At 45.9% G+C, this 57,671-nt stretch carries 31 protein-coding genes (2 of these 31 running past the window's edge); 10 read left to right on the top strand and 21 right to left on the bottom strand.

The window, feature by feature from the left end; all coding sequences use genetic code 11:
• The 9 genes from pdxA to KXQ82_RS04680 form a co-directional block, all read right to left on the bottom strand.
• Positions 1–238, bottom strand: partial view of a 4-hydroxythreonine-4-phosphate dehydrogenase PdxA gene (gene pdxA, locus KXQ82_RS04720; RefSeq protein ID WP_219487010.1) — the start only. The gene continues 815 nt to the left of window position 1, outside the view; the window shows 238 of its 1,053 coding nt (coding positions 1–238); it begins with the start codon at positions 236–238; the stop codon falls past the left edge of the window.
• Positions 229–1,161 (bottom strand): dihydrodipicolinate synthase family protein, encoded by a 933-nt coding sequence (locus KXQ82_RS04715; protein ID WP_219487009.1) that lies wholly within the window; start codon positions 1,159–1,161, stop codon positions 229–231. The genes pdxA and KXQ82_RS04715 overlap by 10 nt, the downstream gene beginning before the upstream one ends.
• A gap of 31 nt (positions 1,162–1,192) precedes the next feature.
• Complete coding sequence (locus tag KXQ82_RS04710) at positions 1,193–2,347, bottom strand: iron-containing alcohol dehydrogenase (protein ID WP_219487008.1); 1,155 nt, start codon at positions 2,345–2,347, stop codon at positions 1,193–1,195.
• A 16-nt stretch (positions 2,348–2,363) separates the two neighbouring features.
• Entirely contained in the window at positions 2,364–3,926 is a 1,563-nt protein-coding gene (locus tag KXQ82_RS04705) for an MGH1-like glycoside hydrolase domain-containing protein (RefSeq protein ID WP_219487007.1), read from the bottom strand.
• Between the two features lie 280 nt (positions 3,927–4,206).
• Positions 4,207–5,853, bottom strand: coding sequence for a thrombospondin type 3 repeat-containing protein (locus KXQ82_RS04700; RefSeq protein WP_219487006.1), 1,647 nt, complete (start codon positions 5,851–5,853; stop codon positions 4,207–4,209).
• Positions 5,854–5,980: 127 nt separating this feature from the next.
• Positions 5,981–7,267: a bile acid:sodium symporter family protein gene (locus tag KXQ82_RS04695; protein WP_219487005.1), complete on the bottom strand. Its 1,287-nt coding sequence runs from the start codon at positions 7,265–7,267 to the stop codon at positions 5,981–5,983.
• A gap of 1 nt (position 7,268) precedes the next feature.
• Positions 7,269–7,928 (bottom strand): aspartate/glutamate racemase family protein, encoded by a 660-nt coding sequence (locus KXQ82_RS04690; protein WP_219487004.1) that lies wholly within the window; start codon positions 7,926–7,928, stop codon positions 7,269–7,271.
• 12 nt (positions 7,929–7,940) lie between these two features.
• Positions 7,941–9,329, bottom strand: a complete 1,389-nt coding sequence (locus KXQ82_RS04685) for a four-carbon acid sugar kinase family protein (RefSeq protein ID WP_219487003.1) — start codon at positions 9,327–9,329, stop codon at positions 7,941–7,943.
• Complete coding sequence (locus tag KXQ82_RS04680; protein ID WP_219487002.1) at positions 9,326–10,573, bottom strand: ribulose-bisphosphate carboxylase large subunit family protein; 1,248 nt, start codon at positions 10,571–10,573, stop codon at positions 9,326–9,328. Before KXQ82_RS04680 ends, KXQ82_RS04685 begins: the two co-directional genes overlap by 4 nt.
• Before the next feature lie 308 nt (positions 10,574–10,881).
• Between KXQ82_RS04680 and KXQ82_RS04675 the strand changes: the two genes are divergently transcribed.
• The gene (locus tag KXQ82_RS04675) at positions 10,882–13,050 is read left to right on the top strand and encodes a polysaccharide lyase family protein (protein WP_219487001.1); all 2,169 of its coding nucleotides are present in this window, start codon (positions 10,882–10,884) and stop codon (positions 13,048–13,050) included.
• Between the two features lie 461 nt (positions 13,051–13,511).
• Here the strand turns inward: KXQ82_RS04675 and KXQ82_RS04670 are convergent, their stop codons facing one another.
• Positions 13,512–15,278, bottom strand: a complete 1,767-nt coding sequence (locus KXQ82_RS04670) for a hybrid sensor histidine kinase/response regulator (RefSeq protein ID WP_219487000.1) — start codon at positions 15,276–15,278, stop codon at positions 13,512–13,514.
• Positions 15,279–15,439: 161 nt separating this feature from the next.
• On the opposite strand from KXQ82_RS04670, the gene KXQ82_RS04665 reads away from it, so the two are divergent.
• Entirely contained in the window at positions 15,440–17,260 is a 1,821-nt protein-coding gene (locus tag KXQ82_RS04665) for a DNA topoisomerase 3 (protein WP_219486999.1), read from the top strand.
• Here KXQ82_RS04665 and KXQ82_RS04660 read toward each other — a convergent pair.
• The 8 genes from KXQ82_RS04660 to KXQ82_RS04625 form a co-directional block, all read right to left on the bottom strand.
• Positions 17,230–19,320, bottom strand: coding sequence for an HRDC domain-containing protein (locus KXQ82_RS04660; protein ID WP_219486998.1), 2,091 nt, complete (start codon positions 19,318–19,320; stop codon positions 17,230–17,232). The two genes, KXQ82_RS04665 and KXQ82_RS04660, sit on opposite strands and share 31 nt — an antisense overlap.
• An 80-nt stretch (positions 19,321–19,400) precedes the next feature.
• Entirely contained in the window at positions 19,401–19,646 is a 246-nt protein-coding gene (locus KXQ82_RS04655) for a hypothetical protein (RefSeq protein WP_219486997.1), read from the bottom strand.
• 328 nt (positions 19,647–19,974) lie between these two features.
• On the bottom strand, positions 19,975–21,636 hold the full coding sequence (locus KXQ82_RS04650; RefSeq protein ID WP_219486996.1) for an alpha-L-fucosidase: 1,662 nt from the start codon (positions 21,634–21,636) through the stop codon (positions 19,975–19,977).
• A gap of 660 nt (positions 21,637–22,296) precedes the next feature.
• Positions 22,297–23,046, bottom strand: a complete 750-nt coding sequence (locus KXQ82_RS04645; protein ID WP_219486995.1) for a polysaccharide deacetylase family protein — start codon at positions 23,044–23,046, stop codon at positions 22,297–22,299.
• Between the two features lie 13 nt (positions 23,047–23,059).
• Entirely contained in the window at positions 23,060–23,884 is an 825-nt protein-coding gene (locus KXQ82_RS04640) for a sialate O-acetylesterase (RefSeq protein WP_219486994.1), read from the bottom strand.
• Between the two features lie 70 nt (positions 23,885–23,954).
• The gene (locus KXQ82_RS04635; RefSeq protein ID WP_219486993.1) at positions 23,955–26,819 is read right to left on the bottom strand and encodes a glycoside hydrolase family 2 TIM barrel-domain containing protein; all 2,865 of its coding nucleotides are present in this window, start codon (positions 26,817–26,819) and stop codon (positions 23,955–23,957) included.
• A 93-nt stretch (positions 26,820–26,912) separates the two neighbouring features.
• A complete protein-coding gene (locus tag KXQ82_RS04630) occupies positions 26,913–28,415 on the bottom strand; it encodes a RagB/SusD family nutrient uptake outer membrane protein (RefSeq protein WP_255563435.1) in 1,503 nt (500 codons plus the stop codon).
• Positions 28,416–28,469: 54 nt separating this feature from the next.
• Positions 28,470–31,763, bottom strand: coding sequence for a SusC/RagA family TonB-linked outer membrane protein (locus tag KXQ82_RS04625; protein WP_255563434.1), 3,294 nt, complete (start codon positions 31,761–31,763; stop codon positions 28,470–28,472).
• 619 nt (positions 31,764–32,382) lie between these two features.
• Between KXQ82_RS04625 and KXQ82_RS04620 the strand changes: the two genes are divergently transcribed.
• Entirely contained in the window at positions 32,383–33,483 is a 1,101-nt protein-coding gene (locus KXQ82_RS04620; protein ID WP_219486992.1) for a hypothetical protein, read from the top strand.
• Positions 33,484–33,511: 28 nt separating this feature from the next.
• Here KXQ82_RS04620 and KXQ82_RS04615 read toward each other — a convergent pair whose 3' ends face one another.
• Both KXQ82_RS04615 and KXQ82_RS04610 read right to left on the bottom strand, forming a co-directional pair.
• Complete coding sequence (locus tag KXQ82_RS04615) at positions 33,512–35,215, bottom strand: glycoside hydrolase family protein (RefSeq protein WP_219486991.1); 1,704 nt, start codon at positions 35,213–35,215, stop codon at positions 33,512–33,514.
• Positions 35,216–35,466: 251 nt separating this feature from the next.
• The gene (locus KXQ82_RS04610; protein ID WP_219486990.1) at positions 35,467–38,400 is read right to left on the bottom strand and encodes a DUF4982 domain-containing protein; all 2,934 of its coding nucleotides are present in this window, start codon (positions 38,398–38,400) and stop codon (positions 35,467–35,469) included.
• A gap of 695 nt (positions 38,401–39,095) precedes the next feature.
• On the opposite strand from KXQ82_RS04610, the gene KXQ82_RS04605 reads away from it, so the two are divergent.
• Genes KXQ82_RS04605 through KXQ82_RS04575 form a run of 7 tightly spaced genes read left to right on the top strand, consistent with a single transcriptional unit; the run spans position 39,096 to position 54,535 of the window.
• Positions 39,096–41,375, top strand: a complete 2,280-nt coding sequence (locus tag KXQ82_RS04605) for a fasciclin domain-containing protein (protein WP_219486989.1) — start codon at positions 39,096–39,098, stop codon at positions 41,373–41,375.
• 19 nt (positions 41,376–41,394) lie between these two features.
• Complete coding sequence (locus KXQ82_RS04600; RefSeq protein ID WP_219486988.1) at positions 41,395–44,688, top strand: SusC/RagA family TonB-linked outer membrane protein; 3,294 nt, start codon at positions 41,395–41,397, stop codon at positions 44,686–44,688.
• A 2-nt stretch (positions 44,689–44,690) separates the two neighbouring features.
• Positions 44,691–46,211 (top strand): RagB/SusD family nutrient uptake outer membrane protein, encoded by a 1,521-nt coding sequence (locus KXQ82_RS04595; protein WP_255563433.1) that lies wholly within the window; start codon positions 44,691–44,693, stop codon positions 46,209–46,211.
• Positions 46,212–46,222: 11 nt separating this feature from the next.
• Entirely contained in the window at positions 46,223–47,950 is a 1,728-nt protein-coding gene (locus KXQ82_RS04590; RefSeq protein ID WP_219486987.1) for a fasciclin domain-containing protein, read from the top strand.
• Between the two features lie 55 nt (positions 47,951–48,005).
• Complete coding sequence (locus KXQ82_RS04585; RefSeq protein ID WP_219486986.1) at positions 48,006–49,505, top strand: fasciclin domain-containing protein; 1,500 nt, start codon at positions 48,006–48,008, stop codon at positions 49,503–49,505.
• A gap of 13 nt (positions 49,506–49,518) precedes the next feature.
• Entirely contained in the window at positions 49,519–52,716 is a 3,198-nt protein-coding gene (locus KXQ82_RS04580; protein ID WP_219486985.1) for a SusC/RagA family TonB-linked outer membrane protein, read from the top strand.
• A 22-nt stretch (positions 52,717–52,738) separates the two neighbouring features.
• Positions 52,739–54,535, top strand: coding sequence for a RagB/SusD family nutrient uptake outer membrane protein (locus KXQ82_RS04575; RefSeq protein ID WP_219486984.1), 1,797 nt, complete (start codon positions 52,739–52,741; stop codon positions 54,533–54,535).
• A gap of 87 nt (positions 54,536–54,622) precedes the next feature.
• On the opposite strand, the gene KXQ82_RS04570 is transcribed toward KXQ82_RS04575, so the two are convergent.
• Positions 54,623–57,671, bottom strand: partial view of a hybrid sensor histidine kinase/response regulator transcription factor gene (locus KXQ82_RS04570; protein WP_219486983.1) — the 3' portion only. The gene runs 668 nt beyond the window's last position; 3,049 of the gene's 3,717 nt are visible here — the last part of the coding sequence; its start codon lies beyond the right edge, outside the window — the gene reads right to left on this strand; it ends in the stop codon at positions 54,623–54,625.

Genomic DNA, 57,671 nt, shown 5'->3' with positions numbered 1-57,671 from the left:
GATCGAATACATCTATGGTTCCGTATTCAAATTTGGCCTGGCTTACCGCTGATATTTTGTTTATCGCGATATCGATGTTGAGTATATTCCTGATCTGTTCGAACACATCAAAATCGCCAACCAGTAAGGGCTGGCAGATATCATATAAAGTTTTATCTAATAACGATTTCAGCGCGATCTCGGGGCCAATACTTGCCGGGTCGCCCATGGTAATGGCAATAATAGGTTTTAATCGCATATATCAATTTTTACTTCGAGGCCTTCGCTCTTCATTAATTCGTATAAACCTTTTGCCAGGTTTGCTTCTTCTTCGGCAGATTGCGGGCGCAACGGCGGCATTACATGCGATTGGCAGATGCCCGAATTGAACATCAGCACTTTTAACGCCCATAACGATTCGCCCAATAAACGGCCCGATTGGTATAATTTACCTACCAGGTCTGATTTGCGCTGCAGTGCATTTACCGCTTCAACATTGTTGAGTTTGGCGGCCTGCGCCATATCATTATAGATACCCGGGAAAAGGTTACCCGAGCTTGGTATCAAACCATCGCTGCCGTTTAACAAGGCTAGGGCCGAGCGTGCCGCCCATCCTAAAAAGTAGCTAAAATCTTCGCGCTCTTTCCATAGTTCGATCGAGTCGCGCACACGGTCCTCATTTTGTTCGGAGTCTTTTACACCAACAATATTGGGGTGTTGGCTCAACTCATTAATCAAATTTAAGGGTAATGACATGTGCGTTGTTGCCGGGATATTGTAAACAATAAGCGGCCCGCCGCATTTATCGGCCAATTGCTCAAAGTAGGTTTTTATCTGCGATTCTGATAGTTTATAGTAGTACGGCAAATGCGCCGCTACGGCATCGGCACCGTTATCAAAAGCATACTTAGCCAATGCTACCGATTCTTCGAAACGGTTTGAGGCAATGCCTACGTATACCTGGTCGGTACCCTGCTTTAGTTCGCCCGCCAGTTTGATATAATCGCGTTTCAGGTCGTTAGGTAACGAAGCCGATTCGCCCGTAGTGCCCAATATGAATGGCTTTACCTCATTTGCCCTAAAGTTGGTAAACATGTTTTTTACCCCGGCCTTATCCAACTCAAACCTTTCGGTGAGTGGTGTTATGGTTGGGATAATTATACCACTATACTTCTTTTTCATCCAATATATTTCAATGTGTGTATTATTCAGTTTAATAGGCCGCGTTAAATATTTCAACCGCGTCGGCATACGTTACCTCGCGGGGGTTATTCTTTAACAGCCTGGTAATTTTCATCGCGTTTTCGGCCATTTCGGGTATTGCAGATGATGGTATCTGCACATCCCTTAGCCGCGCGGGTATGCCGCATTGTTCGATCAGTTGTTTTACTTTTTCGATACCGGCCTTCGCGGTAAGCAGGTCATCGGCCCGGCGATCGCAGCCTAAAGCAATGGCTACTTCAGCATACTTTTGTGGCGATGAAGTGTAATTATACTCCATCACGTAAGGCAATAATAACGCGTTTGACAAGCCATGCGCCAGGTTAAAACTGCTACCCAAAGGATAGGAAAGCGCGTGCACCGCGGCTGTATTTACCGGGCCAAGGCAAAAGCCGCCCAGTAAACTGCCCATGGCAACCTGTGTGCGGGCATGCTCATTATTACCATTTTTTACTACCTGTACAATGTTGGCGCCTATTAAGCGTACACCTTCAATGGCGTACATATCCATTAATGGGTGGGCAAATTTATTGGTGTAAGCCTCAATGCAATGGATCAAAGCATCTAAACCTGTAGCTGCAGTTATTGCCCCGGGGACGCTCATGGTTAATATCGGGTCAACGTAAACAATATCGGGTACTAAAAACGGACTGATGATCCCTTTTTTCTGATGGTCGGCATCATCAACCAAAATGGCATTTGGCGATACCTCGCTGCCTGTACCCGCTGTTGCAGGCGCGCAAATGAGTGTAGTGCTACGGCCCTTTAACATGCCGATGCCTACGATCTCGCTTAGCGCTTGTGTATTATTCAGTTGGGCAGCCACCAGTTTGGCTACGTCTAACACGCTGCCTCCCCCAATACCTATCACAGCATCGGGCTCGGCTTGCGTGGCAATGGCCATGAGTTGCTCAAAATCCTTAAATGTAGGTTCCTGCTCAACACTTGTATCAATATGTACTTTAATACCTTTGCTTTCGATATCACCAATTAACGATGTTAGCTGTAACAGCAATGGTTTTATGGTAACGATAAAAACGTTTTTGCTGCCTAAACGCAACAGGTCATCCGATAACGCTGCAATGCACCCGTTGCCAAATGTTAGTTTGCCGGGGAAGTGAATGGTTATATTTTGCAGGTTACTCATTTATTATTTTTCATTTTTATTTAACAGGCAGATTTGCTAAAACATGCTTCAGGGCTTCGCTTTGGGCTATTTTTTTACCATCAGCATAAATTAGCAGGCCTTTGCCTTTATTATATTTTTTACCGGTTTTATCCCATATCACGGTAAGATTGCGGCCGTGGTAGATCACGCTATCTAAACAAAACCAATCCCATTGCCCTTGCGGGATGAGGGGGTAAAGTTCGAGCACTTCATCGGCGCGGGGTTTTAAGCCTATCAGGTCGTTTATTACTAAATCTGCATAGCTTGAGTGGTTGTAGAATGTACTCCTTGGGTTATCGCCTTTAAGCCATGCGCCGTTCTTTTCATCCTGGTACTCGCCTATGTAGGGGTGCCCGTTCATTTGCTGCGACCATGCGTATTGTTTAAAATCGTCGAAGAACACCTTCGCGCTCATTTTGCCTTTGTTGGTATAGTTGGTTAGCAGATTAGCCAGGCCTTTCAGGTCCTGCGTGGTAGCGTAGGGCCATACGGCACCGTCCCACTCGCATTTACCAACGCCGTGTGTACGGAATTTTGGGTGGCGCCTTTCGGCTGTGGTTAGTCCCCATGGCGCTTTAAAGCCAGTGGTATCAATTAACTGATCCCATTGCGCGGCGTATTTGGCATTATCATCGGGCAGGTTAAAATACCAGGGGATAAAGCCTATGGCTTCGCGGGCATCCGAAAATTTGCCGGTTGTGAGTTTTACTTCGAAAAAGTTAGCATCGTTGTTCCACAGGTTTTGCTGAACCAGTTGTTTCAGGTCGGCAGCCTTTGCGGCGTAGCGTGTTTGCAGGGTATCGTTACCTGTAAGCTTTGCCATTGCGACAAGCGCTTTGGCGTTGCCATACATGTAGCTATTTATGGTGGGGCGAATATTTTTATCCTTACGGGAACCGCTGATGGATTCTTCCATAGCATCCCTTACATCAAATTGCCAGAACATGCGGTTGGGCAGTTGTTTTTCTGTTTCCCAGAGGCGGTAATCGGCATCTAAAGCTGGCAGTGCTTTTTGGATGAATGCCTTATCCTTATTAACCAAATAGTTGCTGTAAACGGCATCATCAACCCAACTGCTAAAGCCGTGAAAATGTGGCTTGGCCTGTTTGCCATCTTCAAACAACCAGAATGATACATAGTCCTGGATGTATTTTTGATCGTGCAGCCAGCGGCCCTCGTTAACCTGGTGGCCCAGGGCTGAGCTGATGGTATTGTATATACCCGCGAATTTTACCGGGGTAATAAACTCTGTAAATACAAAACCCGTTGGCGTTTGCACCAAGTGCTTGCGGAAACTCCACCAGCGGTAATAGTACATTTGCTCGATGGTTTTATCGGGACACTCGAACAAGGGGATGTTTTTTGAGAGCCAGGTATAAGCCTCGGCATTGGGTATATAATTTTTTACCGCTTCGGTATCTAAGGAGTTGAAATAGGTGACGTATTTCTTCAGCTTATCGAAACCTACAGGCTGCTTTTTCGATTGCGCGATGCACAGGTTGGCGGTGATCAGAAATAAGATCACGGCGATACACGCTTTACGTAAAAAATCAGTCATACAGGTTAACAGGCTATGGTTAGCTACATTTAAACAGAACTCAAAACTACTTTTATATAAGTGTCAATTATTGTGATATTTTCTCTTGATATAATACGATTTTATCATGGACTTAACCCCAAAAGTTATTCAGGAACTTATTAATGATGATATTACTAAAAATATCCTACAATGCAATTTACCAATTTTTAAATACCCGGGGGAAGTATATTTAACCAAAAACCCGGAATTATTTGTTCCGGGTTTTGTTTATGCTCAAAGTTGAGGCAAGGATTTTCCTTTACTTTTTTGCGACGGGTATAACCGTGTTTAATGGTACCAGGCTATTCAAATAAACTTCGATATTGGCATAACCGCTGCCATCTTTTGCCATTGCTGCCGAGTCTTTAGCATCCTTTGGATTAAGGCCATGTTTGATCTCGTATGCATCAGGGATACCATCGTTATCGCTGTCTTTGTATGGAGTGCCCTTGTACTCAGGGTAACCGCCAACCTGGCTTACATCGGTAATGATACCTTGTTTGTACGAATCATCCGGCAAACGATGTTTTAAAAACTGGGAACCAACGTGGTTATCTGTATTAGGTACGTATTCTATTTTTCCTGTTTTTACTTCGCGGATAATGCGGGCATCAACAGCATCGCGTTTTGGCAGGTTAGCGCCAACGTTTTCCAATACATAGTCATGCGCTTCCTGCGCGGTTAATAAGGCAATTTTTGGCATTGGGAACGGCTCGTTTGAACGGATGCTATCGGTAAGGCGGCCGGCATCAGGGCCTTCGCCTATCTGGATACCACCATCCCAGTTATTTTTTGTTACACGCTCATTGCCTTCAATAATGTTACCATTGGCGTATACACGGCCAAAGGCATCTTTAAAGCCTTTATCGCGGCCTGCCTCCGGTTTTAATATACGGTGACCGATAGGTTTATCTGTGGGCGTAATTGGCCCCGGTTTATAGTAGTTATTGATAAAGTTATAGAACGACCTGTTATCGCCACCATCGGCGCTGCGGTTCCACCAGTTAAATATAACGTTGTTGGCAAAATTGAAATCGCCATCCATACCTACCGAAGGATTACGGGCAATGTTATTGGCCCAAAGGTTACGTGCAAACATGCTGTTGTGGCCGCCAATGGTGCTGCCAAAAGCATGGTTGTAGGTATCCAGGGCCTCGGCGAACATACAGTTTTGCATGGTGATGTTTACCGTTGGTAGTTTTAATGATTTACCTGTACGATCGTACACGTGGCGGTACATCGACATTACTTCGTCCAGTCCCCAGCTACCTGATAAGTGATCAAGCATGATATTACCTACCGGGTTACCACCAAAGCCATCATCGCGGCGGGTAACATCCGTTGCGCCCCTGCGGAAACGCAGGAAACGGGCCACTACATCATGTGTATCGATCCAAACCGACTCGCCTGCGATGCAAATACCATCGCCGGGAGCGCTTTGGCCCTCGATGGTGATATAAGGTGCACGGATGCTGATGGGCAGTTTTAGTTTGATGATACCTGCAACGTTGAATACCACAATACGCGCACCGCCTTGCTCGCATGCATCGCGCAAGCTGCCGGGACCGCTATCGTTTAGGTTGGTTACCACGATAACACGGCCACCACGGCCGCCAAATGAATAAGCGCCACCACCCTCGGCACCCGGGAAAGCCGGAATTTTAGCCTGGGGCAGATCTGAAGGTTTTGCAGCCCATGGCACATAAGGTTTGCCCGCGGCTTCTTCTTTTTTTATGATCACCATCGCTTTTTCGAAGGCATTGTCCGAACGTTTTTTCTCAACGTCCATTATCGAATCAGTTTTAGCCTGCAGGGCGGGCGGTATCTTTGGGTATTGCGCCTGTGCTGTATGTAAACTACAAACAGCGCAAGAAAATACAATTGCGGCAATTAAATTTCTATTCATTTTTAAAGATTTTCAGGTATTATTGGTTAATACATTCAAATATGAGGGTAATTTCAAATCTTTTTATGTGAGATTTTCTCTATAAAATATACGATTTTAGCTTAAGGGCAAAAACTGTGTAACAATTTTATTGTGCTTGCTCATCTTTAACAGGATGCTTTCTCCAGTAATTAGCCAATATGGAGCCTGAGATATTCATCCAGGGGCTAAATACGGCAGCAGCCAAACCTACGGTTGATAATTTACCCATGGTACCTGCCAGCCCCGATGCCATACCCCCATTTTGTAAGCCCACCTCAAAAGCTATGGTTCGGGCAGAGTTTTTATCAAGCTTGAACAAGCGGCTCAGCCAATAACCAAAAAAGTACCCGGCTCCGTTGTGTATTACCGATGCTAAAAATAACAATACACCCACATGCATCAAATTATCACGACCGGCGGCGGTGGTTACCGTTGTAAAATAAACAATGCCGAACATGGATAAATATGGGATGTACTGGTCAATTTTGGTGTACCTGGTATATAATTGGTGATAAACTGCGCCGGTAATAAAAGCGCCCGTTAAAAAGTTAAATACCGTTAATGATTGTGCAGCTTCGGGCGACATTATCGCGCTCATCATATCCCACAAAAACAAATACTGGCATGCCAGCCAAATAACACAGGCCGCCGTGATCAGGTAAGCATTACGTTTCCCTTTCGGGGAGGCGTGTTTTAAATAATCGTGCAGAAAGGCCGCGCCGATAGGTACAATAACGATCTTGATGATCTCCATCATCATGGCAACAAACTTCACCTCAATAAGTGTACCCGCCAACAGGCGCATTAATAAAGGCGTCAGGAACGGTGCAACCAATGTTGCCATAGCCGTAACAGTTACTGATAAAACCAGGTTAGCCCGCGCTAAATACACCATAACGTTTGATGCCAGGCCGCTTGAACACGAGCCGATAAGAATAATGCCTGCAGCTATTTCGGGCTCAAAATGAAATATTTTGGTTAATAACAAACCCATCAGCGGCATTACCGAAAAGTGACAGGCCAAACCTATTAAAACACCTTTACCTGTGCTTGCCAGGCCCGAAAAATCGCGGATGCTCATTTGGATACCCATGCCAAACATTACCATCTGAACGATAATAAGTATGAGCCATTTATTACGCAGATCTACACTTCCCCATTTTAAAAAAGCGTGCGGGTATATCATGGCCGCTACCACGGCAACTATGATCCATGCGGTATACTGGTAATTTTTTAAAGCGGGTATAGCGCCAATACCTATAGCAAAAGAAACCGCAAGGCTAACCGCGGCGGGCTGCCATATATTAACAACGGCAGTCATTATCACACCTGCCAATAAACAAAGTAGCGAAATGGTGCTTATGCCGAGGCATATCTTTTGCAAGGCTTTCATATTATAAAATGGAGGCTAAATGTTTTATTGCCGTAGGCGGACTGGCCACTATCGGGACGATCTTATCAGCCTCACTTAAGGTATCAACAACACGTGCCATTGATGCCTGTGCCAGCAATATCACATCCACGCTCTTTGATAATTCGCGCAAAGCATTGGCAACCAAGGCATCGTGAGTAGCGGCATCGCCAGCCATGAGGGCTTCGAAAGCGCCGTCAACCACTCTTGATGTCAGTTCGATCTCCTTTCCCGCCAAGGCAGCACGGCGTTGCACCAGATCGCTGGTTGGGCCAAGCGTAGTTTGCAACGTGGCGATAACACCAATGCGTTTACCCGTTTGCACAGCAAGATCGGCCATGGGCTGATCAACACGCAGTACAGGCACGCCGGTATGTTCGGCAGCAGCCTCCACGGCGGCGCCGATGGATGAGCAGGTTACCATGATGTAATCTGCACCCGAATCTTCCGCGGAAGCGATGTAATCAGCTACGCGCTTGCTGATCTCGGGCGTTAAAGCACCACGCTCGCGAATGTTGCGGACAATGCTATCGTCAACGATATTAAAGGTAGTTACACCCGGCAAATAGTCTTTGCAAAGCTGTTGAAATACGGGTATCAAGGTGGCCGATGTGTGGATAAGGCCCAGTGTTTTTTGTTTCATTGCTTATGTGTTTTATCCGTTTAGAACCATTTCAAAATAGTTTTCGGCGCCTACCTGGCCGCCTTTAAAGTTGAGTTCGATGCCATCAGCGGCTGAGCCCGGCGCGTATGCTTTACAAAGTGGTGCACCGGGTGAAAGCGGGGCTATCATTTCGACAGCTTCGATGCCCAGGGCGCGTGCGGCGAAACCCGAGGTATCGCCGCCGGCGATGATGAGGCGTTGCAGGTTTGATTTGGCAGCGACGCCAAGGGCTATCATGCCCAAAGCGGTACCATATAGCTGCGCGGTTTTGGTACGGATATCGTTTTGAGATAAGCCCTGCTGACTAAAGATCTGGTAAGTATTTGCGAAACGCGGATCGGCAGTACCAAGGCTGGTATGCAGTATTACGGGGATGCCGCGCTGCATCAGTTCGCTGATGAGTTGAATGTAGGGGGCAACAGTGGTGTTTATATCCGCGGATACGGCAACTGCATGCGTATCCAATTTTATCTCGGCAAAATCGTGCTCGGCCGCGTAGGCTATTTGTTTTGCCGTTACCGGGGAGCAACTGCCGGATATAACTAACATGCTTTTTGCCTTGCCGGGATGAGGCCAGTTTGCTTTTGGTTGAGCGATACCCTGCTCCTGCCAAAGCGAACCCATGGCCATTTCGATGCCGGATGAACCGATGGAGAATAAGGGTTTATCGCTGTCAGCGTAAGTGTCAATCAGCTTAGCGGTGATTAGCAAATGCCCGTCGTTTAAGCCATCGAATAGTACAACAGAGTTGCCTTTGGCTATTTCGGACTGTAGTTTTGCTTGCGCGACATCAGCGCCTTTTTCAAGATCGGCAACATCTACCAGGCCGGTTGTTTTGGTGGTTTGTTTTGAGAGGTGTAGGCGCAGGTCGCTTTCATCAGCCGGCGTTACCGGGTGTTTGCTCATAGATGGGTGTCGATCGAGGCGAAAGATCTCACCTGTGCTGCCTATCCCCATACGGGCAAACAAGTTTCCGAAAGCACAATACCTGCCTAATGCGGGAGCGGCCACTAATAACGGTATGAATGGTGCGTTGAATACGCTCGCGCCAACATCCGCTGCTTTACCGATACTGCCAATAGTTGGCGATGAATCGAAAGTAGAGCATACTTTATAGTGCACATGTGGTGCCCCTAATTGCTTCACCGCTTCGAAAGCGGGAAGCAGCTCAGCTTCCATTTCGGCGGGCGGCATGGCACGTGTCATCCCGGCTACGCCGATGGCTTGCAGGCCCTGGTAACGGGATAGTTGCCCGGGCGTTGGCGCATCGATGAAGAGGACAGTTTTTATCCCGGCACGGCTCAAAAACTCCAGCGCGTCTGTCGACCCGGTGAAGTCATCGCCGTAGTAGGCCAGTAACAGGTTCTGCTTGTTCATCATGACTTGCCGCCAAATTTTTGTACAGAATGCGCGAACTCGGGGTATTGTTGGGCGGCTTGTTCTAATGTCAAACCATCAACAGCGCCTTGCCAGGCTTGTTGCAGGGCGGTTACTCCCCCACCCGGCCCGTCGGGATGTGCCATGATGCCGCCGCCTGCCATGTAGAGCAGGTCGGTAGTTTTGGTGCGGCGCCAGGTTTCGAAAGCCTGACCACCCCATTGGCCCGATGATACCACAGGTAGCGGAGTTTCGCCTTTAAAGAGCGGCTTTAAACAGGCTTCGATAGAGCGCACAACGGAATCATCGCTTTCCCAGAATTTGTTGGCTATGCCGTTAACATGCAATTGATCTACACCTGCCAATCGCCATAGCTTTTGATACGCCGGGAACTCTATTCCCAGTAACGGGTGGCGGTTCAGCATTCCCCAGCCATTGCGGTGACCGTGGATGACCAACTGGCCTTGGTCGCATATTTTTTTGGTGGCAGATAGGCCCACGCTGTTGATGCTGACCATGGCGCAGGTACCGCCTGCCTTAATGATATAGTCGTAACGGCTGAGCATGCTGTCTATCTCGTCGCTGATGTTGAAGGCGTACATTACCTTTTTGCCGGTTTTATCGGCATGCTCACTGATCACCTTCATTACAGCATCTACCCTATCCTCAAACTTTGAGTTGGCGGCTGATGATAATAATTCATCATCCTTAATGAAGTCGATGCCTGATGTTACCAGGGTTTTAACCAGATCGGCCGTTTGTTGCGGCGACATGCCGATACTAGGTTTAATGATGGTACCGATCATTGGGCGGCCCGAAACACCGGTGCTTTTCATGCTGCCTGAAATGCCGAAGCGCGGGCCTACAAAATGGTCTGCGTATGATGGCGGCAAATCCATGTCCATCAGTTTTAACCCTGTGAACTGGGTAATTTCATATAAATTACCTTGCAGGGTTGATACCAACACCGGCAGATTATATCCAAAATTTTCTACCGACCATGACACTTCCACATTGGCGCGATGGTATAAACCGCTTTTTGAGGTAGCACCTGGAATAACGGGTTCGGTAACAGATTCGAGTGGTGTAATGCTTTCTACACGGGCGGCAAAGCGTTGTTTCAGTTCTTCGGTTTCGCCGGGAACAGCAACAAAAGTGCCTGATGATTGCTCACCAGCCAAAACAGCAGCGGCCTTTTCGAGCGCGAAAGGGGTTTCTATGTAGTATTTTGCAGTAATTCTTTCCATTGATATTGGTTCGGATACATTGGTGAATATCCGAATTTGGCTGCACAACGAGCCAAACAAATGTATTTTAAGTGGAGGATAATTCCCTGTATCATTTTCACATGCTATTGTAGCATCTTATCATATTAGCTATTGGCTAAAATGGCGGTGCATTTTTTAAAAATATCCCATCAAGGTAAAAGATTAATTACACAATGCCGCTGCGCAATGTTTTTGTAACAATGTAGTAGCATACGCACACTACAGGATGCCGAATTAAACCAGCCTGTATACCTTTAGTATATTGAACACCAATTCATAAACTGAGTATGCAAAATATGTACAAATTAACGCTGGTGGCGGCTGTTGTGGCGCTGTCATCTTTCATCGCGATACAACCGAAAAACCAGGTAGCAGCGGCAGGTCCGGCGGTTACCGTTACCGACGACGGGCTCACCTACACTCTGAGCAACGGCTACATCACCGTAAAGGTGAACAAGCGCAGCGGCGACCTTACATCCGTAAAAACGCCCAATACTACTACCCCCAACATTGAGTTGATGGGCTATGTATCAGGTTCGCACGCGGGGTATTGGGAGCAGCGGCCCAGCAAAGCAGCAAGGCTGGAAGCGAAGATCACCATTGATCCCACCAAGGTAAACGGCGACCGCGCCGAAGTTTCGGTAAAAGGCTATTCGGATGGGAAATCGATATTGGGCGATGGCCCGCAGGCAGCCGGGCAAGGTGGCGGTTTAATTGCCGACCTTGAAATTCGTTATACCCTTGAGCGTGGCGCTCATGGACTTTATACTTATGCCATTTTCACCCACCAGGCAGCTTACCCGGCAGGTTCGGTAGGCGAATCGAGGTTTGGGTTCAAGTTGTCGGCACAGGTTTTCGATTGGATGTCGATAGATGACCAGCGCAACTTTATTATGCCTACCGGCAAGGATTGGGATGCAGGCGATGACCTGAACATGAAGGAATCGCGCAGGTTAACTACCGGCGTTTATAAGGGACGTGCCGAGCATAAATATGATTACTCGGCCGATCAGTTTAAGATACCTGCTTTCGGCTGGTCGTCTACTAAAGAGAAGGTGGGTTTATATATCATCAACCCCTCGTTCGAGTACCTGAGCAGCGGCCCTTTGCACTTTGAACTCACCGGCCATATTGACGATGGCGATGGCGGCGACCCTACCCTGCTGAACTACTGGCGCGGTACGCATTATGGAGGCAGCGAGCTACCCTTTGCCGCAGGTGAGCAATGGACCAAAGTAGTTGGCCCGATGTTTATTTACGTGCCCACCGGCGCTGACCCGAAAACATTATTTGTTGATGCCAAAAACAAAGCCAAAGCCGAGCAGGCCCGGTGGCCATATAATTTTGTGCAAGGTGTTGATTATCCTTTAGCCGCAGAACGCGCCACTGTTAAAGGTAAATTAAAACTGGTTGACCCGCAGGCTACGGTTACCAAACTGAAAAACTTGTTAGTGGGCTTATCTTTCCCGGATGAAGCACCAAAGGCACGGCCACAGCGCCCACGCAGGGATAGTTCATTAGCTGCAGTAACACCGCCACCGCCGCCCACTCCACCCGCAGCAACTATCCCCGTGCGCGATACTTCGGCGGTAAAACTTTTACCTAATGGCAAACGTGCTAACCGCGGTACATTTGTACCACAACGCCAAAACGGGCCGCGCCAGGGTGGTTTTGGTTTTGGTAATTTCACACCATCGCTTAACTGGCAAAACGATGCCAAACACTATGAGTTTTGGGTAAACGGTGCCGAAGATGGCAGCTTTATCATCCCGAATGTTCGCCCGGGTACTTACCAGTTGCACGCTGTTGCCGATGGTGTATTAGGTGCTTATGATGCTGTTGCATACGTAACCATTACTCCGGGCCAAAAGCTTGACATGGGCGCTATTGAATGGAAGCCTGTTCATTACGGTCAGGTGATATTTGAGATAGGTACACCAAACCGCTCGGCAAAAGAGTTTTACAAAGGTGACGACCATTGGCATTGGGGCATGTACATTGAGTATGCCAAATTTTTCCCTAACGATGTGAACTTTACCGTAGGAAAATCTGATCCCGCCAAGGACTGGTACATTTACCATGTGCCCCATGATACCGACTTTAAACCCGATGGCCGCGACCAAGGCCGTGCCACTCCATGGACAATAAACTTTACCATGCCAGGCAATGCGCCAACTACAGGCAAGGCTACGCTGCGCTTTGGCATATCAGGCTCGGGTGCACGCCAACTGGGCATCAGCATTAATGGAACTGAAGCAGGCCCTTTTACAGATATTGGTGGTGGTGGCGCCAGTATGATGCGCGATGGTATTGAAGGCACCTGGGTAGAGCGCGATTTTAACTTTGATGCTGCTTTATTGAAACCCGGGCAAAACAAAATAGTACTTACCGTACCTGCAGGTGCTGTAGGCAGTGGTATTTGCTATGATGTAGTACGGTTGGAAGTAGCTAAGTAATATTATCACTGTAAAAACAAAGGTGGACATGTATAATGTGGTCCATCTTTGTTTTCGTATATATTAACCCAGGTTAACAAAAGTTAATACCACAAGCCCTATCATACCTAAAGCAAGAGCTATTTTATACCATATCATAGAAGCTTCGATCTGGTGAATCCGGCCAGAGCCCAGCAACATTTTATAATTGATAAATTTATAAAAAGCTAAAACGAACAAAGCGAGAACAGGAATGTATAACATCTAATTGGTTTATAAACTGATCTGTATTCCGGGTACTTAAACCCGGCAATAACTAACCATAATGCGTTACGTACTTAATTACGCTAATAATTAAGCATTGGTTTTAGCATTTTACGAATATTGACTGAAAATTGTTTTAGAAAATAAGCAGGGTATTTAATAACATGAATAAGGTAGCTATTAATCATATGCACTTTAGCAGGCTCAATAATTATCAACTATGGTTGGCAGAGTATTAACAATTTTTCTTTTAAAAGCTCCGGATTAAATGGTTTAAGCATGTAATCATCCAGGTAACGATGTCCTCCCAGTTGCTCATCTGCAGCACTCACAGAAGCGGTTACGGCCATGATCCGTACCGGCATTTTGCCCGGCGGCGTTGCCTCCTTGATCAGTTTAGCTGCCTCAAAGCCATCCATAACCGGCATATTAATATCCATCAGTACCACATCATATTCTTTTTGCTGGCAGGCCTCCACTGCTTCCTGTCCGTTAAATGCCACATCCGGAAGGATGTTCCAGTTTTTTAATATTTTTTTGAGTACCAGTACGTTAATCGCATTATCTTCAGCAATCAACACGCGTAAGGTGTCAATCGTCTTTTCACTCGGAGCTGATACGGCATTTGGGAGTATTTTATGATGAACTATAGGGAAGCTGAGCCCAAAGCTAAAAGTTGTTCCCTGCCCTTCTTCGCTGGCAAAGGTGAGCACATCGCCATGCAGCGCAACAAGCCTGCTCACAATGGTTAATCCCAATCCCGTGCCGTGGTATTGACGGCTTGTTTTGGTGAGTACCTGGACAAACGGGTCAAAAATATTTTCCTGCCTATCCTGCGGAATGCCAATACCGCTGTCTTCTACCCTGAACAGTATCCGAACTTGGTCCTGAGTTTTTGACCCAACGCGGGCCTGCAGGCGAACATAACCCGCCGGAGTATATTTGAGCGCATTTTCGACCAGGTTAAACAAGATCTGCGTAAGCCGCCCCTGATCGCCGGTTACAGTCAGTGACAACAATTCCGGATCAGGAAGATAGAAAAAGTCCACGTTTTTGGAAGCCGCTTTTGAGCGGAAAGCACCATACACATTTTTCAAAAGGTCATCCAGTTTAAAATCATTTTTCTCCAATTGGATCTGACCTGCATCCATCTTGTTGAAATCCAGGATATCATTGATGATAGCCATCAGGTTTTCTGCAGAAAAGCGCAGGATATCCAGGTTTTCCTTTTGTTCGGGCTGCTTATTTTCAAACGCCAATATATTAGTCATCCCGATCACCGCATTCAACGGGGTGCGCAACTCATGAGACATAGTGGACAAAAAATTAGTTTTGGCCGCTGCCAACTCCTGTGCCTCAGCCAAAGCTGCCTGCAGATCCGCTTTCAACAACTGTTCCTGCTTGTTAGTTTTCCGGAAAGCTCTGAAAAAATGATAATGAATAAAAACCAGCAGTACAAAATTGAACACCAGCACAAAAACGAAAGCATAAGGTTTTGTGGTGATCTGCTGGGTAGGAAAATGATAATCAAACAAATATTCCGTGATCACCAGCACAATAACAGGGAACAAGTTGGCCAGGGAATAAATGAGGCCCCATCGCGCGCCCAGGATATAATAGCCACCGGTAATGATAAGCAACGTATATTGAACGGTTACCAGGGTTACCCCTTGCCGGGATAACAGTGCACCCGACCAGATCAGTATGGTGAAACAGGCCAGGAATAAATGCCCGGCCAATGTCCAGGGTTGCTTAAATAAAAACAAAACGAACGCGCTGATAAAAAGCAACAGAAATATGCCCAGCCTTACGGCAATTAAAGTGCCCCAGTTAGCAACCGCACTGTAAATAAACATTAAGCTGAATAAAAATATGAATGCCAAAATAGCCTGCGCGAGGATTCGGATACGGGCTTTGGTGAGCATTTCGGGCTCTCTGTCCAGTACTTGCTGGTATTGGTCACGGAAATAGCGACTGATTTTCATAGGATAATGCAATGTAGAGGTGGCAAGGGACCGGTAGAGAGCCGTACCACGCAGTAAATATACGCATCGGGATGCCATCTTTCTAATCCGTATAAAGGCAAACCATTTATCAACATACATTGTTGCGCGGGTTTCAGTTCACTACATTCGCCCAACCTTTTATGAAAGTTATTATTGCAGAAAAGCCATCCGTAGGACGTGAGATCGCCAAAGTATTTGGCGCTACTACTAAAAAAGATGGGTATATTGAAGGTAAAGGCTATACGTTTACCTGGGCCTTTGGGCACTTGTTACAACTGGCCGCCCCGCAGGAGTATGGCTACTTTGGATGGAGCGTGCAAAATCTGCCAATGCTACCGCCTAAATTCAAGCTTTCCATCCGCAAGGTTAAAAGTAACGGCCAAATGGTAGATGACCCGGGTGTGAAAAAGCAACTTGATATTATTAAAAGTTTATTTGATGAAGCAACGGAGATCATTGTGGCAACGGATGCCGGGCGGGAAGGCGAACTGATCTTCAGGTATATTTATTATTACCTTAAATGCAAAAAACCTTTCAAAAGGCTATGGATATCATCTCAAACCGATGAGGCGATAAAAGAAGGTTTTCGAAATCTGAAACCAGGCTCTGATTATGATACTTTATTTAACTCGGCCCATTGCCGCTCGCAGTCGGATTGGTTAGTTGGGATGAACGCTACGCAGGCCCTAAGCCTGGCTTCGGGCAATAAAGGCGTGTTATCGCTTGGCCGGGTACAAACCCCCACGCTGGCCATGATTTGTTCGCGCTACCTGGAAAACAAAAACTTTGTTCCACAAACTTATTTCCAGGTCAGTATTCAGCCGGATAAGGATGGGGCTTCGTTCAAAGCGGTTTCTGAAAAGAATTTTAAAACCAAAGAAGAGGCTCAACTGATCTTAGACCAGGTTGAAGCTACCGGAAATGTGCTGAGTGTTGAAGCCAAGCCCCGAAAAGAACCGCCGCCTTTATTACATGACCTGAGCAGTTTGCAACAGGAAGCTAATAAACGCAAAGGTTTCACTGCCGACCAGACATTGGGCTTACTACAAAACCTTTATGAGGGTAAATTGGTAACCTATCCGCGTACAGGCAGCCGTTATATTGGCGATGATGTATTTGCGGGTGTCCCGGCATTGATAGATGGCTTTAAAGAGCATCCGGAATTTGGTAAACAGGCTACGCTGTTGTCAACTATCAAGCTAAGTAAGCGCAGCGTGAATGCTAAAAAAGTAACAGATCACCACGCGATATTGCCAACCGGCGAAAAGCCATACCAGCTTTCGGCTGACCAGCAAGCCATCTATGAAATGGTGGCAGGTAGGATGCTGGAAGCATTTCACCAGGACTGTATCAAAGAGATCACCAGGATAACGATCCTGTCCGGGTCAAAATTTATGGCAAGTGGTACCGTGATACAGACACCGGGCTGGCGTGCGGTATTCAATGATAAGGACGAAGAGAAAAAAGACGAGGAGAACGCTACACTACCTAAAGTAATACAAGGCGAAGACCTGCCCATATTAGACAAAGCGCTTTTAGAAAAACAAACCAAGCCCAAACCGCTATATAATGAGGCTACCTTGCTAAAAGCACTGGAAACCGCAGGCAAAGAGATAGAGGACGAAGAGTTGCGGGAAGCGATGAAAGAAGGAGGCCTGGGTACGCCGGCTACCCGCGCCGCTATCATTGAAACCTTACTGAAAAGAAACTACATTGCCCGCGAAAAAAAGAACCTTGTACCTACTGAAACAGGCTTAAGTGTTTATGATGTTGTTAAAGACCAGCGCATTGCGCAAGCTGAACTGACAGGAAACTGGGAAAAACGATTAGAAGAGATACGTACCGGTGCCTCAGTAGCAGATTTCCAGGAGGAGATCAAAACCTATACCCGATCGATTACACAGGAATTGCTACGCTCTGCCCGGATAGTTCAACCAAACAGGTTACCCTCCCCTAAATAACCACGTATCAGCTTAAGGATATCATCTCCCAAATCCCGGGCTTTTATTGTGCTGAAACCTTTCAAAGCAGCCAGCTCCTGTAATGTGCGTGGAAGTTTCGTGGTAATATCACTCAGCATATTATCTGATACCAGCGCGTATTCCAATACTTTCCGCTCTTTACTGGCCTTTACGCGCCATTCCAATAATTGAGCATAAAGCTGCGGGTTGCTGATCTCTTTTTCGGGGATAGCCGGTTTGGGATTCCAATTCTTTTGAACCGGGCGATACCTGAGCCCCGCTTGCTGAATAGCCGACAAAATAGTTTGCGTGGACCCGGCTGTTGGCAGTTGTATAAAAGCTGCGGTTCGGGCCCTTAAATTAGCCATGAAAGGGTTCATCGCTTCATAGTATTCGGCAGAAAGATTATTGCTTTTTTGTGCCAGATAAAAACCATCAATGGCGGTGATGAGGGCCGTTAGTTTCGGTACAAAATAGGCCGCGGCATTTTGTAATCGCGTTTTAAAAGTTACATCGGTCCAGTTATGTTCACCGGCTGTTAAGGCCGATAATTCCTTTCTCACAAAAAGCCCTCCAACGGATCTGATCTCATTCTGTATTTGCAGATCGGCTTGACCGATATGCACTGTTAATGCACTATTGGCAGGTTCACCATTTAATAGGTGCGGTTTGTAGCGCTGCCAGGCATCTGTTAAAACAGAAAAATCGAAAATATCCTTCAGCACCTCGATCTCTATTTCGCGGATAGTCTTTTCCAGTAATCGGGCATCAGGTACGTTTACAATGGCTTGTTGCATGAACCGGACAATCGCCGGATCTGTGCGGATATTTTCCGTACGGACAGGTGCTTTAAGTATCATACCTTCTAAACTCCGGCAACGGCTAAGCGCCACGTAGGTCTGCCCGAAAGCGAAGGCGGAATCAACATCTATCACAGCTTTATCAAAGGTGAGGCCCTGGCTTTTATGGATAGTGATGGCCCAGGCAAGCCGTAAAGGATATTGACTGAAAGAACCATTATTAGCCTCACTTACCTTTTGATCATTTTCTGCAAGCGCATATTTAACATTACTCCAGGTTTCAGGGTTTACATCAAACTCCGTGCCGTCATCCAGAAAACTGAGGCGGATGCTTGTTGGCGATATATCGGTAATGCGCCCGGTACGGCCATTGTAATATTGTTTCTTTCCGGAACTGTCATTTTTGATGAACATCACCTGCGCACCGGTCTTTAGCAGTAATTGTTCCTCAGCAGGATATCCTTCTTTGGGGAAGTCGCCGGTGATGGTTGCTTTAAAAGTATGTGCTTCACCATCCAGTTCAGCAAGGCGTAGCTGATTGATCTCATCGACCAGCTTATTGTGGGTAGAGAGTGTAACATGATCTTTTATCTCATCGGCATTCAGTTGGGGCCGGTAATGCGCATTGAGCCGCGTAAGCATGTCATTATTGGCATACCCGTTACGAATATCGTTCAGGATATCAACAAACACCGGGTCTTTTTGCCGGTATACCTGGGTTAGTTCAAACGTGAGTACCGCAACTTGCTGAAAGGCCAGGCTATGGAAAAAATAAGGGCCTGTGTAGAAACGCTGTAATACAGGCCAGTCTTTTTCGTAAACAGGTGGTAATTGGTACAGGTCGCCTATCATTAACAACTGCACGCCGCCGAACGGCCGGGACGAGCCTTTAACCTGCCTTAATACGGTATCGATATAGTCAATCGTATCTGCACGAACCATACTGATCTCATCAATGATAAGCAGGTCAAGGCATTTAAGTATCTTATCTTTTTCCTGGCTTACCTGCCGGATCTCGATATTATTGCCGGGTACCTGTGGGCCAAAAGGTACCTGGAAAAAAGAATGTATGGTAACACCACCCGCGTTAATGGCGGCCACTGCTGTAGGTGCAACTATTGCCAGGTTTTTGCTGACACTTGCTTTGATATAACGCAAGAAAGTTGTTTTCCCGGTACCTGCTTTCCCCGTAAGGAAAATGGGACGATCCGTTTGTTCAATAAATCGGAGAACGAGTTCGTGAAATGGCTCCAGTTGCATCGGTTTAAATATAAAGATTTACAGCACTACACGAAAGGCGAGTTAACCCGAAAAAACTCAATTGTTGCATCCTCTCCTGTTCATTTATTTTTTTCCATGTGGCTGAGGATAAATATTGCTACCTGCTCCTGTTCATCAACCGTAAGGCTTTTACCGTCATATATCCAATATCCTTCTGTATCAAATAGAATGCGGCCAAAATGATCATCCGCATAAGCAGCATAAAGATGATAGCATTGTATCGTATCCTGAATTTCAAACACGATACGCAGTATCTCTCCAGAACCATTCTTACGCCTGACCCAGGCTTTCGCTTCTTCGATCATGAAGCAAAAATAGAAATAATTTGCAGATTACTAAAAATATTAGTACAATATCTATGGGTAAATTTTGCCATTCAAATGAATGTCACTTTCATCGGAAAATATATTATGTAAACCCTGACGGTGATTTGTCCATTGAGGCTATTGACAGCCGGTGCTTTCTGTTGACCCGAAGCTGTGACCGACCATAATTATGATCGTTTATTGAATAGACGATCAACTTCTGCTGATACAAATGATGCATTGGCTCATTGATGTCCAAAGCTCAAATAAGTATGCTTCGAATACGAATTGCAGGCAACCCGCATTGCCTGCAATTCAAATATAAGTGTTATGAAAAAATCTTTACCACATTCGCGTAGTTCAGTTCATCCGGTGTTTTTTCGGGTAACGAAATAACCAAACCATTTTCGTTTCTTTCAAAACTTAAAGGTTGTTTTGTTGGCACCCATTCTATTTTTTTAATTTCTTTTGAAAGATACTCATTGTTTTTAGCCAAACTTTTTATAATCAGCTTACCATCTTCAGGCCAACCCATTGCAGTAGCATACAAAATATCGCCTTTAGTTGCAAAGCGGATGTCCTGATAAGTAAACGGCTTCCCTTTTCCTTCATTAAAGCCCTGCGCACTTAACTTTACCGCTGCTTCTTGCGCCGGGCCTTCACCAAATATCTTCCATGGCCTTGTGGCATAAATACTTTCACTGTTCGCTTTCATCCATTTGCCAATCCCTTCAACTACCTTTCTTTCTTTTTCATCAATAGTTCCATCCCCTCTGACAGGGATATTCAGCATCAGGTTTCCATTTTTAGCTACAATATCAACTAAGGTTTGTATTACAGTTTTTGGTGTTTTGTAACCATTGCGTTCATACAAACCCCTGTCATAATGCCACCCGCCAATGCAGGTATCAGTTTGCCATGGCAAGGGCTGAATTTCGTTAGCCTGGCCACGTTCAATATCCCATACCATAGCTTTACGCTGATTTTCATTCAATATTTTCCCATTTATTACAGCACGAAGTTTACCATGTTCTTTAATGCTTTTATTATATAAATGGGCAGCTATGCGCAGGCCGGCATCACTGACAGGCCAAAGCGGGAACTGCGAATCGTCAAAATAAACAACATCGGGATCGTATTTGTTAATAAGCTCTATAGTACGGTTATAAAATTTGTCGATGTAAGCTTTTGTTGGCGGATATACACCATTCTCCCAACCCCATTGTGAGTGTATTGAACTATCCTCTAAACTACGCTGGCTTAACGGATGATTCTGCGCATACAGCTCCTGCGGGTCCATGCCATCCCACCATAGCCCTTTTCCATCTGCTTTTGTAAGTTTTCCATCATAGGGCATATCTGCATAGGGGCCGGTTTTATCCGCCCGCTGCGCAGATTCATACCAGCGCCATGCATGCGAGGCGTGAACACTTACACCAAATGGCAGCCCGTTATTTTTTGCGGCTTTTGCCCAACCGCCAATCAAATCTTTTTTTGGACCAACCTTAGTTGAGTTCCATTGTTTTTGATACTTGCTATCGTACAGATCAAAATTGTCATGATGATTGGCAAGGGCCATAAAATATTGTGCGCCTGCATTTTTATACAAGCTCACCAATTCTTCGGGATTCCAGTTTTCAGCTTTCCATACATTGATCACATCCTTAAATCCGAATTTTGATGGATGCCCGTATTTCTGAAGGTGAAACTTATACTGACGCGAACCTTCCTGATACATGCCTCTTGCATACCAATCGCCCGCTTCAGGCTGGCACTGCGGCCCCCAATGCGCCCACATGCCAAATTTGGCATCACGATACCACTCAGGTGTTTGATAATTCTGCAGCGATTCCCATGTTGGCTCGAATGGCCCTTTGGCAATTGGCTCATTTAAAAGTTGCCCATCAAAAAGATTGCTGCCCAAGGCCCGCGATAGGTATAGCGACGGTATAGCAACAGCCATCCCTTTAATTAATGTTCTGCGTTTCATTTTATCAGGTTTTTAAACGGTTGGTTGCCGTATCTTTTGGAATGGATGTATTCATATCGCCGCGCGTTTATATTACAACCATCCAATAACAAATATATTTATCGGTGCTGCATTTCTCGTTGCGTTAATTCGACTTTTTTTTATACAAATCCGACTTTTTTATCAAGTAACATGGATAAAAGTTTATTTATTAAGTTTTTTCAATACACGAAAACGGGGGCTTTGTCTCAGTCAAACAGGAAAAAAATAAGCTTAAATAAGGCTATTTTTATGAATTTATTATGCAATGCTTATTGCTTGTTTGTGGCGTTATTTACCGATACAGAAAATAAAAATAATTGATAATCAAATAGTTAACACAAAAAAGATACAAATAAGGTACAAGAAAGAACATGAACATCACACCTGTAACATATTGATAATCAACAATTTAAGACCATTTTTAATTTTTGCTCCTTGATTTACACATTTACTTGATAATCAATGATTTATAACAAATTTAAATTTCCAATTTCACGGGTAAAAGAGCCCAGAACACAAAAAATCAAACGCAACCCGACCTTCATTACCGCCTCCCTGAAGTCAGCTATTTTAAAAACCAGCAGTTGGTCGCAAAGCCTCAGGATGCTTTTTAGCAGCTGTCCTGAAGCTAGATAAAGGTTAGTTTGTGATATATTGTGATAGGTCGCGCATAGCAATAACTTTGAAATGGTGATCCCGCATATATTCGAGGTATTTAGTAAATACATCGACCGAAGTGGTATATCCATCATGTACCGGATCAGGTATACCATGAATGGTAAAGGCCAAAATCTGACCGGGTCTCAGATTTTCAAGTGCTTCCATTGTCCTGGGTTGTAACTTTTCAGTTGATCCCATTGTATAACTTGGAATAGCCAAATATGAATCCTTACCCGGAGTGAAGTAAACGCTGCCACCGGTTCGGGCATATTTATATCCCATCTGTTTCAGGACTACCTCAGCAGCACTATCATTACGGTTGCCCGGATAAGCAAAGGATATCGGTTTAGGTATTCCGTATTGCTTACACTTATCTTCAATGTAGCCAACTGATTTTTTTATCTCATCAGCACTCATTTTTGTAAGATTATTGTGCCGTGCTGTATGGTTACCGATCTCGAACCCCATATCGTAGAGTTCTCTGATCTGTTTCCAGGTCATGTAATAGCTACTATCGGCAGGTGGTTTGACCGGAAACTCACAGACCATGAATGTCGCACCAAAATGAAACTTTTTTAACAAGGGAGCAACATTGATATAATGACTTTCCTCAGCATCATCAAAGCTGAGCACAATGACCGGCGGAGATTGGGCCTTAACCGTTTGAGCATGCAGTAATTGCGCTGAAAAGGCCAGGCAAGCCGTGATAATAATTAGTATTTTTTTCATCTGTTCTGATTTATTATTTACTGCTGATCGCCAGCAATTTTTTCATTAGGGCAGCATACCGCTCACCCATTAAGCGAGCGGAAACTGTATTATAATGGAGGTGGTCACCACGGTGCTCAGTTTGTTCCGAAGTAACATAATCGTAGTTAGTGATCTTACCTTTCAACCCATGGATAACCGCATTTATCTGCTGAACATAGGGATTATCGACGAGTTGATGGGCTTTGTCGGGTTGCTGCATTTGAAATGCGGGTAACTCGCCCGCTATGAACGGAAGTTTGGCATTACCAAGATCCGTCCTGAACCCATTAATGAGATCGGTCATTTTTTCAGCATAGTCAATAACGCCCTTCTCTGTACAGTCCGTTTCGCCCTGGTCCCAGATAATCCCTTTCAACTCTCCGCTTTGCATAGCTGCTCGGGTACGGTCAAGCGCCACCTGGTAGTTCTTACCGCTGTTAGGTTTCCAGGATTTAATAGCGGAACCGCCGACAGCACAGGGGATTAGGCCTATGTAAACAGATGTGTCTTTAACCAGAATCGCCTTGCCAAAAGTAAAACCTGGCCCAACGCCAGCATAATCCCTGTCAAAATGAATAGGGTCTTTTGCTATTTCCCATTTACCATCTTTATTCAGAATCAATACATGGCTATTGGGAATGGTATCTGCGGCTTCCACGGCTCCGCGTCCGGCCATATTGGACTGCCCTGCGAGTAAAAAAAGCCAGAGCTTCTTTGGTGGAGATACGACAGTTCGTGTGTTGGGTTTGATCTGAGCGGATGCGATCTGTGCACAAACAATTAACGATAACAGGGCAATATATTTCATGCTTTTCATTAAAACATTTATGAGTAAAATTTAAAATTCGTTTGATAGTCGTATTACTAATACGAAAGCCGGAACGAAGTTACTTAAACAATTCAATGGTGAACTCACCAGTTAACGGCTCACCGTTAGTCAGGAGTTGCGGAACGGAATCATCAGCTTTACGCCCTTTCTCCGGCCTACCCAAAACGCCTGACAGGATGCTTAATGATCCCGGCTTAGCGGAATCATGTTCAAGGTATCCGTCATTGGTCACCCGCACAATTCCGGCTGATCCAGATTGTTCGGCCCATCGCATCGCTTTTGTTCCCGCTACTTCGGCCCCGTTGGCAGCGCCACCCCATACGCCGAGGATAGGGGCTGACCTTTTATTAGGATAAGCACTGTATGGACCCAAACCCAACCAGCGTAGCCGATCAAGGTCTCCGCTGAACTGGGCTGCCATACCTACTACAGGAACACAGGAAACCGCGACTTTCGTAGCTATCTGATATTTAACTTTCATTTTCCCATCTGCAGTAATCGTATAATTGCAGGTGGTGGTGAACTGATCTTTTGAATCGACTACATAATCCACTTTGGCATTGATCATCACTGCTGACTGACCTTGTTGCACATCCCAGCTAACTACCGATTGTGTAAACTTATTTAGGTCAGCGGCATCTTTAGCATCCGCCTTGCCAATGACGCTCATTTCTGAACGATCAGGTTTGTGCCAGATCACCGGTCGCAGGTCGGTAACCAGTGTTTTGCCTTTTAAACTTGCCGATATAAGTTGCCCGGTTTTAGTATCAAAAGTGTATTTTGTTTCCCCGGCTTCGATGATCACATTGTCGCCTTTAGTTACAGTGAGGTTACCGCTGATAGTTTTGGCCGATTTATTATCCTGCGGGACCAGGTCTATCGATTCTCTGGTGATCTCCGTTCCATCCGCTCTGGTAAAAATGAACCTCGCATAATAGGTTTTGCCGGGAACAATATTTTTGATCTTATCCAAAGGCAAATTGAAAGTTGAAACATTGTGCGGTTTACCAGCGACCGATCCGGCACCGGCAGCCAATTCGGTCTCGTCAGCAAATATCGACCAGGCGATCTTAACCGTGTTTAAATCAGTAAAATCAAAATCATTTTGTATTGGGATCGCCAATGTAGCCTGGCGGTTAGAAAAAGAGATTTTATCCGTTGCTGGATAAACCTGGGCGTAGACCGCTTTGGCCTCCCAATAGTCGCGGGTAAAATTTCGGTAAGAATCCACGATGCCATCCCAGCCCGCTTCATCGATGCGCAGGTAGTCATCGCCCCCGTTCATGTCGGAAGTTTTACCTTTTAATCTCTTAACAGGGGTTTTGATGCCCTGATCCGCCCACATCCAGATTGCTGCGCCTGCACCTGCTGGATGCTTGGTGAGCGCCTTCCAACGAAGCTCCAGGCCGCCAAAACCATTGACGCCAAAAGCATGGGTGTATTCAGTTGATATGATCGGTCGTGTGGAATGCGCGGCCAGGTTATCATACTCTTTTGGCTGCCAGTAATGGGGCGCCAGAATATCAATATCGACAGGCAGCCATTCTTCCGCTCTCCATGGAATCAGTACCGGTCTTGTCGGATCCAAAGCCTTGACCAGTTTGATCGAAGCCAGATGTAAAGGTGTTAGCGGGTCCTCATTACCAATCGACCAATAGACGACAGCAGGGTCATTGATATCGCGCACCACGGTTTCATAAGATCGCTGTAATACTGCGGGAGAAAAAGAGGGATTATACATCAGTTCGCCCGCGCCGCCCATAGAAACCTCTTCGCCAAGATACATCCCCAAAGAATCGGCCAGTTGCACGAAACCTTTCGCCGGAGCATAATGGGACATACGGATATAATTGATGTTTGCCTGTTTCATGAGCGTAAGGTCCTGCAACCATATCTTCCGGTTCGTAGCCCGACCCACATCTGGGTGTTCATCGTGTCGGTTCACTCCCCGCAATTTGACAGCCTGTCCGTTAATTCTGAATACACCACCTTCAGTAGATATTTGCCTGAAGCCCACAGGCGCGGCATAGGATTGGGTTACTTTCCCCTTTTCAAACAATTCAACTTGCAGATTATACAAATAGGGCGTTTCAGCTGTCCAGCGCAACGGGGCATTAACACGGAAACTGGTCAATATTTCCCGCCCGGTGGAAGTATGCGCAGGGATCAGCGAATCCTGATGAGCGATAACTTTACCGGCTTTATCGGTCAACGTAAATCGCAAATGATAGGCTTCTCCAGGACTTGGATAGTTCCCCGGTAAGGTACCTTTGTTTTTATCGTTGACCATGGTGCTGATCTTAAGATCAGCATTCTGATAAGCCTTATCAAATTCCGTTTTGAATACGACGTGATCGAACCACCTCTTTTGAGGCATGGCTTCCAATGTTACATCCCGGTAGATACCGCCTAAGGTCCAGTCGTCATTGACGTCGAATTTATAATCTTCATTAACCTGGCGCACCCGGACGGCGAGCTGGTTTGATGCTCCGGCTTTGATCTTGTCCGAAACGTTAAAGGCGAAAGATGAATATCCTCCATGATGATCACCGAGGCGTTTTCCGTTCAACCATACTTCTGCCGATGACCAAACACCCCCGAAATTCAGCAATACGCGCTTACCTTTGTATTCCAATGGAGCTTTAAATTCATACAAATAAAACCCTTCGCTTGCTTTATCCTCCTTGAAGCCCCTGTACACTGGCTCTTCGAATCCCAATACGGCCCAATTAGAGGGTACGGGTATCGGTTTAAAACTGGAAGCGTCAAATTTCTCTTCGTAAAATTTTGACAGTTGTTCTGCTTCCTCCCCAGTTTTGGCCAAGGCAAAGTGCCAGTTGCCGCTCAAACTCATTTGCTCCTGTGCAGCAGCCTGGAAACTAACAAACAGCAACAGCGCTGCGATAGTGGTACGTACGTTCATAAAATAATTGTGCCTATAAATTTAAAAATATTGAATTTCTTTTGATATGTTGATAAAAGCACCTGCCGCAATATTGTAGCAGGTGCTTTATGATTAATAGCCAGGGTTTTGAGTATATAAACCAGGCGCTGCGTTGATCTGTGACTGAGGCACCGGATAAATTACATAATTGTTCGTAACTGTATTGATCCGTTTCGGTGTGGCTTTATCATCAATACTTGCCCAATTATTCATCATATTAACCAGATCTCCGCTTCGCTGAAGATCGAACCACCTGTAACCCTCATCTGCGAATTCGCGCCTGCGCTCATCAAAAAGCTGTGCGATAGTATAGCCTGTCTTTGCGGTTAGCCCGGCACGAACGCGAACCGGATTAATGATCGCTTCGACATCAGCCGGAGTTCCCGGTGCGCCCCGCAATATACACTCGGCCTTCATCATCAGCACATCCGTATAGCGGATCACCATATAATTCACACCCCAATCCGAGTTGTTATTTTTGGGGATATTGTTAATATCCACGTACTTTTTAAAGAATGGGCGCGGCTCGAAACTCCCGGCATAGGTAAAACCATTGGTGAAAATGGTAATAGCCTTCCTCACATCACCGCTCTCGTAAGATGAAAGCAAGTTATTTGATACCGGCATAATGCCCAATGAGCCATTTCCGGAGGACGGCGCGTTGATCGAGCTGAAATAGGTGGCCGGTGCAAGCTGCCACGGGAAATTACTACCTAAAATCGGATTGAGGCCACTGATGTACATGATATCAAATACTGCCTCCTTGTTAACCAGTGGGCTGGTATTGCTGTAGGCGAAAATATTGGCATAGTTTGGGTTGAACACGAATCCGCCGTTACTGATGATATCCTGTAATAAGGGTAAGGCCAGCCCCCATTCGTTAGTCGCCATTCCAGGGCCTTCGATATTATAGGTTGCGGATGATCTTGCCATATAGACCTGGGCGAGCATTGCTTCCGCTGCAAATTTGGTCGGTTTACCCACGTCCGTCGTAACATATGAAGGATATGCGCCCGCGTAGTTCGCCGGAAGATTGGCGATCGCAAACTGGAGGTCAGCCATGATCAATTGATAAACGTCCGCTACGGGGCTGCGGGGTATAATTTTTGCTTCTTCCGCCGTAACCGGACTTTGTGTGATCGGCACTTTACCAAAATACCTTACCAGATCGAAATAGAAGAAGCCACGCATACAGCGCGCCTCGGCGGTGAGCCTGTTAGCCAGTGCAGGCACTCCGACCAGGTTGCCATTCTTTTTCAATTGGTCCAACACGGTATTAGCCCTGAATATACCACTGAAATCTGATGCCCACGCTTCCTCCACTAAATTATTGGGGGCTATGCCCTTAGCAAAATCCTTCAGCGGGTCCCAGTCCCGGCCCTGCTCCGTATCGTTGTATAAATTATCCGACCGTATCTCGGATAAATAGATCGCCCGCGTCGGGTAGCCCCGCAAACTATTATAGATCGCGTTCGTACCTTGTATAAAATCACTGGTTTGTAAATAAAAGGTCGCGGTAGTCGCTGATGACAAAGGCACCTGGTCAAGATCCTTGCGGCATGCTACCGTAAACATAAGGAGCGAAAGTGTCGCTATGATGTATTTATTTTTCATCGTCTTTCTATTCAATTAAAACGTAAAATTTAAGCCGAAAACAATTGATTTAGCCAATGGCAAGCCGCCATAATCACCGGCCTGCGGATAATTCGAATTGGTACTAACTGTAGTATTGGCCGCATCCGGGTTCAGGCCATTGGTATATTTATCAGCTCCGAAAAAATTCTCCAGCGAAATATACGCCCTCGCAGCCTGAATTACCGGGGTCTTAATAAGCGGCTTAAAGTTGTAGCCCAGGGTAATGTTCCTGACCCTGATATAGTCGCTTGAATAAACTGCATCTTGTGTCGCCGCAAAAGGCGAGTTATAAGTTGCATAGGCCTTTCCATAACGCCCGTCACCGGTATTGGTCTCTGAATACCAACGGTTCACGATGCTTGCAGGTACGTTGTCCGTATATGCCTGCCCGGGTCTCGCAATGGCCCGGGCCAGTTCTGAATAGAATGTACCACCCTGCTGACCCTGAACCAACACGCTCAACTCGAAGTTTTTGAAACGGAAAGTATTGGTTATACCGAAAGTATAGCTGGGGTTAGGATGACCTACAATCTGCTTATCAGCTTCGGAAATCGTGCCGTCACTATTATAATCCTCGAATTTAGGGTCGCCGACAGATTCCGCGCCATACGTAGGTACTTTATTCGCCACGTCCGCGGCCGTCAGGAAACCATTGTATTTCAATACGTATACGCTGTTCAGCGATTCGCCTACGCGCAGGATCGCATCAGAAACATTGAATGAATTAGGAATAATAATCTGGTTTTGACCGGCTCCAAGGGAAACGATCTTGTTTTGGTTATGACTGATATTCAGACTTGTGCTCCAAGCGAAACGTCCGATGATATTCCGCGATGTCAATTCCAGCTCTTCACCAACACTGCGCATCGAACCGGCATTGCTCAAATAAGAACCGAAACCCGTGATCTCTGGAACCTGAACAAATAAAAGTAACTGATCACTAAACTTGTTGTAATAATCGAATGACCCTGTGAGGCGGTTATTGAAAAGCCCGAAGTCTAAGCCACCATCGTAGGTTTGCGATTTCTCCCATTGCAAAGATGGATTGGCCAGGTTGCTTGGTGCCTGCCCAATGGTTGCAGCCGGAGTGCCGCCTGCAACGATATTGGCATTACCGATCTGCGATATACTTGCATAGTCGCCAATATTACTGTTCCCATTCACGCCGAAGGAGAAACGAATTTTCAGGTCGCTGAATACAGGCGCTTTTTTCATAAAATCTTCCTGAATCACCCGCCATGCCAATGAAGCTGCCGGGAAGATACCGAACTTGTTATTCTCGCCAAATCGCGAGGATCCATCGCTACGAATACTTGCCAGTAGAAGGTACTTATCCTTATAGCTGTATTGTGCCCTGGCGAAATAAGATTCCAGGACACTTCTTGTTGCTGATGAATTGGCGCTGGTGCCTGCTGCCGCGCTTAAAGTTTGTACGGTCGCATTGTTATAACCACCGACTGAGCTCGCGGACTGGTTATCCAAACGGTCAGTATTATAAGATTGACCCAAAAGCAGGCTCAGGGTGTGAACCTTTTTAAAAGATGCATTGAAGTTCAGCGTATTTTCTATCACAAAGGTCTGTCGCTGGTATTCATTATAGGAACCCGATGTGGTGGCCAAAACGTTCAGGTTCGTTGGTGAAAAGATACGTGATGCCACGGTACCCTGAGTAAAATAGGGCGTATAGACATTGGTACGGCCGATAGAATTGTCGTAATTCACCGACGTCTTGAAGGAAAGCCTCGGAAGAATTTGATATTCTGCATAGCCACTGGTCAATGTCCGGTACTTCTTTAATGTATTGACGTTGTTTTCCAACTTCCCGAGCGGACTCGTAAAGCCACCGCTATATGTACCTACTGCATTTTTACCGAAGTTAGGGTAAAGGCCTACCGAATCTTCCTGCAAAGGTGTACCGGTCAGGGATGTGCTGAAGATCGCATCCTTACCCTCGACACCCGGATCTTGGGTGATCGAATAACTTGGTGCTACGTTAACACCAACTTTCAGTTTTTTGGAAAGGTTCACTTCAACGTTTGCCCTTACGGTATACTGTTTATAGCCGAGACCGGTAATGAAACCGTTTTGATCCTGATAACCACCCGATACGTAATAGCTTACAGCATCCGTACTGCCACTGATAGATAGTTCATTAGTTTGCATCAAGCCCTTCCGTTCGATCACATCCTGCCAGTTATAGTATTGCAGGCCGGGATGACCAGGAATAGCCCAGCGCGGGTCAGGCATGTAGGCCGTATTGATCTGGTTGCCGGACAGCGGAAGCCCCGATGCGGTCAGCTTTGCTCTGCGCGTGTTGGCATCATCGTTGACAGTTGCACCGAAAGCACCCGCCTTGGCAATATACTGACCGTTGATGATCTCAGTAGCCCTGGCGATCCACTGTTCATCATTCAGCATTTTTAATTGCTTACTGGCCTGATTATAGCCTACTGAAGTATTCAATGTGATCCTGGGAGCGCCACTTTTCCCACGTTTGGTGGTGATGAGCACAACACCGTTTGATGCCCGCGAACCGTAGATCGCCGCCGCGGCGGCATCCTTCAGCACCTCGATATTTTCGATATCTGCAGGATTGATATTATCCAGCGGATTGCCGTTGGAATATGACCCGTTTGCGACATTCGAGGCGTTGGGGGTCAGGGGGAATCCATCTACGACATATAAAGGTTCGTTTCCGGCACTGATCGAGGCGTTGCCACGAACCTGTATGCTAAACGGTTTGCCGGGTACGCCTGTCGTTTGCTTAACGTTCACTCCCGCCAGTTGCCCTACAAGCGCCTGATCTACGCGAGTGATCGGCCTTTGGTCGAGATTGTCATTCTTCAACGAAGATATTGATCCGGTTACGTTCGACTTCTTTTGCGTACCATAACCGATGACCACCACTTCGTTAAGCGATTTTGAAGACGGAAGCATCTTAATGGTCACACTGGTTTGATTACCGACCAAAATCTCCTGAGTATCGTAACCGATATAAGTGAGGACCAGTGTGGCGTTATCGGGTACACTGATGGTAAATGCACCAGTTACATCAGTAGACGTACCGCCGGTAGCGCCTTTTATTTTGATACCTACTCCGATCAGCGGCTGGCCGGTCTCGTCGATAACCCTACCGGTCAAGCGTATATCTCGCATGCTGGTACCTGTTCTTGTGTAGGTCACCGAAGCGTTGGCAGACAGCGGCAAGGTGAATAGCAGCATACCAATGGCGAAGATCGCCTGCAAGCGGTGAAACCCCGCAAGCTTAATTTGTAAATAGTGTCTCATAATTTAATTGGTTGGTTAATAATGAACTATTAGTTTTATGTGCTCTGAACGGATCTGCGTAGAGAACCGGTAGATGGTTCAGGCTGGAGTGCTGGCGCCTCACCTGTCGAAAAAGTGTAAGCCACAAAAAAGGAAGAAAGTGATATTCCTTGATTTGCCCACCTGGAAAGGCGGCATGGGACAACACAAATCCTGGGATAGGTACCGTTGTAGCAGATTGCACAAACATATTTTGGTTAAAAAATTGGTTGGTCAAACTTAAAGGGAGAACCAGATTTTCGACTTATCCTTAGCTGACCAAAAGTTAACCAAAGTGTGATCAGAATTTGGATAGCTAACAGAAAATACTATAAATCAGTGCATTAAAGAATTACGGCTAACAATCGTCAAAGGTCACGCTCGGCCTTTCGCAAAGGTTTTTGTTAGGTTTTAGATATATGGCTAATAAATTTTTAATACTTTCGCTCAGATGACTAAAAGGACCCGGCTTGACGAAGTTATACTTTGCTGCATCACCCGCTTTGACCGTGGAGATGCAGCTTCGTGGAAACACGGGGATTTCGCGGATCTTAGCCGTGAGATTCTGGAAGCTACCCATGTCAACATCAGTCCGAATACATTGAAACGAATCTTTGGCAAGATCGCGGTAGATGAAGACTATGTACCGCAGCAGGCCACTTTTGAGGCGCTGGTGAAATATGGCGGCTATACTCCACACCCGTCAGACCATCCGGAATACCGCCCTAAAGAAATGCCGCCTGTTCCAGTTAACAAATTCCGGTATAGGCAGAAATATCTAATAGGCTTTTTGGTCCTCATCGTGAGCTTCGCTGTCGCAGGTATTTTTGGCTGGCTACACTTCCATAAAAATGATCCCGGACCCGCCAAAATAAAAGTAGCCAGCATGGAAGGGATATTGCCGAGTACGGTTTTCTTTGAATTGCAGGTGCCCGAATTAACCGATAGTGTATTCATTAATTTCGGTGACAAATCCCGGATCATCTATACTAAGCCGGGCGCGGTGAATATCTCGCATAGTTATTTATTCCCAGGGGTGTTCACAGCATACCTTCAAACACGTGCCGGCCGAATCGCGGAATCGCAGGTGAGTATCCGTTCGGATAAGTGGATAGGTCTTGCCTTTCACCGCCAGAACGACCTGCCAAATCATTATTTCGAAATACCTGCTTTAAGATCGGGCCCGGATAGTATTTTTAATATTACGAGCGAGCAATTAAATAAAATGGGATTGGATACAACGTCGCTTACCTTCACGCGTTTAGCCAATTATACGGCTACAAAGGGATTGACTGATGGTTTTATATTTGAAACGACCTTTAAGAACCTACTTCGTAAAAAAGGCATCTATTGCAATAACACGAAAATACACCTTGCCGGAATAGACGGGCAGATACGTTTTACATTGATCAGCGCCGGCTGCAGTTCGAAGGGGCTCAATGTGATCAGCGAAAAACGATACGAGGGTAAAAGCCATAACCTGTCCCGCTTCGTCATCGATCAGGAAAAATGGAACCATGTCCGGCTGATTGATCACAACAAACAGGTAACGCTTTACGTCAACGATAAATTGCTTTATTCCGGCACTTATACCAAGTCATTAGGTGAGTTCAAGGGGCTTTATATCGAGTTCGAGGGCAATGGTTTTGTAAAGAACTGTGAATTGAAAACCTTGTCTGGCAAGCCAGTATATCATTTCTGACGCGCCGAAACTAAAAATACTTACAGGATCAAAATTTCAACAACTGTTCAAACACCCTGGTATCCATTTTTAAGCGCACGGAGCCGATCGGGTGAAATCTTTTTGAGTTGATCGCAGCGAATAATACTGTAAAATTATTATCTCCTTCCGGGATCAGGCAAAGCGGGGTGCGCATGACGTTCCACCAGGCTTGGATTTTGGTATGGAGCGGTATGTAACGGGCTTCGCTCCAATGTAGGCCATCTCTCGAAACCGCGTAGCCGATCATATTCACGAAATGATGTCCGTTATCATCAGGCCCGCCATCAAATATGGCGATATAACCCTCGTCCTTCAACTTGTAAACCAAAGGATTTTCGAGGAACTCCGGGTTAATGCTCTTGACCGGGTTCATCGTAGTGTCGAGCCTTGTCCAGGGGCCGTCCATCGTTTTTGCGGAAGCAAGGCCGATCAGCCAGCCTAAAGATGTTTTTTTTGGATAATCCGCCCAGGAGTGAAAAGGAAAGGCCCCGGCATAAAACGCCAGCCAGCCACCTTCTACCGGGAATGGGTAAAACGAAGCAACACCCTGCCTGCCCTCCCAGGGCTGCGAATCCAACCCCGGCTCCATGATCAGTGTACCTTCATCATAAGGCCCGCCGATACCGGCAAAACCTTTTGTTTGGGATATTGTGCGCCAGATCCTGCCGAAAGAATGGTTCGGGCGAATATTTTTATCGACGGTATAGCTAAGATAATAACCGTACCACCGGTCCGCCTCTTTGTTGAATACAGCATTAAAAGACCAAATAGCACCGCGCCGGTCGTTCATTGGGTTATCGGATTCAGATATTGCATAGGTGCCACTAGACTGGTATACCGTCCCTGTTCTTGTCCAGTGTATTGCATCATTGCTCTCCCAATGCCCGATACGGGTTTTTACCCGGTCGTATTCCGGACCTTTACCGGCCTTACCGGCACGTTCGGTCGGAAAAAGATGGTAGACGCCGCTTACCTTTACACAAGTTCCACTTTCAAATCCGCCTTGAATCCCCTCTGTTCCCGGCATCCCTTCATCGATCACGATCTGACCATTTCCCGAGAGTATTTCAAATAGCGGTTTTTCTTTCAAAAAGCCGTCGACCAGGTACGGCCTCCATTCCCGGCCATCCGGCTTTTTACCATTTCTGCGCGGGCCGGTTTGACCGGGAGCGATCACAGCGGCAATAAAACCATCCTCACTTTCTTTGTCTATGGAATGAATTCCTGACGGCAAGCGTAACGCGTAAATCCGATATGGCGGAAGGCCGGCGATCGTTAACGCACTGTCTAATATGGGCCGGTACGCATCATTTTGAGGGTCGAACGTTTGCGGCAATGCGATAAGCACTTCAGCATCTGCACTCAGTTCAAGTACTGTTATTTTACCCGCCGACTTTACTCCTGTAGCGCCTTCCAGTTCGGGCATTACCCTGATGACGACGTTTTTTCGACCCGGAAACGGATAAGCTGGTTTGCTCAACCTGAAAGTCGCTGTATCCCTGCCTTTTACATTAAATCGCACAAAACCATAAGCTGCACTGTTGTTTTTGCTTTGACATTGGACGACAAAGGGGAAACTACACATCACGAACAGCAATGCAGGGCATAGGACGTGCAAATTAATGCGGGGCAATAAATGCGCAAAAGCACAAAAAATTCGGAAAGATCGGCCAGCCCTGTAGCTGCGGGGGAAAATTACTATTCTCATCATCCTTTAAAATTGGTGATCTAATGTAAAAAAAAGGTTGCAGCCGGCATTGCTTTGCAACGACCAAAGCTTGTCCAAAGTTTGGACAGGTTGAAATTATCGCGAACAAGTAATGTCTTGCATTTTTAACTACGTTGTTAAAGTATCTACCGCACGGGAACTGACTCTGGCTCATAATCAAAAAAGCCCCAGGATCAGCTCCTGGGGCACGGGAAATATCAACCCTAAATTTCGGTCCTAAAATGATAGACTAATTATAACATTTGATAAATCTCCACCTCAGCCAGGCCGAATGCATTTTTACCTTTACCGGAGTCCCCTTCCGACTGGTGATTTTTACCATTTACCTCTATAAGACCAAAAGCATCCTGTTCTATTTCCGCACCGGCAAGTTGAATAGTTACCGTTTGTCCTTTCGTCTTTTTGACAGGTATGGTAATATAGCCAAGGCTTTGTTCGGTCGTACCCTGGTAAACTTCTTTATTATCAACAAGTATTTTGACCGGATACTTTTTAGTTCGCCAGCCTAAAACTTTCATCGTGATCTCGCTGATCTCGTAGGGCTTGTCCAACTGATATTTGATCCAGGCGTGAGGAAGTGTACCATCACTTTTCCAAAGCGATTTATCGTTATCATCGTATGTTTTCGGTGCATCGTCTGCGTTCGAACCGGCGGTTGATTTTACGATCTTTGCGGCCAGCCTGCTCATTTTGTATGAAGGTCCTGCCGGAGTCGGTCCTTTGCTCAGATTTGTTTTAAGATCGGTTCCGGGCAGGTATTCTACCAGCCCATCGTGTTCGTTAACGGGAACAGATGTAATGGTTACCGATGCCTGCTTCAGTCCTTCAGCAGTTGCTTTTAGAATGATCTGGCCGGATTTAGGCACGGAACGAATGATCACCCGGTTGATACCACAGGCAAGCGGTAAGGTTTTCGACAGGATATAATTTCCGGGTGCGCCGTGCGCGATCCCGCCGCGCCATTCTGCGGGACCGCTTAATTCAAATTTGATCATATCCATCGCAATAGGCACGCGGTAGCCTTTTGCATCAACGGCTTCCACGTCTACGAGGGCCACGTCCGCTCCGTCCCCTTTCAGTCCGCCCGGACCAGTTCGAACAGTTAGTTTGATACCCGTTGCTGGACCAGTAGTGTTCAATTGAGACTCATTCAACTTATTTCCGCTCTCATCGTAGCTGATGGCCTTGATGTTTCCCGGTTCCCAACTGATATTCTTGAAAGTGAACAGGAAATGACTGCTTCTTTCACCGTAGCCCTGCGACTTGCCATTGATAAAAAGTTGTACCTTGGCACCAGCCGCGATCACATCTACATTCTTTTTTACGCCTTTGGCATAATTCCAGTGACCTATGATATGCAATCCTTTCGGGTCAGGATCCACCCATCCATCCCACATGATCTGGTTGGCGAAAAAACCTTCCTTGGCGATACGCATCGCGTCAACTTCGCCGCTATTACGATAATTTTCTTCGCCGCGGAAATGCGTATTGGAATCTGAAAAAATGATATTCACACCACCGGAGCTTACCCGGTCACCGGTACCTGGCCGCTCGTGCCAGTACTCGTACCAGCGGATCACATCTTCACGCGCCATGGCATCCTGGTTATGATTGTAAGAAGCCGGGTCTTCGCTCTCCTTGTGCTTCGGTCCAACGCCTTCTTTATGGAAAGGCGGGGAAAATTCATCCCAATAGGTACGCAGCCCTTCATCCCGTGAAAACTCCATTTCCCAAAGTGGCTTCGTCGCGCTTTTATCGATGTAAAGCATTTCACCTCCGTATTCGGCTGTTTTGCTTTCCAGCATATCTCTCGACCCAGATGCCCTGCCACCATACGGATCATACTCGTCACGAATGGCTTTCATATCCTTCATATGGTCTTCACTCACCCCGCTATTTCCTGATTCGTAGAAAAGGATACTTGGGCTGTTTCTATTGTAAATCATCGCGTCCCGCATCAGCTCAAGCCTTTGAGACCACCAGCGATTTGTTCCATCTTTTTCGGCATCGCCTGCGGGCATACTTTGGATCAGGCCTACACGATCACAGGATTCCACATCCTGTTTCCATGGCGTAACGTGCATCCAGCGTACCAAGTTGGCATTGCCTTCGACCATCAAGCCATTGCTAAAATCGCTTATCCAGGCTGGAACGGATACGCCAAGAGCAGGCCATTCGTTCGTGGTCCGTTGCGCGTAGCCTTTCATTTGGATCACGCGATCATTCAGGTATACCATACCGTTTTTGAATTCGGTTTTGCGGAAACCGGTTACCGTTTTCACTTCGTCAATTGTTGAACCATTTAATTTCAGGCTCGTGTATACCTTATAGAGGTAGCCGTAGCCCCAGCTCCAGAAGTTTAAACCGTTGACTTTATCATTTGCTTTGATGATCCTGGTCTCTCCGGGTTTTAGCGTAATGGTACCGCCACTGAAGGTCTTCACGGTCTTGCCATCCATGTCTTCGACACGAACTTCATAGGTGAAGGTCTTCGCATCCACATATTCATTCCTGACCTCTGTTTCAACATTAACTACCGCTGATTTTCCAGCGATATCTATATCCCTGGCATAGATGTAGGTGCCTGTTGTTTTCAAATTTGAGTATAAGGGTAGCGTTTGGTATAGTTTATCGGTGATGTGCAGGTAAACGCCTTTATTCAGCCCGCCATAGTTCGCATAGAAATTATGATCGTTCCATTCAAAACCCGACCCTGTGCTTTTTTCCTTGTACTTCCAGGAATTATCGACCCGTACAGCGATCACGTTTTCCGTACCATCATGTTTGAGCAGATCTGTAAGATCAAAACCGAACGCCATTACGCCATTCTCGCTCAGGCCGATAGATTTACCGTTCAGAAAAACCTCGGCCCCCATTCTGGCACCTTCGAACTCAATAAAGATTTTTTTACCGTCAGACCCGGCGGGGGTTTTAAAGTGTTTTCTGTACCATGCAATTCCGGTTGTCAGGTTAGCAATCTCTTTACTGAATGCGTCGTCTTCATTAAAAGCATGCGGCAGGGTAACGGGCTTCCATCCGCTGTCGTCGAACGCCGGGGCATCGGCACCGGTAGCTTCGCCGGTTAGCAGTTTCCATGAACTGTTAAAATTGTATTTTTTTCTGGGGCCCGCACCAAAAGCGGCGAGTCCGCAAAGCAAACAGATCATTAGTAAATAAGGTGATCGGATACGCATAGAATTTAAAGTGTTAATTTATGATATTAAATAATTGGTTTATCGCTGGGCCTGTCCGGCATTAGCTGATATTACAGTCTGTCCCAAAGGTTCGGTAACACCCGTAATAATCGTTGGCTAAAAGTAAATAAAGGCATCGGCAGTTTGGACGTTTATACCTGATCAAAGTTTATCCAAAATTTGGTTAATTGCAGCTTCCCTCGTTATAACCGTCTTCAAGCGGGTTTTGGTCGATTTTTCGCTAAACCGGGGCGCCAGCTCATTCCTAATTGCAGATGCAGCGTATTAGTTTTTTTCCTTAGTATCCGAATGGAGCAAAAACCCAATATAAAATCGTGCAGGATAATTGAGACAAATTCACCGGATAATTGCGACAATTTATACAGCCCGTTGCAAGTTATTCGATCTACTTTTGAGTGGTCATCAGTAACCGTTTCTACAACCATATTGCTGGTTATGATGACCTAAGTGCAACCAACACGATAAACCAATTTCTAAACTAAAATTAAAAGACATGAGAGGAACTCTACTTGCCCGGGTTGTGCCCGAATTTTTGTGCGGCAGCCAAATCCGCCCTTCGGAAACCAGGAAAGACGATAGCAACAATTAGCAGAACATCAGACCTAACATTATCGCCAGGCCTGAACGTAAATTTTAACTTTTTTCATATGTATAAATTGATCAGAAATCTATTCTGTCTATCGGTCGTATTCATCCTATTCGGCAGTTGCCGTAAACAAGCAATCGATCAGTTTTACGGTCGTCCTCCGTCGCTTGAAGCGCCGATCTATAAAATACTACAGTCTAGGGGAAACTTCACTAACCTCCTGGCCTGCATTGACAAAGCCGGTTACGCCGAAACGCTGAACTCTGCGGGTTATTGGACCATGTTCGCGCCGAATGACGACGCTTTCAAAAAATATTTTACAGCGCACGGTATTAGCAGCATAGACCAGATCGATGCCGCAACAGCCAAAAGTATAGTTGAATACAGTTTGGCCTATAACGCGTCGTTTACCGACCATATTTCGGATTATATGTCACCCCAGGGTTATCAGGCTAACACCGCTTTTAAAAGAAGGACCGCTTACCATGGTGGGTTATATACTGATACGGTACTTTTTACACCGCAGGGAAGGACGGATCCGGTAGCGGGCCAGGTGCTTACTGCAGTAGCCACCAATCGCAACACAGCGACATATGTTTACGGCGATTTTAATAATAAATATATACCTTACTTCACAACGGCGTTCTTTGCCACAAAACAACTTAGCGCAGCAGATTATAACTATTTCTATCCCAACACGACTTATACCGGATTTAACGTAGTGGACGGCACGGTGCTTACCAAAGATATTGCAGCTGAAAACGGTGTGATCTATGAGACCAGTTCGGTGGTGACGCCGCTTCGAAGCCTCGAACAATATTTGGCCTCCAATTCTAATTACAGCCACTTCAAGCAACTTTTCGACAAATATTATGTCCAATATAACATTGACGCGAATGTAACGCACCAATACCAGGTAGCGAGTGGAACTACCGGCAATGCCTATGTGAAATCATATTTTAACGCGACCTATCCCCTGGCCTTTTCGTTAAATAATGAGAATTTTTTAAAGACTGCTGATAATGACGGGCAGCAAGGTACCTATACGCTTTTCGCGCCAACCAATGCTCAGCTGGATGCCTATATCAATACGGTATTGCTTGAGCATTATCCCTCTTTCGATAAGCTGCCTGCAAACATTATTCAGGATTTCCTAAATGCGCACATGTTCCAAACCGCTGTTTGGCCATCCAAATTCGCCTCAACCAGCAACATGCAGGGCGAGCCGGCAAGATTCGATGCCGCTAAGGATGTTGTAGATAAATATTTCGGCAGCAATGGTATCTTTTACGGCACAAACAAGGTTCAGCAAGCTAATGTATTTACTACAGTTTTTGGCCGGGCATATCTTGATCCCGCTTATTCATTAATGACGACCGCGCTGAACATGAACCTGCGATATGTTGTCAGCAACCCGAGTTTCAAGTTCACTCTATTTATGGTCCCCGATGTCGCATTCCGTGCGTTAGGTTATGACTACAGTTCTGCCAGCGGTGCTTTTACCTATACTGCGCCCGGTGGTGCGTCCGCCACAGTGATCGGAGGAACTGCTAATACGAATATGTTAAGATTAGTAAGTATGCTTGTTGCCAATACACCGACAGGTCAGCTCAATGACCTTTCCGGGCAGGGCATATTTGAAACCGGAAGCGGCGATGGGACCGGTGGCGAATATCTTCGCTACAATGCCAACACGATCTTTGCTGCAGGGAACGCCGATATCGGGCAAACACTCCGGATCACTAGTTCAGTGACTGCATCCAATGGCAAAGCCTATTACACGACAGGGGGTGTGCCATTGTATACCAACAATCAGGTGGGCATCACGATAGCGGCCAATGCTGCCACAACCACGTCTCCCTTCTATAGCTTTTATCAATACCTACTAAATAGCGGATTATATAATTCTACAACCGGCAGTATCACCGGAATGTTACCTGGAACGTTTTATACGATCCTGATTCCGTCAAATGCAGCCATACAAAGCGCGGTAAATGCCGGCCTGCTTCCGTATACGACAAGCGGTTCCACGCGCATCCCGAATTATAAACCGACCTTGTCAACCGAGGTCGATCAGGTAAACAAATTCATCCAATACCATATAATTAACGGAACAACTATCGTCCCAGATGGTAAAAAAAGCAGTCCGCCGAGTTACCCGACACTGCTGAGCGACCCCAATACCGGATCCCCCTTATTTCTACAAACTTTCACAACGATCAACTCGATGTACGTGCTGGATAACCAGGGTAAACGCTGTAATGTCGTAGTGCCTAACAGCAATATACTTTCTAATTATACCGTCATCCACCAGATCGACAATTACCTAAACTACAATTAAACAAACCACGGCGCTTTATATGAAAAAAATATTTAACTATATACTTTGCTTTTCCGCCCTGTTAATCATCTTTATCAGAGGACAAGCAATAGCGCAGGCACCTGCCGAAAAGATTCTGGTCAAGGGCAGGGTAACGGATGCTGCTGATAAGGCCGTCATCATCGGCGCTTCCGTGATCGAAATTAACAGTGATAAACGCACAATCACCGGGGTAGCTACTGATATCGATGGAAATTTCGCGATCAAGGTTTCCAATACAGCGAATAAAATACAATTCTCCTATATTGGATACAAAACGGTCGTTTTACCTATAGATAAGCAAAGGGTATTTAACGTCAGCCTGGAATCAAAATCCAATTTAGCAGAGATTAACGTCACAGCCCGCCCTACGGTAAATAATGGCTCTGGTTTGCCGATTGACGAACGTGACAGAACTACCGCGTCAACGACAATTCAAGCGAAAGACCTGGAAGAACTTTCGGCAACATCAATCGCTGCTACACTTGAAGGGAGGTTGCCCGGAGTGGATATCGTGGCGTCATCCGGTGATCCTGGCGCAGGCATGTCGATCAGGATTCGGGGTACTTCCAGTATAAATGGCGTGACCGATCCGTTGATCGTAGTGGATGGGTTACCATACGAAACTGCCGTGCCAGCGGATTTTAATTTCCAGACCGCGGATGAGCAGGGTTATGCATCTCTCCTTAGCATTGCACCTTCTGATATTAAAGAGATCACTGTTCTAAAAGATGCTGCGGCGACTGCGGTATGGGGGGCGAGGGCAGCCAACGGTGTCCTGGTGATCACGACCAAACGCGGTGCCGTTAGTTCGCCGGTATTCACTTATACTTATAAAGGCGCATTAAGCCTTCAACCCTCGCTTTTTCCCTTGCTGAATGGAGGTCAATATTCTGAGTTGATTCCTCAGGAATATCTTAATGGCACGCCGCAGGGTACACCGCTGAATACATTAACAGCAAAAGAGTTTGCACGCGATCCCTCCGACCCCTACTATTATTATAATTATGGCCAGAATACGGATTGGGTTAAAGCTATTTCAAGGAACGGTTACACTCATGATAACAATCTTTCGATCACAGGCGGTGGCGAGAAAGCCAGGTATTTTGCGTCTTTGGGGTATGTGACGCAAACCGGCACGACCCTCGGAACTTCGCTGCAAAGATTAAATGCGAGACTCAACCTCGATTATATGGTTTCCGACAGGCTGCGTTTCCGCACGGATATCGCTTATACTCATTCAATCACCGATGGCAATTATGTAAACCAGGCTGTAGGCAAAAACTCCGATGACAGCAATATCCGCAATATCGCCTTCAACAAGATGCCGAACATGTCGATCTACGAATATGACGAGTACGGCCATATGACACCAAATTTCTTTACCCCCTCATCCAATATTCAGGGACAGTACCCGGAAACCTTTAACCCTGTTGCTATGGCGATGTATGGGATTAACAATCTCAAATCAGACCGAATAACGCCTCACTTTAATCTGCAATACCAGATCACGCCTGGAAAACTGATTTTGACCTCTGATGTACAATTTGATGTAAACACAGCGGTAAGAAACAGTTTCTTACCACAAAGCGCTACAGGCAGGCCGACCACCGAAACTGCTGTGAATCGCGCTTACAATTATGATGTGGATGGTTACGATGTCCAATCAAAGACCAATTTGGTTTATACCCCGCAGATCGCTGATAAAGTAACATTTTCAGGCTTGTTATCGATCCAAACTGATGATAACAAAGGCTTGAGTCAGTCTCTGTTGACAGCCAACACAGCTTCATCTTACTTGCAGGACCCCTCCGATCCCTCACGCAGCCAGAACAGTGACCTGGGCGTTGCAGCTACAGCGACAGAGGTCCGCAAGCTTGCTGCATTGGTAAGCGGACAGTTTTCTTTCTTTGATCGTTACATCATCAATGTAGGTTTACGCGGGGATGCAAATTCGAATTTTGGGCCGGATCACCGCTATGGCCTTTTCCCTTCGGTTTCGGGAAGATACCGCCTATCGGGCGAACCCTTCATGAAACGGTTCAAGTTCCTGAACGATCTTAGTCTGCGCGCCAGTTACGGTATCATTGGCAATGCACCAAGTACTCCCTATACCTTTTATAACCAGTTTTCCAACTTTAACTGGACCTACCTGGGACAAAGCGCGGTTTATTCATCTAATATTGAGCTGACTAACTTACGGTACGAAAAAGTAAAAGGACAAAACCTGGGTTTCAACCTGTCCTTGTTCAATTCAAGGGTGAACTTCGACGGGGAAATTTATCGCAACCGGACATCGGATCTATTCTTCACACCGACCATTGCAAATTTCAACGGGTATACTTCACTGAACCTGAATGTGGGAACAATGGATAACCAGGGTTTCGAAGTCAGCTTCAATGTTACACCCGTAAAGAAAAAGGACTTGATCGTTGACTTTACCTTCAATATCGCCCACAATGAGAACGTGATCCGTGAGATCTCGCCATTAGTCAATACCTCGAATGGAGGAGGCACCACTAATGGCACCTTCCTTTCACTTTTGCAGGTTAACAATCCATTAGGTTCGTTCTACGGTTATATATTCGACGGGGTTTATAAAGACCAAAATGCGACGATCGCAACCGACCGTGATGGTAAACAGATCTTAGGCCCGGATAAAAAACCGGTTTATATGCGTTACAACTATCCCGCTGTAGACTACACCTTTCAACCCGGCGATGCAAAATACAGGGATGTCAATAACGACGGTGTAATCGATTCGCGTGATATCGTGTACCTGGGCAATGGGAATCCGCGCTTTACAGGAGGTTTTGGACCAACGGTGACCTACAAACGCAACTGGAAATTTTCTGCGTTTTTTAGTTATCGTTATAAGTTCGACCTGATCAACAACACCATGGTCACCACAACGAACGAATACAAATATAATAACCAAAGTACAGCAGTATTACGTCGCTGGCAAAAACCCGGTGATGTAACGGATATCCCACGCGCTGCATTCAATACAGGTTACAACTGGCTTGGTTCTTCCCGGTATGTTCAGGACGGTTCTTACCTGAGGTTCAGTGCGGCAACCATCAGGTACAATTTGGAGACGCTGTTCGCGAAAAAGTTAAGCCTGAAAAGCGCAAGTATTTACTTCAGCGGGCAGAATCTTTACACGTTCACACATTATTTAGGCCAGGATCCCGAAGTATCGGCGAAATCAAGTGATATCTATAAGCAACCGATCGATAACTCGAACACACCTGCTTCCATCACCTATACTTTGGGGCTAACAGCCAGTTTTTAATTATGAAAACGCGAAAAATTATGTCAAAAGGAAATACGATCAAGCTGGCCTTGTTAACGATATTGATGTTCGTTGCAACATCCTGTAAAAAATACCTTACACTCTATCCCCAGGATGGTGTGATCCGCCAGGAATTCTGGCAAAATAAAGAGCAGGTTCAATCCGCTGTTCTCGGCTTGTATGCCTCATTGCTGGCCGATCCGGCAGGAAAGGACAGGCAACTGGCCGAATACATGTTCTTATGGGGGGAATTGCGTGGCGACAACGTGATCAGCGGAGCAAATGTGGCAACTGATGAATTGAATATGTTACAGGATAATATCCTATCCACCAACACGCTGGCTAAATGGTCTGCAGTATACCGGACAATCAACCTGTGCAATATCTTAATCGATTATGCTCCGGGGGTGATCGCAAAAGATAATACTTTTACTCAGGCGCAGCTCAACAGCTACCTTGCTGAGGCCTTGACCCTTCGTAGCCTGCTTTACTTTTATCTGGTCAGGACATTTCGTGATGTACCACTGAAATTAAAATCGACAGGAAGCGACACTGATGTACAACAGCTATCGAAAACCAGCCAGGCCGATATCCTTACCCAGATCATAAAGGACCTCAACACGGCAGAACCAACTGCGACAATTTCTTACGGTAACCGGGCCTCCGATAAAGGAAGAATCACCAAATACACGGTTGATGCGGTATTAGCGGATGTATACTTATGGATGGATAATTACCAGGATTGTATCGACGCCTGTGACAAGGTCATCAATTCGGGGCAATTTGCTTTGGTTCCCGGAGATTCGGGGTTCTTTGGTAATTTATATTATTCGGGTAATTCAAGTGAGAGCATTTTTGAGTTTCAGTTCGACAGCCAGATCCTGAACTCTTTTTACACTGCTTTTCTGCAAAAACCAAGATTTCTTGCCTCCCCAAATGTGATGAGTTCTGTTTTCAATATCGATTTCCTCGACGATAATAATTATGATCGCCGGGGCAGGTTTGTTTCCGTTAATACGAACAATAGTCAGATATGGAAATATTCAGGTGTCACCGGTGATGCCACAGCGCGTTCGATCGATCAGTTTTACGCACACTGGATCGTATATAGATATGCCGATGTCCTTCTGATGAAAGCCGAAGCGATGGCCTACCTAAACCGCGGTACAGAATCTTTGGACATCATCAACACAATCAGGACTCGGGCCAAAGCACTCCCGGCAACTTTAGAGTTTCCCTCCCCCACAGATGCTGATGCTGTTGCACTTTATGTATTAGATGAACGCTCCAGAGAATTTGCATTTGAAGGAAAACGGTGGTACGACCTTTTGCGCTATGCAAAACGCAACAATTACAGAAACCTTAATGAATTGATCACAGCTTCTATCTCGAATATGCCAGGGAATTTACAACAGTCGGCAACGGCAAAATTGAAAGATTTGAACAGTCATTATCTGCCGATACCATACAACGAAATCCTGAACGATCCGAACCTGGTTCAAAACCCATTCTATAAAAACTAAATACAGAGATCATGAAATATTCGATAATCAACAAAAGAATAGGCAGACTCGCAGCGGCAAGCCTGATGATTCTATTTTATTTTAGTGGCTGCAAACCAGAGCAGTATCCGATCACGACGAACCCAACGCTGAATATTATTCAGTATTTCGACACCAACCCCGACTATTCGATCTTCGACCGGGCCCTGATCAAAACGGGCTACGCCGGATTTTTAGGAGCATACGGCCGGTATACTGTTTTTGCGCCGAATAACACGGCGATGACCGCATATCTGCAAACCATCAATAAATCTTCGGTTGACGAAATAGACGATAATGCGCTGAAAGATTTCGTAAGTTTCCATATCGTACAGGATACACTTTCAACACTCAATTTTACGGATGGCAAATTGCCGACCGCGACCATGTTCGGATTATATATCACAACTGGTGCCGCGATTGATGGCGGTATAACATCCTATGTGATCAATAAACAGGCAAAGGTTATCCAACCCAATATCAGGACAGGTAATGGCTTGATACATACCCTTGACCATGTATTATTACCCCCAACCCAAACAATCGCACAGATCCTCGCAGCCAATCCTAAATACAGCATATTCAGTCAGGCCCTAACAGCCACAGGTTACTACGATACCTTGAATGTGGTGCCGGCCAATAGTTCTAACCGGCCGTTTCTGACCGTTATCGCTCAAACAGATTCCGTGTTCAATGCGGCAGGTATTACAAGTTTCGCTGATCTGAAAGCTAAATATTCAACGACAGGAAACCCCAAGAATCCAAACGACAGCCTTTTCTTGTACGTAGCCTATCGAATAATACCCAGTCTTCAGTATCTTGGTGATATTGTCAGCAGTCCCTCACAAACGACGTTGGCCCCGCAGGAGAATTTGCCTGTAGCGTTGATCAACAGCGATGTTATTCTTAATCAGGTTGTTTTCAACGGGATCTTGGAGGTTGGAGTACCGCTCGACCGCGTTCTCGGCGATGTTCCGGCGAACAACGGCGTGATCCAGAGTGTAAAAACTAATTTCAAATACAAGGTTCGCCAACAGGCACCCGTGTATTTCGATGTTACCGATCAGCCTGAGCTCCGTAAAGCCACATCGGTTTATAAGAAAGTCGGCGCTACGCTCCCTATAACGACAGGTCTGGTCAGCGCTTTCAGTTGGGAAGCAGCAAACAACTATAGTGGTCCGGTCTACACGGTTGATGGAGCCGTCGGAAGCAAGCAATATTTTGTAAATAATGATTATGTGCTGATCGGCCTGCGATTGGGCTTTACTACAATTCCCTCATGGTTTGAAACGGTGACCCCATTAATCGTGAAAGGTACTTACAAAGTATGGATTTGCTATCGTAATGGTGGTTCCGGTGGCCAGGGAAGGTTCACCCAGGTAAGCGTAGATGGCCAAACCCTTGGGCGGATCGTTGATTTTGGCACGACCCTCCCGAGTTCAACTTCGAGCCGTACCGTTTTAGAATCCCAAGGGTACAAACGCTACATCGCGGAGCAACCGGCAGGTAGCACGACCAATATTGCCCAATTAGCCGGCGTAGTAACCATAACTTCAACAGACGTGCATCGGATTCGGTTCACTTGTATCAAGACATCTGGAGGTAGTACTAACAATGTATTCCTCGACATGATCCAGTTTATACCAACAAGTATGTCGCAAACAGATAAGTGCATGTCCGTAAATGGCAATATAGTCAACACTCCTTCTACCTTTCCTTAATCAAAGCAATAAAAGCCGGGCTTTGCCCGGCTTAATAAACTTCACCACAAAAACTATGAATAAAAATATACGCCATAGCTGCACAACATTGTTTGTCCTCTTGGTCATCTTCATCACAGGCTGTAAAGATCAATGGGACCAGCGCGATCTCATTTCTGATACTGCTTTGCAAAATAATCTTTCTGTGCAGATCGCTCAAAACAGTGACCTGAGTATATTTTATCAATATGTGATTAAAACCGGATATGATAAGATATTGGCTGCATCAAAGACTTACACTGTATTTGCACCCAATAATACGGCGATGCAGGGCGTGGCATCTACGATATTGACCGATTCAGCTAAACTAAAGCAATTCATCGGAAACCATATTGTGAACCTGGCGATAACCACCAACATGGCGGCCAGCCCGCTTCGTTTGAAAACCCTCAATGGTAAAAACGGGGTACTAACTTCGGGAACATTTGAAGGGTCGAACATCCTTAAGGCTAACCTATACGCCAACAATGGTATACTGCATATCATTGATGCTGCCGTGATCCCAAAAATGAGTATCTGGGAATTTATCAATTCGCAAACGGCGCTGGGTCAGAAACAAATCGCCTATATTAAATCTCAAAACTACGTTTATCAGGACACGACATTGGCGACAGTAACAGGCGTGGATGGTAATGGCCGGCCGATCCTGAAACCCGGAACAGGCCTCGTTAATAAGAATTACTACCTTGACCAAACCGCAGATCTTCGCGACGAGGACCAGCAATTTACCTATATCATTTTGACCGATGCCGCTTTCGACGCGGAAAACAACAAAGTAACGAAGTATTTTACTACGAGTACAGCGGACAGCACAAAAACTCTGGCAGCACTTAACGTGACCAAGGACCTCGTCATACCCGGGGTCTACCAGCAGCCGCAATTACCGGATACCTTATTGTCAGTTAAACGTGTCAAGGTTCCTCTACTCAGAGGGACGACTATCGTTCAGAGTTATAACGCAAGCAATGGTATCGTATATGTTATGACCGGCGTTAACTTCAGACTGACCGACAAGATCCCAACGATCGTGATCCAGGGCGAGGATGCGGCCTTCTTCGCAAGGACAGACCGCGCAGCGAATATCGCGATAAGGTTGCGTAATGACCCATCAGGCGTACCCTATAAAGATCTCTTCATTTCTGGTACCGGATTACCCGCATCTTTTTATTCCGGTTACAGGGTTCGGGACGCAAACTCAGTGACCTATAAGGTTTATCAACGGGCTATTAATGAGCAACTTTCTGCGGGAACGGCGGCGACAGCTACAGCACCACCAGTACTGCCTACTCCGATATTATTCAATCAGCAGATATCTGTTTTTTCCCCTTTCACGGCAGTAACGAATTTCGGTTACCAATCCGTAGCCTACATGAATTACAATGAAGTACTGGTAGGTACGTATGTGAATACCAGGTACGGTTATCTGAAGATCACAGCCAGCGGGGCAAACAGCACGTCTGTAAACGCCAACAGCATATCCCTTGACTATTTAAAATTCGTGCCTGTTTTACCATAACTGCAACCGAACCATGTATAAAACTATAAATTCAATAAAATTCCTTTTTGCCGTAATCGGACTTCTCCTCGTATCGGGAGCACTTTTGGCACAGCAACAGGATTCGACAAAAGCCAGTAAGATTGGACCTGCTAAAACGGCTAAAGACAGCATTAAAAGGGTAACAGGAAAGATCATGGATGCCGTAACGGGCAAACCTGTATCTGGGATCAATATCGCAATAACTGGTTATTCAGCAGCGATCACCGATGAAAAAGGAAACTTTACGATCAAAACGCCGTACTTCTCATCTGTTCTAACGATCAGCGGACAAGGTTATCAAACCAAAGATGTGGCGCTTAAAGGTAGAAAGAATGTTACTACGGTGCTGTTCGAAGATGGATATAATTCTGTTTACAGTAAAGCAGTAATGCCTTTTGGCGAAGCAAAACTCAATTCGCTGACCGGTTCTGTTGCTTCTGTCAATACCAATGGAGGATGGGATACCAAACGGGAGACCGCCGATTCGTATTTGCAGGGCCGGATCGGGGGATTGAATGCGATCAGGAGATCAGGTACGCCGAACATCGGTGCAGATCTTTTTTTGAGGGGGTACTCGTCTTTATACGCGACCAATAAACCCCTAGTCATCGTTGATGGAATGATCTACGATAATGCGCAATTTGGCACGTCATTGATCCAGGGACACAGCAACAACCCATTATCTAATATTAATTTTAATGATATTGATAACTTTACGGTCATCAGGGATGCCGCATCTGTTTACGGAACAAAAGCCGCAAACGGCGTGATCCTGATCACCACCGGCCATACCAACGATCTGGCGACACATATCGATTTCGGGGTTTCGGGTGGCTTTAATTTCCGGCCGAGAGGATTACCTGTGATGCAGGCGGCTGATTATCGGGTTTTTCTCGGCGATATCCTGCGTTCAACAGGAATGAACGACGCGGCCATTCAAGCGACTCCGTATTATAACGATGATCCGACATCGGCGAATTATGCGGCATATCATAACAATACAGACTGGCAAAAGCAGGTGTTCAAAACTAGCTACAGTTCCAATTATTACCTGCGGGTATCCGGCGGGGATAACATCGCCAAATATACACTTTCAATGGGCTATGGCAGTGATGAGGGGGTTACCAGGAACACTCCGTTAGATAGTTACAGCACCCGTTTCAATGCAAACCTTAACCTATCCAAAAGCTTTTCGGTAGATGCGAACCTTTCGTTTAATTACAATGAGCAAAAGCTGTTTGACCAGGGTCAGGCGCCTGCAACAAACCCGATCTCACTTTCGCTGATCAAATCGCCTCTTGCGCGTTTGCACGAAGTAAATGCGGCTGGTGTAGAGTCCCCGAACTTGTCCAACCTGGATCTTTTTAACGTGGGTAACCCTGCCATCTTGATCGATACGGCTAATGAGGTCTCTAAAACATATCGTTTTTTTGGAAATGTGAATTTTAAATATAAACTAAATCGCTTTTCATCCCTGCAATCCGCAATTGGTATCACTTATGGAAAAGCGAGGGAAACCTACTTTATCCCGCGCGCAGGTATCACTCCCGATACCAGCAGGAACGCGATCATATACAGCAGGCTCGGTAGCCAGGTGCAACGCCTATTCAGCATCACTAACGACACCCATTACAGTTACGACCGTACGTTCAACCTTGTGCATCATTTCAGCGGCAACATCGGTTTCCGGTTCATGGATACTGAAACTTCGGCAATGTTTGCCCAGGGCGCGAATTCAGCGACCGACCAGTTCATCAGCGTAGGAACGGGTACAAACCTGCAGCGATCTACCGGCGGGGAATTAGGCGATTGGCGCTGGCTCAACACTTACATGGGCTTGAACTATGATTATTTCAACAAATATTTTATTTCCTATAATATGGCAGTTGACGGTTCATCCCGTTTCGGCTCCAATATCCCGGGCGCGTTAAGTATCGGTGGGTTGCAAATGGCTATATTGCCATCATTATCTATTGGCTGGCTGATATCTTCCGAGAGCTATATGTCCCGACTGAGTTTTGTGGAGTTTCTGAAGTTACGCGCAAGCTACGGTCTTACTGGGAACGATGATATAGGAAACTATGCCGCAAGGCAATACTACATTTCACAGAATTTACTGGGCCAGCAGGGATTGATCCGGGGAAACATTGCAAATCCCAACCTGCAATGGGAATTGAATAAAAAAGTCGATTTCGGTTTCGATGCGGCGTTATTAAAAGGCAGGTTAAACATCACATTTGATATGTATCAAAATAACACCTCCCATATGTTGGTTAACGATCCGGCCTCGGCCTATACGGGGTTCGACTATGCGGTTGACAATGCAGGAGCCATGCGAACAAGAGGCCTGGAACTCTCCCTGGGCGCACGTTTGATCAATAAACCGAAGATGAAATGGGATTTGGGGCTTAATATAGCAAAATACAGTAATGTGATCACGGCGCTTCCAAACAACAGCATGACCACGACTTATGCGGGCGCGAACGTGGTAACACAGGTAGGTAGTGCCGCGAATTTATTCTATGGATATAAAACCAATGGCGTTTATACAACCAATGCGGAAGCAACAGCATCCGGATTAACTGTCCTTGGTAATGGGGGATTACCATTTTCGCCGAAGGGGGGTGATGTTCGGTTCGTAGATAACAATGGCGACGGGGTTATTGATAGCCGGGATATGCAGGTGATCGGCGATCCAAACTCGGATTTCTTCGGTGGCATTAATACGACGTTCACCTATAGCAAGTTTACGCTGAGTGTACTGTTCACGTTCAGTAAGGGCGGAAGCAATTATAATTACGTGCGCCGCTCAATCGAATCGGAAAGCGGTTTTGAAAATCAGTCACTCGCGGTGAACAACCGCTGGAGGGCTGACGGACAGATTACAGCGGTACCAAGAGCTAACTTTGGTGATGCGATCGGTAACTCCCGTTTCTCTGACCGCTGGATCGAAGATGGTTCATATTTCCGGTTGCGCACGGCCACGCTTGCATACGACGTGCCGTTTAAAATTAAAGGAGTAAGGTCGTTCAAATGCTATGTAACGGGTAACAACCTTTTCACTTTCACTAAATACCTGGGTTACGATCCGGAATTCAGTGCTACCGAAAGCGTATTGACACAGGGAATCGATACAGGACTTGAACCGCAATTCAGATCACTACAGCTTGGTGTACGCCTGGGCTTATAGGTTTCATTATTGAAAAACAGACATGAAAAAATATACGAATAATCATTTGGTGCTGGCGATCCTGATCATTTTAGGTACGGCCCTCACTTCTTGTAAAAAAGCTTTTGACCTCCAGCCAAAGAGCGAGGTTGATATTACAAATAACTATCAGAACGTTTATGATGTTAACGCAGCGGTGATAGGAATTTACGGCCAGTTTATGAAGCTGGCAGAGCAATATGTCGTGCTGAACGAATTAAGGGGCGACCTGATGGAGACGACGCCAAATTCGGATAAGTATTTACTTGAGATCAGCCAGCATAAAGTTACTGCAGGCAATCCCTGGGCAGATCCACGCCCATTTTATAAAGTGATCGTCAATTGTAATGACGTACTTTATAACCTGAAATTGATGCTCGCAGCCAATAAGATCAATCAATCCGATTTTGATCAAAGATACTCTGATGTGGGTGCGCTAAGGTCCTTTCTTTATTTGCAATTGGGTATTCATTTTGGTTCAGTTCCCTACGTGACTGAGCCGTTGGCTAACATCAATGACCTGAAGAATACCTCGAAATTCGAAAGGGTTCCATTCAAATCGCTGATCGATAGCTTGGTTACCTTTACTGCGGCGTTACCTTACCTGGAACCATATAGCGCAACCACATCTACCACGAGCAATCCGAGTACATCGTTAGTTACCACGGCCGATGGTTATCTCACAAAATATAATTTCATCAGCAAACGCTGTCTGCTGGGCGATCTATACTTATGGCAGGGAACGAATTTCAAAGAGGCAGCGCGGCAATACCGGATCGTAATGGAATACCAGACCAATAACAGTAATATCACTACCGGATACCAAACATATAAAATAGCGATGGCGGATATCGCTAATAATAACGACCTGACTGTAGGTTATTTGCGTAACCGCACCTTCGATATCAATTCGCTCATTAACAGTAATACGCAAGGTTGGCGATCGATATTTGCCAGGCCCCAGGACGCTCTTTACGATACGGAATGGTTGTGGGCGATGACCTTCGACAGTAACTTTTCCCCTGTAGACCCGTTCATCGATCTTTTTTCTAATCAGGGTGGTCGTTACCTTGTTCAGCCTTCGCAAAATGCAATCAGCAACTGGAACAGCCAAACTCAATTGAACGGATTTCCTTTCGACCAACGGGGGCCATTCACGTATAAAGTCATCAATGGTAACCCCGTGATCGTTAAATATCTCTATTATTACCTCGATGCGAACAGCTTCGCTCCGATTAAGATCCTGCAACAAAACGGCAAATGGTTTCTTTACCGCGCTGAAACCCTAAACCTTCATTATGCTGAAGCCGCGAATCGCGACGGCCGCGGTAAATTGGCGTTCGCGATGCTAAACTCAGGGATCAAAAATATATTCAATGGTGTTTATCCCAACCCCGTTACACTTTATCCCCTACCGACCGATGTGACAAACATTGAGCAAACCTTTGATAGTCCCCCTTACGATTTTGATGCCAGACAGGGTGACGCGCCACGCTATCGTAGCTCCTGGTATCAAAATACTGGTATCCGCGGAAGAGCGTATTTGACCGACCTGAATTACAGCCTGGCAACGAACACCCAAGGTTTGGAAGACGCACTGATCCAAGAATCGGCGTTAACATTGGCCTATGAAGGGCAGCGTTGGCCTGATTTGCTAAGAATAGCGCTGCGACGGAATGACCCATCTTTTTTGGCGAATAAAGTAGCAGATCGCCTTAACAGGGATGGTTTCGGCGCAGCGGCCGGCGCTGCCCAGGCGAAACTTTCCTCAGGTGATTACTACCTGCCTTTTAATTGGTAATAATACGAATAAGCCCGGTCAAATCCACCGGGCTTATTTATTTGATTTGAGCATATGATCAGATTATCCATTTATTCGCCCCCCTCGTCATACCGATTTTTTCAAAAATTCCGACGGCGGTACACCAAAGTGTCCTTTGAAACACCTTCTGAAATAATCGGTATCGGTGTAGCCAACCATATAAGATATCTCGTTAACATTGAATTTCTTATTCAACAGTAATTCCCGAGCGCGGTTCATACGCAGCTCCTTGATCAGGTCGGTAGGCGTCAAATCGGTCAACGCTTTGATCTTCCGGTAGAATTGCGCCCTGCTCATTCCAACTTTCTCTGCGATCTCGTCATTATTCAGGTCAGGATCCCCTATCCGTCCGTCAATGATATCCATTACCTTTTTTAATAACTTCTCATCAGGAGAAGCCGGGCTTACCGCATTACTTTGCACCTGAAGACGCGTCCTGTATTTCTCGCGCAGTCTTAAACGGGACAAAAGAATATTCCTCATTTTAAGGGTGAGTAATGTTAAGTCAAAAGGCTTGACGATATAATCATCAGCTCCGGACCCGATGCCTTCGATCTGGTATTCGATCGGTGCCTTAGCTGTCAACAAGATTACCGGGATATGACTGGTCAGCGTATCGCTTTTTAAGCGCCGGGAAAATTCCATGCCATCCATTTCCGGCATCATCACATCGCTTACAATGATATCTGGTATCTTCGCCCTTGCCATGTCCAATCCTTCAATCCCGTTCCTCGCCTCGGAAACCTGATAAAAGGAAGCAAAATAATTTTTGAGGTATTTGCGCATTTCATCATTATCCTCTACCAGAAGCAACAAAGGAGATTTCCCATCGATCAGTAGTGCATTTTCTTCAATGGGCGATTCAAGCATTTCAGGAATGGGAAGTTCAATAACGGAATAGACAGGATATTCAGTAATGCCGGATTTAACGTCCCGGCCTCCTCCATTTTGAATTTTTGGCAAGGAAATCTGGAAACAAGTCAGGTGTTCCCCTGGATGATCTTCTAGCATAATTTGACCACCATGTAAATCGACCAGTGCCTTGGTATAGGATAAACCCAGGCCTGTACCACCGCTTCGGCGGTTTGAACCCTGCTCGAATGGTTTGAATATGCGGCCGGCTTCTTCGGCAGAAATTCCGGTGCCATTGTCGGTCACCCGGATCAGTAATTGCTCACCATCCTGCATTACGTGTAATTCAACTTTGATTAGTCCACCCTCAGGCGTAAATTTAAAAGCGTTGGATAACAGGTTATTCAAAACAATCTCGATCTTATCTGCATCAAACCACCAGGGGATACTTTTTTCAGGTAGCGAACAGCTTAACTGTATCTTCTTTTCGGCGGCGACCGTATGAAAAGACGCGACAATATTTCTGATCAGGGAAGCGATATCAGAATATTGGAGTTCCAGTTGTTCATGGCCAGTTTCCAACCTTCTGAAATCCAGCAATTGGGTCACGATTTTTAACAACCTGTCCCCACTGGCTTTCATCGTTCTCAGTTGTTCCCCGATTTGCTTATTGTCTTTCGCGATCGCCAATAAATGGTCTATAGGCGCTAAGATCAATGATAATGGGGTCTTTATCTCGTGTGAAATATTGGTGAAGAACTGGATCTTCCGCTCATGTAACGCATTCTCATTCTCGTGGAGGATTGACTCATATTCCAATTTGCTTTTAAGCCTTGCAAATCGGATTGAATAATAGTAAAAGGCAAATAAGAGGCTCACCATGATCAGGCTATAAAACACATAAGCAATAGTGCTTGCCCACCACGCCGCATAAACACGTATTTGCAAAACCCTTGGCCGGGCATTCCATATACCCTCGCCGTTAGCGGCCTTAACTTTAAAAGTATAAGTGCCTGGATCAAGATTAGAATAGGTCGCCATCCGGTGCGAGGCGTCCGTAAAGATCCAATCCTTATCAAATCCCTCGAGCATGTAGGCATACCTGTTGGCAGATGGGTTCCTGAAATTAAGCGCGGCGAACTCAATAGCGAGACTTTTATCACGGTAAGTCAGTTCGATCCCATCAGTAAGATAAAGCGGCCTTTTAAGGATGGTATTGCCGTTCACCTCCATATTGACATTAACCGGTTTATTAAGTATTTGTAGTTCGGTTAAAAGAACAGGCGGTGGACCAGGCTCTGCTTTGATACTATCCGGGGAAAAAGAGTTAAACCCGTTGTTCCCCCCAAAGTAGATCATACCATTAAACCGGCTTCTCATGACCGCTCCTTCAGAAAATTCTTTACCCTGCAACCCATCAGAAACTGAGTAATTTTTTACACTGAGCGTTTTCCCGTTAATCTCCGAGATCCCCTTTTTATGGCTTACCCAGATGGAACCTCCTTTATCTTCGGTTATACCCGCGATAGTTACGTCAGCGATACCGTTCGGTGATACCGTAAAGTGGAGGAAACGGCTGGTTTGGGGATCATATCGATCGAGACCGTAACCGGTACCAAACCATAAATACCCTGAATGGTCCTTGAAAATTATAGTGATCCGATCATCGCTGATTGTGTTCTCATCGCCATCATTATGTGTAAGCTTACGCACTAATTGGAGTCTGCCATCAGTTGCTTCCGTAAAAGCTAACACGCCGCCCCCCTCAGTACCTATCCAAATACGACGTTTATCATCAGTCACCACCGTTTTTAACCGGTTATACTTTCCAAAGGAAAAATCGAAATGGTGAATTGAGTCGCCCTTGAAAAAGTACTTGTAAACACCCTTCCAGGTGGCGAACCATACATCGCCTTCCCCATCCTCGCCCGCACCATACACCGGAGTGCCCTTAAGGCCAGCTTGTTCATAATGCCTAACCTCAGCGTTTGAATCAGTATAACGGTCAAGCCCACCGCGCGAACCGACCCAGATATTTCCATGAGAATCACTAAAAATTACTCTGATCTTATTGCTTGCCGCCGAACCATTATTCGCGGCACCCGAACGTAAGTGAAAAAATTTACCTGATGGTGAAAAAACACTTATTCCTTTATATCTCGTGCCAACCCAAATATTCCCTTTCCTGTCTTCCGAAAAAGCACCTATGTCGTTATCAGCAATTGAATTCGAATTTTGATTATCATGGTAGAAATAGTGGAAC

Source organism: Mucilaginibacter rivuli, from assembly GCF_019391655.1.
Classification (GTDB): Bacteria; Bacteroidota; Bacteroidia; order Sphingobacteriales; family Sphingobacteriaceae; genus Mucilaginibacter; species Mucilaginibacter rivuli.
The sequence above is the reverse complement of the archived record's forward strand: the minus strand, read 5'-3'. Positions and strand labels throughout refer to the sequence as shown.

Bases quoted from the DNA above. Each gene is read 5' to 3' on its own strand.
- KXQ82_RS04580 (WP_219486985.1), top strand. From the start codon at position 49,519: ATGTATAAAACTATAAATTCAATAAAATTCCTTTTTGCCGTAATCGGA.
- KXQ82_RS04650 (WP_219486996.1), bottom strand. From the start codon at position 21,636: ATGAAACGCAGAACATTAATTAAAGGGATGGCTGTTGCTATACCGTCG.
- KXQ82_RS04635 (WP_219486993.1), bottom strand. From the start codon at position 26,819: ATGAACGTACGTACCACTATCGCAGCGCTGTTGCTGTTTGTTAGTTTC.
- KXQ82_RS04680 (WP_219487002.1), bottom strand. From the start codon at position 10,573: ATGGAAAGAATTACTGCAAAATACTACATAGAAACCCCTTTCGCGCTC.
- KXQ82_RS04625 (WP_255563434.1), bottom strand. From the start codon at position 31,763: ATGAGACACTATTTACAAATTAAGCTTGCGGGGTTTCACCGCTTGCAG.
- KXQ82_RS04705 (WP_219487007.1), bottom strand. From the start codon at position 3,926: ATGACTGATTTTTTACGTAAAGCGTGTATCGCCGTGATCTTATTTCTG.
- KXQ82_RS04605 (WP_219486989.1), top strand. From the start codon at position 39,096: ATGTATAAATTGATCAGAAATCTATTCTGTCTATCGGTCGTATTCATC.
- KXQ82_RS04690 (WP_219487004.1), bottom strand. From the start codon at position 7,928: ATGAAACAAAAAACACTGGGCCTTATCCACACATCGGCCACCTTGATA.
- KXQ82_RS04670 (WP_219487000.1), bottom strand. From the start codon at position 15,278: ATGAAAATCAGTCGCTATTTCCGTGACCAATACCAGCAAGTACTGGAC.
- KXQ82_RS04715 (WP_219487009.1), bottom strand. From the start codon at position 1,161: ATGAAAAAGAAGTATAGTGGTATAATTATCCCAACCATAACACCACTC.
- KXQ82_RS04710 (WP_219487008.1), bottom strand. From the start codon at position 2,347: ATGAGTAACCTGCAAAATATAACCATTCACTTCCCCGGCAAACTAACA.
- KXQ82_RS04675 (WP_219487001.1), top strand. From the start codon at position 10,882: ATGCAAAATATGTACAAATTAACGCTGGTGGCGGCTGTTGTGGCGCTG.
- KXQ82_RS04685 (WP_219487003.1), bottom strand. From the start codon at position 9,329: ATGATGAACAAGCAGAACCTGTTACTGGCCTACTACGGCGATGACTTC.
- KXQ82_RS04590 (WP_219486987.1), top strand. From the start codon at position 46,223: ATGAAATATTCGATAATCAACAAAAGAATAGGCAGACTCGCAGCGGCA.
- KXQ82_RS04610 (WP_219486990.1), bottom strand. From the start codon at position 38,400: ATGATCTGTTTGCTTTGCGGACTCGCCGCTTTTGGTGCGGGCCCCAGA.
- KXQ82_RS04595 (WP_255563433.1), top strand. From the start codon at position 44,691: ATGAAAACGCGAAAAATTATGTCAAAAGGAAATACGATCAAGCTGGCC.
- KXQ82_RS04695 (WP_219487005.1), bottom strand. From the start codon at position 7,267: ATGAAAGCCTTGCAAAAGATATGCCTCGGCATAAGCACCATTTCGCTA.
- KXQ82_RS04575 (WP_219486984.1), top strand. From the start codon at position 52,739: ATGAAAAAATATACGAATAATCATTTGGTGCTGGCGATCCTGATCATT.
- KXQ82_RS04615 (WP_219486991.1), bottom strand. From the start codon at position 35,215: ATGATGAGAATAGTAATTTTCCCCCGCAGCTACAGGGCTGGCCGATCT.
- KXQ82_RS04655 (WP_219486997.1), bottom strand. From the start codon at position 19,646: ATGATCGAAGAAGCGAAAGCCTGGGTCAGGCGTAAGAATGGTTCTGGA.
- KXQ82_RS04630 (WP_255563435.1), bottom strand. From the start codon at position 28,415: ATGTTTACGGTAGCATGCCGCAAGGATCTTGACCAGGTGCCTTTGTCA.
- KXQ82_RS04645 (WP_219486995.1), bottom strand. From the start codon at position 23,046: ATGAAAAAAATACTAATTATTATCACGGCTTGCCTGGCCTTTTCAGCG.
- KXQ82_RS04700 (WP_219487006.1), bottom strand. From the start codon at position 5,853: ATGAATAGAAATTTAATTGCCGCAATTGTATTTTCTTGCGCTGTTTGT.
- KXQ82_RS04660 (WP_219486998.1), bottom strand. From the start codon at position 19,320: ATGCAACTGGAGCCATTTCACGAACTCGTTCTCCGATTTATTGAACAA.
- KXQ82_RS04640 (WP_219486994.1), bottom strand. From the start codon at position 23,884: ATGAAAAGCATGAAATATATTGCCCTGTTATCGTTAATTGTTTGTGCA.
- KXQ82_RS04600 (WP_219486988.1), top strand. From the start codon at position 41,395: ATGAAAAAAATATTTAACTATATACTTTGCTTTTCCGCCCTGTTAATC.
- KXQ82_RS04585 (WP_219486986.1), top strand. From the start codon at position 48,006: ATGAATAAAAATATACGCCATAGCTGCACAACATTGTTTGTCCTCTTG.
- KXQ82_RS04665 (WP_219486999.1), top strand. From the start codon at position 15,440: ATGAAAGTTATTATTGCAGAAAAGCCATCCGTAGGACGTGAGATCGCC.